Source organism: Streptomyces sp. RG80 (genome assembly GCF_040446465.1).
In the GTDB taxonomy this organism is placed as follows: Bacteria; Actinomycetota; Actinomycetes; order Streptomycetales; family Streptomycetaceae; genus Streptomyces.
Genome location: NZ_JBEAAJ010000009.1, coordinates 172,736 through 227,977, shown reverse-complemented (window position 1 = coordinate 227,977; position 55,242 = coordinate 172,736). Strand labels below are relative to the sequence as shown.

General features: G+C 70.9%; 55 protein-coding genes and 7 tRNA genes (2 of these 62 only partly in view). 39 read left to right on the top strand and 23 right to left on the bottom strand.

Annotated features, from left to right (window positions below; translation table 11 throughout):
* The 6 genes from ABKA17_RS30790 to ABKA17_RS30765 form a co-directional block, all read right to left on the bottom strand.
* Positions 1-105, bottom strand: the 5' end (the start) of a protein-coding gene (locus ABKA17_RS30790; RefSeq protein ID WP_353695842.1) for an FAD:protein FMN transferase. 684 nt of this gene lie to the left of the window's left edge; the window shows 105 of its 789 coding nt (coding positions 1-105); it begins with the start codon at positions 103-105; its stop codon lies beyond the left edge, outside the window.
* A gap of 4 nt (positions 106-109) precedes the next feature.
* The gene (locus ABKA17_RS30785) at positions 110-898 is read right to left on the bottom strand and encodes an FMN-binding protein (RefSeq protein WP_353695562.1); all 789 of its coding nucleotides are present in this window, start codon (positions 896-898) and stop codon (positions 110-112) included.
* Positions 899-955: 57 nt separating this feature from the next.
* Complete coding sequence (locus ABKA17_RS30780) at positions 956-2,338, bottom strand: ferredoxin reductase family protein (RefSeq protein ID WP_353695561.1); 1,383 nt, start codon at positions 2,336-2,338, stop codon at positions 956-958.
* A gap of 125 nt (positions 2,339-2,463) precedes the next feature.
* Positions 2,464-3,165, bottom strand: a complete 702-nt coding sequence (locus ABKA17_RS30775) for a L,D-transpeptidase family protein (RefSeq protein ID WP_353695560.1) — start codon at positions 3,163-3,165, stop codon at positions 2,464-2,466.
* Positions 3,166-3,168: 3 nt separating this feature from the next.
* A complete protein-coding gene (locus ABKA17_RS30770) occupies positions 3,169-3,756 on the bottom strand; it encodes a pyridoxamine 5'-phosphate oxidase family protein (RefSeq protein ID WP_353695559.1) in 588 nt (195 codons plus the stop codon).
* Between the two features lie 146 nt (positions 3,757-3,902).
* A complete protein-coding gene (locus ABKA17_RS30765; RefSeq protein ID WP_353695558.1) occupies positions 3,903-4,817 on the bottom strand; it encodes a hypothetical protein in 915 nt (304 codons plus the stop codon).
* A 211-nt stretch (positions 4,818-5,028) separates the two neighbouring features.
* Between ABKA17_RS30765 and argH the strand changes: the two genes are divergently transcribed.
* The 4 genes from argH (at position 5,029) to ABKA17_RS30745 (ending at position 9,755) form a co-directional block, all read left to right on the top strand.
* Positions 5,029-6,459, top strand: coding sequence for an argininosuccinate lyase (gene argH, locus ABKA17_RS30760; protein WP_353695557.1), 1,431 nt, complete (start codon positions 5,029-5,031; stop codon positions 6,457-6,459).
* A gap of 148 nt (positions 6,460-6,607) precedes the next feature.
* Positions 6,608-7,579 (top strand): aldo/keto reductase, encoded by a 972-nt coding sequence (locus ABKA17_RS30755; protein WP_353695556.1) that lies wholly within the window; start codon positions 6,608-6,610, stop codon positions 7,577-7,579.
* Between the two features lie 86 nt (positions 7,580-7,665).
* Positions 7,666-8,232: a TetR/AcrR family transcriptional regulator gene (locus ABKA17_RS30750; protein WP_353695555.1), complete on the top strand. Its 567-nt coding sequence runs from the start codon at positions 7,666-7,668 to the stop codon at positions 8,230-8,232.
* On the top strand, positions 8,229-9,755 hold the full coding sequence (locus ABKA17_RS30745; protein WP_353695554.1) for an MFS transporter: 1,527 nt from the start codon (positions 8,229-8,231) through the stop codon (positions 9,753-9,755). Before ABKA17_RS30750 ends, ABKA17_RS30745 begins: the two co-directional genes overlap by 4 nt.
* 95 nt (positions 9,756-9,850) lie before the next feature.
* Here ABKA17_RS30745 and ABKA17_RS30740 read toward each other — a convergent pair whose 3' ends face one another.
* A complete protein-coding gene (locus tag ABKA17_RS30740; protein WP_353695553.1) occupies positions 9,851-10,525 on the bottom strand; it encodes a lysophospholipid acyltransferase family protein in 675 nt (224 codons plus the stop codon).
* A gap of 332 nt (positions 10,526-10,857) precedes the next feature.
* Here ABKA17_RS30740 and ABKA17_RS30735 point away from each other — a divergent pair, with 332 nt between their 5' ends.
* The 3 genes from ABKA17_RS30735 (at position 10,858) to ABKA17_RS30725 (ending at position 13,145) form a co-directional block, all read left to right on the top strand.
* Positions 10,858-12,021 carry a glycerophosphodiester phosphodiesterase gene (locus ABKA17_RS30735; protein WP_353695552.1) on the top strand — a complete coding sequence of 388 codons (1,164 nt, stop codon included), beginning with the start codon at positions 10,858-10,860 and terminating at the stop codon, positions 12,019-12,021.
* A gap of 74 nt (positions 12,022-12,095) precedes the next feature.
* On the top strand, positions 12,096-12,602 hold the full coding sequence (locus tag ABKA17_RS30730) for an RNA polymerase sigma factor (RefSeq protein ID WP_353695551.1): 507 nt from the start codon (positions 12,096-12,098) through the stop codon (positions 12,600-12,602).
* A 45-nt stretch (positions 12,603-12,647) separates the two neighbouring features.
* Positions 12,648-13,145, top strand: coding sequence for a GNAT family N-acetyltransferase (locus ABKA17_RS30725; RefSeq protein ID WP_353695550.1), 498 nt, complete (start codon positions 12,648-12,650; stop codon positions 13,143-13,145).
* A gap of 4 nt (positions 13,146-13,149) precedes the next feature.
* On the opposite strand, the gene ABKA17_RS30720 is transcribed toward ABKA17_RS30725, so the two are convergent.
* Genes ABKA17_RS30720 through ABKA17_RS30710 form a run of 3 tightly spaced genes read right to left on the bottom strand, consistent with a single transcriptional unit; the run spans position 13,150 to position 14,260 of the window.
* Positions 13,150-13,590, bottom strand: coding sequence for a hypothetical protein (locus tag ABKA17_RS30720; protein WP_353695549.1), 441 nt, complete (start codon positions 13,588-13,590; stop codon positions 13,150-13,152).
* Positions 13,571-13,930 carry a hypothetical protein gene (locus tag ABKA17_RS30715; protein WP_353695548.1) on the bottom strand — a complete coding sequence of 120 codons (360 nt, stop codon included), beginning with the start codon at positions 13,928-13,930 and terminating at the stop codon, positions 13,571-13,573. Before ABKA17_RS30715 ends, ABKA17_RS30720 begins: the two co-directional genes overlap by 20 nt.
* 12 nt (positions 13,931-13,942) lie before the next feature.
* Positions 13,943-14,260 (bottom strand): hypothetical protein, encoded by a 318-nt coding sequence (locus tag ABKA17_RS30710; protein WP_353695547.1) that lies wholly within the window; start codon positions 14,258-14,260, stop codon positions 13,943-13,945.
* A 92-nt stretch (positions 14,261-14,352) separates the two neighbouring features.
* Here ABKA17_RS30710 and ABKA17_RS30705 point away from each other — a divergent pair, with 92 nt between their 5' ends.
* The 10 genes from ABKA17_RS30705 to ABKA17_RS30660 all read left to right on the top strand — a co-directional run bounded on the left by ABKA17_RS30705 (position 14,353) and on the right by ABKA17_RS30660 (position 27,236).
* Positions 14,353-15,003 carry an HAD family hydrolase gene (locus ABKA17_RS30705; protein ID WP_353695546.1) on the top strand — a complete coding sequence of 217 codons (651 nt, stop codon included), beginning with the start codon at positions 14,353-14,355 and terminating at the stop codon, positions 15,001-15,003.
* A 322-nt stretch (positions 15,004-15,325) separates the two neighbouring features.
* Entirely contained in the window at positions 15,326-16,366 is a 1,041-nt protein-coding gene (locus ABKA17_RS30700; protein WP_353695545.1) for a methionine ABC transporter ATP-binding protein, read from the top strand.
* On the top strand, positions 16,363-17,088 hold the full coding sequence (locus ABKA17_RS30695; RefSeq protein WP_353695544.1) for a methionine ABC transporter permease: 726 nt from the start codon (positions 16,363-16,365) through the stop codon (positions 17,086-17,088). The genes ABKA17_RS30700 and ABKA17_RS30695 overlap by 4 nt, the downstream gene beginning before the upstream one ends.
* A gap of 68 nt (positions 17,089-17,156) precedes the next feature.
* Positions 17,157-17,993, top strand: coding sequence for a MetQ/NlpA family ABC transporter substrate-binding protein (locus tag ABKA17_RS30690; protein ID WP_353695543.1), 837 nt, complete (start codon positions 17,157-17,159; stop codon positions 17,991-17,993).
* Between the two features lie 156 nt (positions 17,994-18,149).
* Complete coding sequence (locus ABKA17_RS30685) at positions 18,150-18,788, top strand: GNAT family N-acetyltransferase (RefSeq protein WP_353695542.1); 639 nt, start codon at positions 18,150-18,152, stop codon at positions 18,786-18,788.
* A gap of 104 nt (positions 18,789-18,892) precedes the next feature.
* Positions 18,893-20,104, top strand: coding sequence for a precorrin-6y C5,15-methyltransferase (decarboxylating) subunit CbiE (gene cbiE, locus ABKA17_RS30680; RefSeq protein ID WP_353695541.1), 1,212 nt, complete (start codon positions 18,893-18,895; stop codon positions 20,102-20,104).
* A gap of 368 nt (positions 20,105-20,472) precedes the next feature.
* The gene (gene cobT / locus ABKA17_RS30675; protein WP_353695540.1) at positions 20,473-24,585 is read left to right on the top strand and encodes a nicotinate-nucleotide--dimethylbenzimidazole phosphoribosyltransferase; all 4,113 of its coding nucleotides are present in this window, start codon (positions 20,473-20,475) and stop codon (positions 24,583-24,585) included.
* 143 nt (positions 24,586-24,728) lie between these two features.
* On the top strand, positions 24,729-25,961 hold the full coding sequence (gene cobA / locus ABKA17_RS30670) for a uroporphyrinogen-III C-methyltransferase (RefSeq protein WP_353695539.1): 1,233 nt from the start codon (positions 24,729-24,731) through the stop codon (positions 25,959-25,961).
* Positions 25,962-26,025: 64 nt separating this feature from the next.
* Positions 26,026-26,844 carry a TrmH family RNA methyltransferase gene (locus ABKA17_RS30665; protein ID WP_353695538.1) on the top strand — a complete coding sequence of 273 codons (819 nt, stop codon included), beginning with the start codon at positions 26,026-26,028 and terminating at the stop codon, positions 26,842-26,844.
* A complete protein-coding gene (locus ABKA17_RS30660) occupies positions 26,844-27,236 on the top strand; it encodes an NUDIX domain-containing protein (RefSeq protein WP_353695537.1) in 393 nt (130 codons plus the stop codon). The genes ABKA17_RS30665 and ABKA17_RS30660 overlap by 1 nt, the downstream gene beginning before the upstream one ends.
* Here ABKA17_RS30660 and ABKA17_RS30655 read toward each other — a convergent pair.
* Positions 27,233-28,585 carry a serine/threonine-protein kinase gene (locus ABKA17_RS30655; protein WP_353695536.1) on the bottom strand — a complete coding sequence of 451 codons (1,353 nt, stop codon included), beginning with the start codon at positions 28,583-28,585 and terminating at the stop codon, positions 27,233-27,235. The two genes, ABKA17_RS30660 and ABKA17_RS30655, sit on opposite strands and share 4 nt — an antisense overlap.
* Before the next feature lie 196 nt (positions 28,586-28,781).
* Between ABKA17_RS30655 and ABKA17_RS30650 the strand changes: the two genes are divergently transcribed.
* From ABKA17_RS30650 to ABKA17_RS30635, 4 genes are all read left to right on the top strand, one after another.
* The gene (locus ABKA17_RS30650) at positions 28,782-29,021 is read left to right on the top strand and encodes a DUF8836 family protein (RefSeq protein WP_353695535.1); all 240 of its coding nucleotides are present in this window, start codon (positions 28,782-28,784) and stop codon (positions 29,019-29,021) included.
* 235 nt (positions 29,022-29,256) lie between these two features.
* Positions 29,257-29,445, top strand: a complete 189-nt coding sequence (locus tag ABKA17_RS30645) for a hypothetical protein (RefSeq protein WP_353695534.1) — start codon at positions 29,257-29,259, stop codon at positions 29,443-29,445.
* A gap of 359 nt (positions 29,446-29,804) precedes the next feature.
* Entirely contained in the window at positions 29,805-30,746 is a 942-nt protein-coding gene (locus ABKA17_RS30640) for a phosphotransferase family protein (RefSeq protein ID WP_353695533.1), read from the top strand.
* A gap of 80 nt (positions 30,747-30,826) precedes the next feature.
* Positions 30,827-31,114, top strand: coding sequence for a TFIIB-type zinc ribbon-containing protein (locus tag ABKA17_RS30635; protein WP_353695532.1), 288 nt, complete (start codon positions 30,827-30,829; stop codon positions 31,112-31,114).
* 54 nt (positions 31,115-31,168) lie between these two features.
* On the opposite strand, the gene ABKA17_RS30630 is transcribed toward ABKA17_RS30635, so the two are convergent.
* The 5 genes from ABKA17_RS30630 to ABKA17_RS30610 all read right to left on the bottom strand — a co-directional run bounded on the left by ABKA17_RS30630 (position 31,169) and on the right by ABKA17_RS30610 (position 31,636).
* A tRNA-Val gene (locus tag ABKA17_RS30630) sits at positions 31,169-31,240 on the bottom strand.
* A 31-nt stretch (positions 31,241-31,271) separates the two neighbouring features.
* A tRNA-Val gene (locus ABKA17_RS30625) sits at positions 31,272-31,343 on the bottom strand.
* A 34-nt stretch (positions 31,344-31,377) separates the two neighbouring features.
* A tRNA-Val gene (locus ABKA17_RS30620) sits at positions 31,378-31,449 on the bottom strand.
* Position 31,450: 1 nt separating this feature from the next.
* Positions 31,451-31,524 (bottom strand) — tRNA-Cys (locus ABKA17_RS30615).
* A 39-nt stretch (positions 31,525-31,563) separates the two neighbouring features.
* Positions 31,564-31,636: transfer RNA gene (locus ABKA17_RS30610), tRNA-Gly, on the bottom strand.
* 177 nt (positions 31,637-31,813) lie between these two features.
* On the opposite strand from ABKA17_RS30610, the gene ABKA17_RS30605 reads away from it, so the two are divergent.
* Genes ABKA17_RS30605 through ABKA17_RS30595 form a run of 3 tightly spaced genes read left to right on the top strand, consistent with a single transcriptional unit; the run spans position 31,814 to position 34,598 of the window.
* Positions 31,814-32,890 carry a chorismate-binding protein gene (locus ABKA17_RS30605; protein ID WP_353695531.1) on the top strand — a complete coding sequence of 359 codons (1,077 nt, stop codon included), beginning with the start codon at positions 31,814-31,816 and terminating at the stop codon, positions 32,888-32,890.
* Between the two features lie 6 nt (positions 32,891-32,896).
* On the top strand, positions 32,897-33,718 hold the full coding sequence (locus ABKA17_RS30600) for an aminotransferase class IV (protein ID WP_353695530.1): 822 nt from the start codon (positions 32,897-32,899) through the stop codon (positions 33,716-33,718).
* A gap of 55 nt (positions 33,719-33,773) precedes the next feature.
* Positions 33,774-34,598 (top strand): GNAT family N-acetyltransferase, encoded by an 825-nt coding sequence (locus ABKA17_RS30595; protein WP_353695529.1) that lies wholly within the window; start codon positions 33,774-33,776, stop codon positions 34,596-34,598.
* Between the two features lie 26 nt (positions 34,599-34,624).
* Here the strand turns inward: ABKA17_RS30595 and ABKA17_RS30590 are convergent, their stop codons facing one another.
* Positions 34,625-35,149, bottom strand: a complete 525-nt coding sequence (locus tag ABKA17_RS30590; RefSeq protein WP_353695528.1) for a DsbA family protein — start codon at positions 35,147-35,149, stop codon at positions 34,625-34,627.
* A gap of 202 nt (positions 35,150-35,351) precedes the next feature.
* Between ABKA17_RS30590 and ABKA17_RS30585 the strand changes: the two genes are divergently transcribed.
* Together ABKA17_RS30585 and ABKA17_RS30580 are read left to right on the top strand one after the other, a co-directional pair.
* A complete protein-coding gene (locus ABKA17_RS30585; RefSeq protein WP_353695527.1) occupies positions 35,352-35,792 on the top strand; it encodes a hypothetical protein in 441 nt (146 codons plus the stop codon).
* 156 nt (positions 35,793-35,948) lie between these two features.
* Positions 35,949-36,101, top strand: coding sequence for a hypothetical protein (locus tag ABKA17_RS30580; RefSeq protein ID WP_170068264.1), 153 nt, complete (start codon positions 35,949-35,951; stop codon positions 36,099-36,101).
* Positions 36,102-36,170: 69 nt separating this feature from the next.
* Here ABKA17_RS30580 and ABKA17_RS30575 read toward each other — a convergent pair whose 3' ends face one another.
* Both ABKA17_RS30575 and ABKA17_RS30570 read right to left on the bottom strand, forming a co-directional pair.
* The gene (locus ABKA17_RS30575; protein ID WP_353695526.1) at positions 36,171-36,731 is read right to left on the bottom strand and encodes a CGNR zinc finger domain-containing protein; all 561 of its coding nucleotides are present in this window, start codon (positions 36,729-36,731) and stop codon (positions 36,171-36,173) included.
* 243 nt (positions 36,732-36,974) lie between these two features.
* Positions 36,975-37,388 (bottom strand): SsgA family sporulation/cell division regulator, encoded by a 414-nt coding sequence (locus tag ABKA17_RS30570; RefSeq protein ID WP_004002642.1) that lies wholly within the window; start codon positions 37,386-37,388, stop codon positions 36,975-36,977.
* 191 nt (positions 37,389-37,579) lie between these two features.
* Between ABKA17_RS30570 and ABKA17_RS30565 the strand changes: the two genes are divergently transcribed.
* From ABKA17_RS30565 to ABKA17_RS30535, 7 genes are all read left to right on the top strand, one after another.
* Positions 37,580-38,032: a TIGR02611 family protein gene (locus ABKA17_RS30565; RefSeq protein WP_353695525.1), complete on the top strand. Its 453-nt coding sequence runs from the start codon at positions 37,580-37,582 to the stop codon at positions 38,030-38,032.
* Between the two features lie 63 nt (positions 38,033-38,095).
* A tRNA-Val gene (locus ABKA17_RS30560) sits at positions 38,096-38,167 on the top strand.
* A gap of 326 nt (positions 38,168-38,493) precedes the next feature.
* Positions 38,494-39,780 (top strand): ABC transporter substrate-binding protein, encoded by a 1,287-nt coding sequence (locus ABKA17_RS30555; protein ID WP_353695524.1) that lies wholly within the window; start codon positions 38,494-38,496, stop codon positions 39,778-39,780.
* 14 nt (positions 39,781-39,794) lie between these two features.
* Complete coding sequence (locus ABKA17_RS30550; RefSeq protein ID WP_353695523.1) at positions 39,795-40,751, top strand: carbohydrate ABC transporter permease; 957 nt, start codon at positions 39,795-39,797, stop codon at positions 40,749-40,751.
* Entirely contained in the window at positions 40,748-41,623 is an 876-nt protein-coding gene (locus tag ABKA17_RS30545; protein WP_353695522.1) for a carbohydrate ABC transporter permease, read from the top strand. Before ABKA17_RS30550 ends, ABKA17_RS30545 begins: the two co-directional genes overlap by 4 nt.
* Before the next feature lie 10 nt (positions 41,624-41,633).
* Entirely contained in the window at positions 41,634-42,227 is a 594-nt protein-coding gene (locus ABKA17_RS30540; RefSeq protein ID WP_353695521.1) for a hypothetical protein, read from the top strand.
* A 102-nt stretch (positions 42,228-42,329) separates the two neighbouring features.
* The gene (locus tag ABKA17_RS30535; RefSeq protein ID WP_353695520.1) at positions 42,330-45,065 is read left to right on the top strand and encodes an exo-rhamnogalacturonan lyase family protein; all 2,736 of its coding nucleotides are present in this window, start codon (positions 42,330-42,332) and stop codon (positions 45,063-45,065) included.
* A gap of 65 nt (positions 45,066-45,130) precedes the next feature.
* Here ABKA17_RS30535 and ABKA17_RS30530 read toward each other — a convergent pair whose 3' ends face one another.
* Entirely contained in the window at positions 45,131-47,500 is a 2,370-nt protein-coding gene (locus ABKA17_RS30530) for an SCO7613 C-terminal domain-containing membrane protein (RefSeq protein WP_502994425.1), read from the bottom strand.
* A 50-nt stretch (positions 47,501-47,550) separates the two neighbouring features.
* Between ABKA17_RS30530 and ABKA17_RS30525 the strand changes: the two genes are divergently transcribed.
* Together ABKA17_RS30525 and ABKA17_RS30520 are read left to right on the top strand one after the other, a co-directional pair.
* A complete protein-coding gene (locus ABKA17_RS30525) occupies positions 47,551-47,997 on the top strand; it encodes an SRPBCC family protein (protein ID WP_353695518.1) in 447 nt (148 codons plus the stop codon).
* Positions 47,998-48,036: 39 nt separating this feature from the next.
* Positions 48,037-48,108 (top strand) — tRNA-Val (locus ABKA17_RS30520).
* Positions 48,109-48,164: 56 nt separating this feature from the next.
* Here the strand turns inward: ABKA17_RS30520 and ABKA17_RS30515 are convergent.
* Positions 48,165-48,893 (bottom strand): 3'-5' exonuclease, encoded by a 729-nt coding sequence (locus tag ABKA17_RS30515; RefSeq protein WP_353695517.1) that lies wholly within the window; start codon positions 48,891-48,893, stop codon positions 48,165-48,167.
* A gap of 168 nt (positions 48,894-49,061) precedes the next feature.
* On the opposite strand from ABKA17_RS30515, the gene ABKA17_RS30510 reads away from it, so the two are divergent.
* From ABKA17_RS30510 to thrS, 3 genes are all read left to right on the top strand, one after another.
* Positions 49,062-49,628: a DUF4365 domain-containing protein gene (locus ABKA17_RS30510; RefSeq protein WP_353695516.1), complete on the top strand. Its 567-nt coding sequence runs from the start codon at positions 49,062-49,064 to the stop codon at positions 49,626-49,628.
* A complete protein-coding gene (locus ABKA17_RS30505; RefSeq protein ID WP_353695515.1) occupies positions 49,625-50,863 on the top strand; it encodes a hypothetical protein in 1,239 nt (412 codons plus the stop codon). The genes ABKA17_RS30510 and ABKA17_RS30505 overlap by 4 nt, the downstream gene beginning before the upstream one ends.
* Before the next feature lie 91 nt (positions 50,864-50,954).
* Complete coding sequence (gene thrS / locus ABKA17_RS30500; protein ID WP_353695514.1) at positions 50,955-52,931, top strand: threonine--tRNA ligase; 1,977 nt, start codon at positions 50,955-50,957, stop codon at positions 52,929-52,931.
* 31 nt (positions 52,932-52,962) lie between these two features.
* Here thrS and ABKA17_RS30495 read toward each other — a convergent pair whose 3' ends face one another.
* Positions 52,963-53,619 carry a potassium channel family protein gene (locus ABKA17_RS30495; protein ID WP_353695513.1) on the bottom strand — a complete coding sequence of 219 codons (657 nt, stop codon included), beginning with the start codon at positions 53,617-53,619 and terminating at the stop codon, positions 52,963-52,965.
* A gap of 67 nt (positions 53,620-53,686) precedes the next feature.
* On the opposite strand from ABKA17_RS30495, the gene ABKA17_RS30490 reads away from it, so the two are divergent.
* Entirely contained in the window at positions 53,687-54,247 is a 561-nt protein-coding gene (locus tag ABKA17_RS30490; protein ID WP_353695512.1) for an HIT family protein, read from the top strand.
* A 43-nt stretch (positions 54,248-54,290) separates the two neighbouring features.
* On the opposite strand, the gene ABKA17_RS30485 is transcribed toward ABKA17_RS30490, so the two are convergent.
* On the bottom strand, positions 54,291-55,242 hold the 3' portion of the coding sequence (locus ABKA17_RS30485) for an AbeC-like domain-containing protein (RefSeq protein ID WP_353695511.1). The gene runs 704 nt beyond the window's last position; the window shows 952 of its 1,656 coding nt (coding positions 705-1,656); the start codon falls outside the window, past its right edge; the stop codon is at positions 54,291-54,293.

The following is a 55,242-nucleotide window of genomic DNA, read 5'->3' as shown; positions in this document are numbered from 1 at the left end:
CTTCACGGCCCTGGGATCCCCGCCGCGGACGTCGAAGGAGAAGACGGTCCCCATGACCTCCTCCGCATGACGTACCGCGGCGGGAGCTTCTGACGGTTCGGTCACCGTGTCAGCCACCGGCCTGGTCCAGCGCCGTCTGGAGGGACTTCTTGTAGCCGGCGCTGGTGTAGGTCGCGCCCGACACCGCGTCGATGTCGGCGTTCCCGGCCGCCACCGCCGCCTGGTTGAGCTTCGGGATGGCGTTGCCGTTGACCTGGTCGCTCTGGCCGCCCTTGGGCTGCTGGACCGCCTCGGCCTTGGTGATCTTGCCGTTGGCGACCGTGACCCGGACCTGGACGGGCCCGTACTGGGTCTGGGAGACGGCACCGGTGACGGTCTTGGCGGCGGCCTGGGCGTTGCCCGCGCTCTCGGAGGGGGCCGGGGTGGCCGCTCCCGCCGCGGCCGCCGCGTTGCCCTTGTCGATGGCCGACTGGAGGGACTTCTTGTAGCCCTCGCTGGTGTACGTCGCCCCGGACACCGCGTCGATCTGAGCGCTCTGTTTGGCGAGCGTCGACGCGTTGAGCTTCGGTACCGCGTTGCCGGTGATCTGGTCGCTCTGGCCGCCCTTGGGCTGCTGGACCGTCTCCGCCTTGGTGATCTTGTTGTTGACGAAGGTGATACGGACCTGGATGGCCCCGTATTGGGTCTGCACGGCGTCGCCGGTGGCCGAGCCGGTGGCCCCCTGGGCACCGCCCTGCGCGGACTCCTGGGCCGCCGCGGTCTGCTGGGGGACCGCGCCGCCCGCCGCGGACGCGGAGGTCGGGTCGGATCCCGGTTTCAGCGCCAGCAGCAGCACGATCCCGGAGACGGTGGCGGCGCCGGCCAGGACGACACGCCGGATCGGGTGACTCTTCCTCATGGCTTCCAAGCTCCTGAAGTCTTTGAAGGTCCCGTCAGACCTGAAGGTTCCCGTCGCTCACATCTCGAACGACTCGTGATGGATGCGGCGGGCGGGCACACCCGCACCGCGCAGTGCCTCGTACACGCCCTGTGCGAAGCCGGGCGGCCCGCACATGAAGACGTCGTGCTCGTCGATGTCCGGCAGCTTCTGCTGCAGCCGCTCCGCCGAGATGTCCGGCCGCTCGCCGTCCGGACTGTTGACGGCGTACATCAGCCGGGCGCCCCGCTCGTCGGCGATGGCGGCCAGCTCGTCCCAGAGCGCCAGGTCCTGGGTGCTGTTGGCCCGGTAGAGCAGGGTGATGTCACCGGACGCACCGGGCAGCGTCTCGAACAGTGCCCGCATCGGCGTGATGCCGACCCCGCCCGCCACCAGCAGCACCTTGCCGCGGCTGCGGCGCTGGGCGGTCATGGCGCCGTAGGGCCCCTCGGCCCACACCTTGGTGCCGGGCGTCAGCTCGCGCAGGCGCGCGGTGTGGTCGCCGATCGCCTTGACCGTGATCCGCAGCATGTCCGGGCGCGGGGCCGCCGACAGCGAGTACGGGTGGGAGCTGAACCGCATGCCCGGCGCCTTGAAGCGCCAGCGGAAGAACTGACCCGCCTCCGCGCCCATCCGGTGCAGCTTCTTCCCGCCGATGAGCACCGACACGATGCCCGGCGTCTCCTCGATGACCGCCGCGACATACATGCGGTGCCGCATGTTGAGGCGGATCGGCGTCAGCAGGCGGTACCAGATCACCAGCGCGGTGACCACGCCGTACAGCCCGTACCAGAAGGTCTTCGCGGCCGGTGCCACGGCGAACTCGTTGCCGGTGGTGATCTGGTGCCAGAACGTCAGGTACACCACCGCGTAGGTCAGCAGGTGCACGTGGTACCAGGTGTCGTACGGCAGCCGGCGCCGGACCCCGCCGATCGAGAGCAGCGCGATGACCAGCAGCAGCCCGGTGCCGATGGCAGCCTTGCCCATGTCCGGCAGGGTGGTGATCAGGTCGATGAACTGCGTCACGACATCGCCGAGCGTCTTGCCCGCCTGGAGCGCGTACCCCCAGGTGATGAGGAAGACGTGCGCGATGACCAGGCTCACCGTGTAGCGGCCGCTCATCGCGTGCCAGCGGGCGACCCGGTCCGAGCCCACCCGCCGCTCCAGCGCGGGCACCCGGGCCATCTGGAGCACCACGAGCGCCATCAGATAGCCGGCCAGCAGACCGGTGATCCGGCCCGCCGCGACGATCCGGGCGGTGTTGTCCGCGAGGGACGGGGTGTTGTCCCACCACAGCCACAGCACCGCGGCCGCGCCCGTCCATAGGGCGATCACCAGCGGGACGGCCGGGGAGCGGCGCGGGCGGATGCGGCGCATCGTCTGGCGGCGGGCGGCGCGGCCGCCTGCGAGCGTGGTGGTCACGATTCCTCCGGGAGCGGGGCAAGGGGGGTGGCGTGGTCCCTTGGCCCAGAGGTACGTGCCGCGACGCCCGTGTGTTCAGTTGTTTCTCGAGTCCGATGTGCAGTGGGGTGACTGGCGGTAACCCGTCAGTACCGGGTGATCGCCGTACGCCCGCTCGTGGTGCCGATCGCGATGTGCGGCGCCCGGTCCGGGTCGGCCCATCGCAGCACGCGGCGCATGGCGTCGGCGGAGACGGACACACAACCCGCCGTCGCCCCGCTGCCGTTGACATGGAGGAAGATCCCGGCGCCCCGACCGCGCACCGGCTCGGAGTAGTTGAAGCCGATCACCATGGCGTACGCGTACTGCTTCGGGTACGAGGCCAGACGCTCCGACTCGGCGGCCCGGCAGTCCTTCGCGCGCGGCTCGCTCCAACGGTTGTAGGAGCGCGAGTCGTTGTCCTGGCACCACCAGGACTTCGCGCGCACGGGCCGGTACTTGTACGAGGTCCCGCCCGGCGCCGCCTTCACCCCGAAGGCGTACGGCAGGTGATAGAGCCCCGTCGGTGTGGTGTTCGTGCCCTGCTTGCGCGAGGCGCCCTCGACGAGCCCCTTCGCACCGAACCGGGCCTTGGCCGAACCGGCCTTCACCCACTCTCCGTTGTCGAGGTCCCACCAGATGAGCGTCCCGGTGGTCGAGCCGTTCTTCGCGGCGACCGCGGTGATCAGCTGGGTGCCGCCCCCGGTGTCGGCCATGCGCGCGGGCAGGGGCGTACCGCCGCCGGGCGCGGCACCGAGCACGAGCAGGGACGCGGACACGAGAGCCGTGGCGACGGCGGGGGAGCCCATGGCTCAGACGGTAGAGGGCGGCAGCGGCAACGGCAGCCCGGGTAGGCCGTCCAGGCTCGTGGCGATGTGCTCCTTCTTGGCGAAGTACGCGCTGAGCGACTCGTCGTCCTCGCGCGCGAACCGCCTGGCGTGCAGGTCACGGTCCTCGTCGTACGTCATGAAGGGCACCGCGTAGCCGCAGGAGTCGCGGACGGTCTCGGCCGTCACCACGATGATGGCCCGCAGCCCGTGCAGGCTCGGATCGATGTCGGGGAAGTGGGTGAGCAGTTCCCCGAAGCGGGGGTCGTCCCGCAGGACGGCCTCGCCGCGGCCGTGCACCCGGACGATGTTGGGCGGTCCCTGGAACGCGCACCACATGAGGGTGATGCGGCCGTTCTCCCGCAGGTGCGCGACCGTCTCGGCGGTGGAGCCGGCGAAGTCCAGGTAGGCGACGGTGAGTTCGTCGAGTACCGCGAAGGAGCCCTTGAGGCCCTTGGGGGAGAGGTTGACCGTGCCGTCGCCGGACAGAGGGGCGGTCGCGGTGAAGAAAAGAGGCTGCGCCTCGATGAAGGTGCGCAGCCGGCCGTCTATGCGTTCATAGGTCTTTCCCATGTCTAACGATTATGGGTGGGACTCTTTCGCCTGTCTAATGAATCGCGGCATCCGTTTCGAGGAGTCCGGAGGCTCGGTACTCCCCGGACATCGCCGCGGCCGCCCCGGCCGGCGCTGAACTCGGGGCGGCCACAGCACCTGTCACGTCACTGGGTGAGCGTGCAGGTGGCCAGGGAGTCCAGGCCCTGGGGCTTCTCGGCGGTACGGCCGATGGAGATGGCGATGCGGTCGATGGTCGACTTCCGCTTGTCGGCCAGCGGGCCGAGGATGGCGTTCTGGACGAAGTTCGGTCCGCCCTGGCCGACCGTGTCGACGATGCGCTTGTTCGCCTCGGCGATCTGGGTGTTCAGCAGCGCCAGGTTGCGGTCCACCTCGGCCTGCGCGGTGGCCGGGATCGCGGGCAGCTGCGAGGCCACGTCCGGGCACGAGATGGCGCCCGCGGCGGCGGCCCCGCCCGCGTCCTGCGCGTTGCCGTTGCCCTGCGCGTTCCCGGCGTCCTCGGCGCCCGCCGCCTCGCTCGGAGTGGCCTCCGCCTCCGCGCTGGCTCCGGCCTCCGCGCCCGCTCCGGCGTCCTCGCCCGCCCCGGCCTGCTCGCCGGTGTCGGCGACGCCGCCCGCGTTGAGCGTGCAGGGCGCGAGCGCCTCCAGGCCCTGGGGCTTGTCGGCGGTGCGGCCGATGGCCGTGGCGATGCGGTTGACGACGGCGATCCGCTTGTCCTCCAGCGGGCCGAGGATGGCGTTCTGGACGAAGTTCGGTCCGCCCTGGCCGACCGTGTCCACGAGCCGCTTGTTGGCCTCGTCGATCTGGGTCTGGAGCAGGGTGAGGTTACGGTCGATCTCGGCCTGTGCGGTCGCCGGGATCGCGGGGAGCTGCGAGGCGACGTCCGGGCAGGTGATGGTGCCGGGGTCGGCGAGGGTCTGCGCGTTGGTGCCGTTGCTGCTCTTGGAGGTCTCCCCGGCGAGGGCGGAACCGGCGATCACGGCACCGGTCAGCACGAGGGCGGTGGCACCGCCGATGAACGCGACGCGGCGCTTGTTGTACTTCGGAAGAGCCCTGGACATGCTGATGCCTCACAAGGGTCGGGGGGTGTCGTCGTCTCTGTGGTTGTACAAACGCGGCGCCTGCGTTCGGGGAGGGGTACGAGTAAGCGGTTTCGATTGTTCAAAGGATCTTCAAATCCATCACGAGACCGGCCTGAATTGACGAATCATGCACTGCACTGCATACTCATGCATGACGGTGAGTCGATCGACCTCTCTAGGAGCAACGCAAGTGAGCAGCAACAGCGGTGATGTCCGGCTCTGGGGCGCCCGATTCGCCGACGGTCCCGCCGAGGCCCTGGCGAAGCTGTCCGCGTCAGTCCACTTCGACTGGCGCCTCGCGCCCTACGACATCGCCGGTTCGCGTGCCCACGCGCGCGTGCTGCACAAGGCGGGTCTGCTCACCGACGACGAGCTGACGCGGATGATCGCGGGCCTCGACCAGCTCGCGGCGGACGTCGCCGACGGTTCCTTCGTGGGCACGATCGCCGACGAGGACGTCCACACGGCCCTGGAGCGCGGTCTGCTGGAGCGCCTCGGCCCGGACCTCGGCGGCAAGCTGCGCGCCGGCCGGTCCCGCAACGACCAGGTCGCGACCCTCTTCCGGATGTACCTGCGGGACCACGCCCGGATCATCGGCGGCCTGATCGCCGAGCTCCAGGACGCGCTGATCGGCCTGGCGGAGGCCCACCCGGACGTGGCGATGCCCGGCCGCACCCACCTCCAGCACGCCCAGCCGGTGCTCTTCGCCCACCATGTCCTGGCGCACGCCCAGGCACTGTCCCGGGACGCGGAGCGGCTGCGCCAGTGGGACGAGCGCACGGCGGTCTCCCCGTACGGCTCGGGCGCCCTGGCCGGTTCGTCGCTGGGCCTGGACCCGGAGGCGGTCGCGAAGGACCTCGGCTTCGAGCACGGCAGCGTCGGCAACTCCATCGACGGCACGGCCTCCCGTGACTTCGTCGCCGAGTTCGCCTTCATCACCGCGATGATCGGCGTGAACCTCTCCCGGGTCGCCGAGGAAGTCATCATCTGGAACACGAAGGAGTTCTCCTTCGTGACCCTGCACGACGCGTTCTCCACGGGCTCGTCGATCATGCCGCAGAAGAAGAACCCGGACATCGCGGAGCTGGCGCGCGGCAAGAGCGGTCGCCTCATCGGCAACCTGACCGGCCTGATGGCCACGCTCAAGGCCCTGCCGCTGGCGTACAACCGCGACCTTCAGGAGGACAAGGAGCCGGTCTTCGACTCCTGCGACCAGCTGGAGGTCCTCCTCCCCGCCTTCACCGGCATGATGGCCACCCTCACCGTGAACCGGGAGCGCATGGAGGAACTGGCCCCGGCCGGCTTCTCCCTCGCCACCGACATCGCCGAGTGGCTGGTCAAGCAGGGCGTCCCGTTCCGGGTGGCGCACGAGGTGGCCGGCGAGTGCGTCAAGGTCGCCGAGTCCGAGAACAAGGAACTGAACGACCTGACGGACGAACAGTTCGCCAAGATCTCCGCCCACCTGACCCCCGAGGTCCGCTCGGTCCTCAACGTCCCGGGCGCGCTCGCTTCACGCAACGGCCGCGGCGGCACGGCGCCGAGCGCGGTGGCGGTCCAGTTGGCCGAGGTGAAGGCGGACGTGGCGGCACAGCACAAGTGGGCCGAGGCGAAGCGCCCTTAGGGGCGCGGGGAACTGCGCGACAAGCCACGAAGCACCCGTACCCGCCATGGAGCCGCACGCCCCGAGCTCGTAGGCGCCCTGCTTCACCGAAGGTCATCGCGGGTTACGTTGGTCGAAGCCGTAAGGAGCCGACCGATCGGAGCCCGCGATGCCCTTCGCCCGCCTGGCGACAGCAACAACCCCCACCTGCCACATCGGCCTCGGCCTCGCCGCAGTCGGCCGCCCCGGCTACATCAACCTCGGCCGCGACGAAGACCTCGGAGCCAACCGCAGCGTCGACGCCCTGCGCGCCCGCACCCATGAACTCCTGGACGCCGCCTACTTCCAGGGCGTCCGCTACTTCGACGCGGCCCGCTCCTACGGCCGTTCCGAGGAGTTCCTCGCCGACTGGCTCAACGCGCGCCCCGACATCGACGACATCGTCGTAGGCAGCAAATGGGGCTACACCTACACCGCCGCCTGGACCACCGACGCCGAGAAGCACGAGGTCAAGGACCACAGCGTCCAGACCTACGTCCGTCAGCGCGGCGAAACCGCCGAGCTCCTCGGTGACCGGCTGGACCTCTACCAGATCCACTCGGTGACCCCGGACAGTCCGGCTCTCACCGACAAGGAGCTGCACGCCAAGCTGGCGGAAGCGGCCGCCGAGGGGGTGAGCGTCGGCTTCTCCACCAGCGGCCCCGCCCAGGCCGACGCCATCCGCGCCGCCCTCGCCGTGACGGTCGACGGCGAGCCTCTCTTCCGCACGGTCCAGTCCACCTACAACGCCCTGGAGACCTCGGCCGCCCCCGCCCTCGCCGAGGCCCACGAGGCCGGGCTGACGGTGATCGTCAAGGAGGGCATGGCCAACGGCAGGCTCGCCGAGGTCCACGCGCCGGACGCCCTGAAGGCCGTGGCCGCGCAGACCTCCCTCGGCTGCGACGCGGTCGCCCTCGCCGTGATCCTCCGCCAGCCCTGGGCCGGCGTCGTCCTCTCCGGCGCCGCCACCACCAACCAGCTCGCCTCCAACCTGCATGCCGCGGTCGTCGACCTGGACGAGGAGCAGCTGGACCGCCTCGCCACGCTCGCGGAGGAACCGGGCGCTTACTGGGAGCGGCGCGGGCAGCTGCCCTGGCACTGACACACGAGGACCCACCCAGCGGTCGACGGTGAGACGGCCATGCCCGCGATGAGACATTCATGTCTCACATGGGCTATGGTTGTCTCATGGCTGTCGATCGTGACCACGTGCTGCGCAGTGCCGCCGCCCTGTTGACCCGTAAATCCACCGCGACCATGGACGAGGTCGCGAAGGCCGCCGGGATCAGCCGCGCCACCCTGCACCGTCACTTCGCCGGGCGCGACGCGCTCGTCCGGGCCCTGGAGGCACTCGGCATCGAGGAGTGCGAGGCCGCCCTCGACGCGGCCCGCCCGGACGACGGCCCCGCGAGCGACGCCGTACGGCGACTGGTGCGGGAGATCGAACCGGCCGCCGCCCTGCTCGCGTTCCTCTACACCGAGAACCAGCTGTTCGAGGGCGAGCAGCAGAACGCGGGCTGGACCCGCATCGACGACCGCATCGCCGCCCTGTTCCGACGCGGCCAGGCGACCGGCGAGTTCCGTATCGACCTCACGCCGACCTGGCTCACCGAGGCGCTGTACGGACTGCTGGCCTCGGGCGCCTGGGCGGTGTCGGAGGGCCGGGTGGCCCGCAAGGACTTCCAATTCATGATCGTCGAGCTGCTGCTCGGCGGCGCACTGAGGCACCACACAGAACCGAGAGAGGAATCATGACCAGCACTATGCAGCCGGCGTCGTCGAACGAGGCGGTGACCAAGCGCCCGGGCCGTTGGCTCGCGCTGTCCGTCCTCGTCCTGGCCGTGCTGCTGGTGGCCGTCGACGCGACCGTCCTCGGTCTCGCGACCCCCTACATCAGCGAGGACCTGAAGCCCTCCGGCACCCAGCTCCTCTGGATCGGCGACGTCTACTCCTTCGTCATCGCTGGCCTGCTCGTCTCGATGGGCAGCCTCGGCGACCGAATAGGCCGCAAGCGGATCCTTCTCATCGGCGCCACGGCGTTCGGCGCGATCTCGGTCCTCAACGCCTACGCCACGACACCGGAGTTGATGATCCTCGCCCGCGCCCTGCTGGGCGTGGCGGGCGCGACGCTGATGCCGGCGACCCTCGCCCTGATCCGCAACCTCTTCCACGACCCGCGCGAACGCAGCCTCGCCGTCGGCATCTGGGGCGCGACCGCCTCCGCCGGTACGGCGATCGGCCCGATCGCGGGCGGTTTCCTGCTCGAACACTTCTGGTGGGGCTCGGTCTTCCTGATCAACCTGCCCGTGATGGCGGTCCTGGTCGTCGTCGGCGTCAAGATGCTCCCGGAGTCCAAGAACCCGAACCCCGGCCCGTGGGACATGCTCAGCGTCGCCCTGTCACTGGTCGGCATGATCGCCCTGGTCTACGCCGTCAAGGAGGCCGCAGGCCACGGCATCACGGGCGAGAGCCTCGCGGTGGGCCTGCTCGGCGCGGCCGCCCTGTACTGGTTCGTGCGCCGTCAGTTGACCCTGCCGACCCCGCTGCTGGACATGCGGCTGTTCCGCAACCGCGGCTTCAGCGCGGCCGTCCTGGCCGACCTGCTGACCATCCTCGGTCTGTCGGGCCTGGTGTTCTTCCTCTCGCAGTATCTGCAACTGGTCCAGGGCAGGCGCCCGTTGGAGGCGGGTCTGGCCGAACTGCCCGCCGCGGTGGGCGCGGTGGCGGCCGGTCTGATCGCCGGTCGCGCGGCCCGGCGTTTCTCGGTGCGCTCGGTGGTCGCGGGCGGCCTGGCGGCGGTGGGCCTGGCGCTGGCGGCCCTGACGGTGATCGACCAGTCGACCGGCTACCCCCTGTTGGGCGCCGCCCTCCTGGTCGTCGGCATCGGCGCCGGCTTCTCCTTCACGGTGACGGCCGACGTGATCCTCTCCAGCGTCCCCAAGGAACAGGCGGGTTCGGCGTCGGCGGTCTCGGAGACGGCGTACGAACTGGGCGCGGCCCTCGGCATCGCCGTACTGGGCTCGATCGTGACCGGCGTCTACCGGGGCTTCACGGGCCCGGCGGGCACCCCGGAAGGAGCGCACGAGTCCTTGGGTGGTGCGGTGGAGGCGGCGGCGGGAATGCCGGCGCAGCAATCGGCAGCACTCCTGGACTCGGCGAGGCAGGCATTCGTGGACGGCCTGTCGCTGGCGGCGGGTGTGGGCGCGGTGGTACTCCTGGCAACGGCGGTGGCGGCATGGTTCATGCTGAAGGAACAGCGCCTGGAAAACGCCGGTTAAGGGGACGCACCTCAGGGGCGCGGGGCGGTATCGATCTGCGGCTCCGCCGCGTGGGCGCGACCAGCCCCCACAGCCCCGCACCCGGCGATGGACCTCTACGCGGCCTCTTTCGCCTTGGTCGCGTACATGTCCACATACTCCTGCCCCGACAGCCGCATGACCTCGGCCATCACAGAATCGGTCACCGCCCGCAGCACATAGCGGTCCCGGTCCATCCCCTCGTACCGGGAGAACTCCATCGCCTCGCCGAAGCGGACGGTGACGCGGCCGGGCCGCGGGATGCCGGCGCCGCCGGGCTGGACCTTGTCGGTGCCGATGATGGCGAACGGGACGACGGGCGCGCCGGTCATCATGGCGAGCCGGGCGATGCCGGTGCGGCCGCGGTAGAGGCGGCCGTCGGGGGAGCGGGTGCCCTCCGGGTAGATGCTGAAGACCTTGCCCTCCTCCAGCACCCGGCGCCCGGTCATCAGCGCCGCGACGCCGCCGCGGCCGCCGTCCCGGTCGACGGGGATCATGCCGCAGCCCGTGAAGAACCAGGCCATCAGCCGCCCCTTGAGGCCCTTGCCGGTGACGTACTCGTCCTTGCCGATGAAGAACACCTGACGGTCGCAGAACAGCGGCATGATCATCGAGTCGATGAACGTCAGGTGGTTGCCGGCGAGGATCACCGGACCGTCTCCCGGGATGTGCTCCGCGCCCTCCACCCGTGGGCGGAACATCAGGCGCATGATCGGTCCGAGCACTGCCTTGATGAGCGCGAAGCGGGACAACGGACCCTCCGGTGTCAAGTGAATCGGTATATGTCTGTGCAGGTGAGGACGATACTCGCGGTCACCGGGGTAGTGCACATCGGGTTCACCGGGTTCACCGAGGTCTTACGCAGTGTTGACGCTGGTTTACCTGCGGTGGCGCACGGTGTACCGCCCGTAACCCGTTGGCCATGATGTGACGGACATCGCCCTCCGCGCCTGACAGCCCGTCACACCGGCCTTCCCGTACGACATCCAGCGTCACCCGCGTGTTCTGCCTCAGGTCTCCCGTCCGTCATGTGCACGCACCTACGATCGGCGCGCAGTGAAGAGGCGACGCAGGGAGGGTCCTCATGGGAACGCAGAACTCGGACGAGCAGGTGGGCGGCACCGGACGGCGGGCCCTTCTCGGCGCCGCGGTGCTCGGCGCGAGCGGAGCGGTACTCGGTCTCTCGGGTACGGCGAGAGCCGGCGAGGCGCGGCACGGTGGAGGCGTGAAGAGCCTGCCCGTGCCGACGATCATCGGTCACCGGGGCGCCAGCGGCTACCGGCCGGAGCACACGTTCGGCTCGTACCAGCTCGCCCTGGACCTCGGCGCCCATGTCGTCGAGGCCGGTGACCTGGTGCCCACCAAGGACGGCCACCTCGTCTGCCGCCACGAGCCGGAGATCGGCGGTACGACGGACGTCGCGGACCACAAGGAGTTCGCCGACCGCAAGGCCACCAAGCTGCTCGACGGGGTCTCCGTCACCGGCTGGTTCACCGAGGACTTCACGCTCGCCGAACTGAAGACCCTGCGCGCGATCGAGCGCATCCCGGCCAACCGTCCGCACAACACCCTCTACAACGGGCGCTGGGAGATCCCCACCTTCGAAGAGGTCCTGAAGTGGCAGGACGAGCAGACCCGCAAGCGCGGCAAGCAGGTCTGGATCTACCCCGAGACCAAGCACCCCACGTACTTCCGCAAGCTGGGCCTCGGCCTGGAGGAGCGGGTCGCCAAGCTGCTGCACAAGCACGGCAAGGACAGGTGGAACTCGCCGGTCATCCTCCAGTCCTTCGAGCCGACCAGCATCCAGCGCCTGAACAAGCTGGTCGGCAACCCGCTGGTGGTCCTGCTCTCCTCGGCGAGCAGCCGCCCCTGGGACTTCGTCGAGACGGGCGACCCGCGCACGGTCGCCGACCTGATCACCCGCAAGGGGCTGAGGGAGATCGCCGGCTACGCCCAGGGCATCGGCCCGACCCTCGACCTGGTCATCCCGAAGGACGCGAACGGCGACCTCACGACGCCGACCACGCTCGTCGCGGACGCGCACAAGGTGGGGCTGATCCTGCACCCGTACACCATGCGGAACGAGAACCCCTTCCTGCCCACCAGCTTCCGCAGGGGCACCGACCCCGACGCGTACGGCGATGTCTTCGGCGCCTACCGGACGTACTTCGCCACGGGCATCGACGGGGTCTTCACCGACAACCCGGACACCGGCCTGCTGGCCCGCGAGGACTTCGTCAACGGCTGAGCGCACGCCCCCGGTTGGGGTGACAGACGGCCGCCCGGGCAACCCGTCGCCCGGGCGGCCGCGTCGTCAGGCATATGACGCACGACCTGGTCACCACCCTGCGCCCCCTGCTCACCGCCGAAGCCTCCGCGGAGGCACATGCCACCGGTGCGGAACCGGGCGATCTCGAACAGGCGGTCTGGCTCCGCCTCCTGGAACGCCTCGACACGGACGGCCCGCCGACGGATCCGCAGGGCTGGCTGCGCCGCGCGGTCCGCTCGGAGGCCCGCCGCACACGCCGTACGACGCGAATCGAACGGCCGTATGAGACCGAACCCGCGGACGACGCGGACCGCACCCCGGAACACCTCGCCCTCGCGGCGGCCCGCGGCCGGGCGCTGCGCGATGCCGTACGCCGTTTGCCGGGCCGCTGTCCGAGTCTGATGGAGGCGCTGCTCTCCCCGATGGACCTCACGTACCGGGAAATCGCGGGGGAGTTGGGTATCTCACAGGGCAGTCTCGGTCCGGAACGTTCCAGATGCCTGGGTTGTCTCCGTCGTTTGCTCACACCGGAGGTTGCGGCCGGGAGAGGGCGGGGATAGGAGTGAGGGACGACAGGCGATCAGGTGAGCGGGAGGCGTGCGCACATGGGCATGAGCGTGACCATCTCGGCGGCGAACGAGCGGGATGCGGAGCAGATCTTCAGGCTCCAGTACCTGTGCTTCCAGAGCGAGGCGGCGTTGTACGGCAACTACCGCATCGATCCGCTCGTCCAGACTCTGGACTCGGTCCGTGAGGAGGTCGCCGCGGACTGCGTCTTCGTGGCCCGCCTCGGCGAGGAGGTGGTGGGCTCGGTGCGAGGCCGCGTCACCGAGGACGGCTCGGCCGCCATCGGCAAGCTCTGCGTCCACCCCCGCCTCCAGGGCCACGGCATCGGAGCGCGGCTCCTGAAGGCGGCCGAGTCGGCCCTCGCCGAGGAGCGCGGTGCGACGGTGTTCCGGCTCTTCACGGGCCACCGCAGCGAGGGCAACCTCCGCCTCTACCGCAAGGTGGGCTACGAGGCGGTCGGCACGTCCAAGGGCGCGGACGGCGTACCGATGATCGTCCTGGAGAAGCCGGCCGGCACCTACGCGGCGACGGCCTGAGCCCCTACTGGACGGTCCGCGCCCTGCGCAGCCAGTAGATGGCCGACAGTGGCAGCAGTACGGGGATGAAGACGTACCCCATGCCGTAGTCGGACCAGACGGTCGCGTCGGGGAACGCCGAGTGGTCCAGCAGGGTCCAGGTGCCCACGGTCAGCACACCCACCAGCTCGGCGGCGCAGCACACCAGCGCCGCCTTGCGGGCGGTCTCGCCGCCGCGCACCAGGGTGTACGTGATGAAGCCGTACACCAGGCCCGCGAGGGCGGACAGCGAGTAGGCGAGCGGCGCCCGGTCGAACTCGGTCGCGATCTGGTAGACCGAGCGCGACACGGCGCCGACGACCATCACGCCGTACAGCCACACCAGCAGCGTGCCAGGCCCGCTGACCAGTCGGTTCCTCGCCGACTCGTCCTCCGCCACGGTCACCTCAGCCTCCCCAGATGTCATAGAGCCGCACCTCCAGCACGGCCAGCACCACACCGCCGGCCGCGACCGTCACCGAGCCCCACTTGGACCGCTCGGAGAGCGACAGCATGCCCGCCGCGGGGACGCACGCGAACGCGCCCAGCAGATACGCCACGAAGATCGTCGTCCCCTGGTCCGGCTTCTCGCCCCGCGCCAGCTGCACGATCCCGACCACCAGCTGCACCAGGGCCAGCAGCGACACCACACCCATCCCGATGAAGTGCCAGTCCTTGGTGGGCTCATCGCGATAGGCCGCCCAGCCGCACCACGCGGCCAGCAGTAGCGCGGCGACGCCGGTCACGAGCGTCAGGGCATCAAGCATGCGCCGACCCTATTACGCCCCGAATCCCCCGAGCCCCTCGCCCCCGACCGCCCCGCCGGGAACCGGCCCGGCCGCCACGGTCCGGCGCCGGACGCGCCCGTGCGCCCCGGCGCCGGGAGCGGGGCGTGCGGTGGGCACCGGGCCCGGGGCAGTCTCGATCAGGTGGGCCAGAGTCCAGGCGATGCCGTAGGAGTCGTCCGGCCCGAAGCAGTTCGCCAGAGCCGCCGCCTCCTCGAGGGGCACGGGCCGGGGAATCGCCTCCGGCTGCCCTGCCCGCCGGTCGATCTCGTCCTCGTCGGCCTCCTGGTCCGGCAGCGGGCCGGCGCTCACGAAAACTCCCACCTCGGGACCCATGCCGTGACGATCGGCGCCCACGGCCCCGTCCGCCAAGCCCCGGCAGCCCGCCCCGTAGGGTCTAGACCATGACGATCCATGCGCAAGCCCTGCTCTTCGACAACGACGGCACCCTGGTCTCCTCCCTCGCCTCCGTGGACCGCTGCTGGCGGCAGTGGGCCGGGGAGTACGGGATCACGGCCGAGGAGTTCGAGCGGGTCGAGCTGCACGGTCGTACCGCCGCCGCGATAGTCGCCGACCTGCTGCCGGCCGAGGTCGTGCCCGAGGCGGTCGCGCGGGTCGAGCAGCTGGAGGTGGAGGACGTGCCCAACGGGGGCGTGCGGCTGCTGCCCGGGACCAGGGACTTCCTCGACTCCCTGCCCGCCGACCGCTGGGCCGTCGTCACCTCCGCCACCCGACGCCTCGCCGAGGCCCGCCTCGACGCCGTCGGCATCCTGCCCAAGACCCTCGTCGCCGCCGAGGACGTCACCCGCGGCAAGCCCGACCCCGAGCCGTACCTCCTCGCCGCCCGCGCACTCGGCGTCGACCCCGCCCGCTGCGTCGTCTTCGAGGACGCCCCCGCGGGTCTCCGAGCCGGTCGGGCCGCCGGAATGACCACCGTGGCATTGGCCACAACCCACCAGGCCCACGAACTCGACGCGGACCTCGTCGTCACCGACCTGTCGGCCCTGTCCGCGCTGGTCACCGACGGGGGAGTGGAGATCTCCGTCCGCCCCTGAGCCCTGTCCGCCGCTGTCCACCATGCGGACAGCGGCGGTTGGTAAGGACCATACGTCTGCTTTACTGATTCCATGACCACGACGAGCTGCCGCACCCTTGCGACCGAGGCGACCATGACGCCCGGTGCTCGTTGTATGTGTCGAATGTGCGCCTTCTAGAGGGCCCCCGCACCACCCCTGAGCCTCGCGCCCCGAAGCGAGCAGCCGTGGCATGTCCGTACGTGCTCCGCCGTATGTGACCGTGCTGCCCCGCGCACACCTTTCCTCTCGTGCCAAGGCACATCCACGCCCGCGTACGAATCTCGACAGTGATGGAATCCCAGTGATCACCACAACGGGCCTCACCAAGGTCTACCGCTCACGAGGCCGCGAGGTCACCGCCCTCGACGGCGTCGATCTCCACGTCCGCGAAGGCGAGGTGTACGGCGTCATCGGCCAGTCCGGCGCCGGCAAGTCGTCGCTGATCCGCTGCGTCAACCTGCTGGAGAAGCCCACCGCCGGCACGGTCACCGTCGCCGGCCAGGACCTCACCGCCCTCGCGGGCCGCGGTCCCCGGGCCGGCCGGGAACTCCGCCGGGCCCGCAGCCGTATCGGCATGGTCTTCCAGCACTTCAACCTGCTGTCCACCCGTACCGTCCAGGACAACGTCGAACTGCCCCTCGAAATCCTCGGCACCTCGGGGAAGGAGCGGTCGCGCAAGGCCCTCGAACTCCTCGACCTGGTCGGGCTCGCCGACAAGGCCAGGGCCTACCCCGCCCAGCTCTCCGGCGGCCAGAAGCAGCGTGTCGGCATCGCCCGCGCCCTCGCCGGCGACCCCAAGGTCCTGCTCTCCGACGAGGCCACCAGCGCCCTCGACCCGGAGACCACCCGCTCCATCCTCCAGCTGCTGCGCGACCTCAACCGGCAGCTCGGCCTCACCGTCCTCCTCATCACCCACGAGATGGACGTCGTGAAGTCGATCTGCGACTCCGCGGCCCTCATGGAGAACGGTCGCATCGTCGAGTCCGGCACCGTCAGCGAGCTCCTCGCCACCCCCGGCTCCGAACTCGCCACCGCGCTCTTCCCGGTCGGCGGCGAGGCCACCGGCGCCGACCGCACCGTCATCGACGTCACCTTCCACGGCGAGGCCGCGACCCAGCCGGTCATCTCCCAGCTGTCGCGCACCTACAACATCGACATCTCCATCCTCGGTGCCGCCATCGACACCGTCGGCGGCCTCCAGGTCGGCCGGATGCGCATCGAACTGCCCGGCCGCTACGAGGACAACGTCGTGCCGATCGGCTTCCTGCGCGAACAGGGACTTCAGATCGACGTCGTGGGTCAGGAGCCCGCGTCCGTGCTGGTGAAGGAAGGTGCCAAGTGACCTGGTCCGAGATGCAGCCCCTGCTGGAGCAGGCGTGTTGGGACACCCTCTACATGGTCGGCTGGTCCACCGCCATCGCCGTGGTCGGCGGCCTCCCGCTCGGCATCCTGCTGGTTCTGACCGACCGCGGCGGACTGCTCCAGAACGTCGTCGCCAACAAGGTCATCGGCCAGGTCGTGAACGTCGCCCGCTCGATGCCGTTCATCATCCTGATGGTCGCGCTGATGGGCTTCACCCGCTCCATCACGGGGACGACCATCGGCCGCGAGGCCGCGATCGTGCCGCTCGCCATCGGCGCCATCCCGTTCTTCGCGCGCCTGGTCGAGACGGCGGTCCGCGAAGTGGACGGCGGGCTGGTGGAGGCCGTGCAGTCGATGGGCGGCAACACCTGGACGATCGTCCGCAAGGTGCTCGTCCCCGAGTCGCTGCCCTCGGTGATCGCCAGCACGACCACCACGATCGTCGCCCTCATCGGCTACTCCGCCATGGCCGGCACGGTCGGCGCCGGAGGCCTCGGCGACATCGCCATCCGCTACGGCTACCAGCGCTTCGAGACCGAACTCATGTGGATCACGGTGGCGATCCTCGCCGTCGTCATCTCGGTCATCCAGTTCGCCGGCGACTACGCGGCCCGCTCGCTGCACAGTCGCGGCGGACGCGGCGGCCCGGCACCGAAGCTGCGGCTGCTGAAGGCCGCGACGGCGGACACGAAGACCGTCTGACCCCCCTCCGAAAACTTCCCCGCACACCCACCGCGGGGATGCTCTGCCCAAAAGGAAAGGCACTTTTCGTGCGTAACACCGCAAAGCTCACCACCGCCGTTCTCGCCGCCGGAACCCTCACCTTCGGGCTCACCGCGTGCGGCTCGGAGGACGCCACCTCTGCCGGCTCCTCCGACACGAGCGGCCCGCTGGTCGTCGCCGCGAGCCCCGTCCCGCACGCCGAGATCCTCAACTACGTCAAGGACAACCTGGCGAAGAAGGCCGGACTCGACCTGGAGGTCAAGGAGTTCACGGACTACGTCACGCCGAACACGGCGACCGAGGACGGCTCCGTGGACGCCAACTACTTCCAGAACCAGCCGTACCTCGACGACTTCAACAAGAAGAACGGCACCCACATCGTGCCCGTCGTCACGGTCCACCTGGAGCCGCTCGGCCTCTACTCGCACAAGGTGAAGAGCGCCGACGCCCTCAAGAGCGGCGCGACGATCGCCGTCCCGAACGACAGCGTCAACGAGGCCCGCGCCCTCAAGCTCCTCGACGCCAACGGGATCATCACGCTCAAGGACGGCGTGGGCAACGACGCGACCCCGGCCGACATCGCCAAGAACCCCAAGAACCTCGAGTTCAAGGAGCTGGAGGCGGCCCAGACCCCGCGCTCCCTGGATGACGTCGACGCCGCGGTCATCAACGGCAACTACGCCATCGAGGCCGACCTGAAGCCCGCCGACGACGCCCTCGTCCTGGAGTCCGCCACGGACAACCCGTACGGCAACTTCCTCGCGGTGAAGGACGGCAACGAGGACGACCCGCGCGTGAAGAAGCTCGCCAAGCTCCTGACGTCCGCCGAGGTCAAGAAGTTCATCGAGGACAAGTACGCCGGTTCCGTCATCCCGTCCTTCTGACCCGGCCTTCCGACACGTACTTCTGACACGTACCGATACGTACAGGGTCCACTCGATCACCCCGGGTGGACCCTGTAGTGCAGTTGAGTGCTTTCATGCTGCATGCTGGGCAGTTCAGCAGGACTTGAAGGTCTTCCGAAGGTTACGGAGCGGCGCATGACTAGCACCTTCCCCAACATCTCCATCAGCACGGAGCGGTTGGTGCTGCGTGCCCTCGACGAGGACGACGTGCCCGCGCTGACAGAGATGATGAACGACGAGCAGATCGCCGCCTGGACCTCCGTCCCGCAGCCCTTCACCCAGGACGGCGCGCACGCCTGGATCACCGAGTACGCGCCAACCGAACGGGAGTCCGGCCGCGGACTCGACCTCGCCGTCACCGAGTTCCTCACCCAGCGCCTGGTGGGCGTCGTCCAACTCACCAAGACCAACTGGCACATCCGCTCCACCGAGCTGTCGTACATCATCGCCCCCTGGGCCCGCGGCGAGGGCTACGCCTCGGAGGCGGCGCTCGCCACCGCCCAATGGCTGTTCACGGACCAGAAGTTCGAACGCATAGAGCTGCGCACGGCCGCCGACAACACCGCCTCCCAGCAGGTCGCCCAGAAGATCGGCTGTATCAGCGAGGGCGTGCTGCGCAACGCCTGCATAGCGCGGGTCCGTACCGAGGACGACACCTGGGCCGACGTCCGCACCGACTTCATCGTCTGGAGCCTGCTGCCGGAGGACGTGGAGAGCGCCGGCGAGCAGTTGACCGACTCCGACGGTTTCACGTCGTACGGCGACTGGAACTGAACCAGAGGGCTCAAGGGACCGCTGCCGTGTTCGCCGGGCCGACCAGGTACCCTCACGGAGCCCGCCCCTGACGACCTGCGCGAACCCTCTGGAGACTGACGAAAATGGCCGACCGGGTCACGGTGATCGGCTGGGACGGCTCGCCGCTGACCGCCGCGGCACGCGCCGCGCTCGGCGCCGCCACGCTGGTGGCGGGCGCCGCCCATCACCTGGCACTGCCCGAGGTGCCCGCCTCCGCCGAACGCATCCGCCTCGGCAGCGTCTCGCTGGCCGCCCGCCGGATCGCTGGTCATCGCGGCACCGCGGTCGTGTTCGCCGACGGGGACCCCGGGTACTTCGGAGTCGTACGAACCCTGCGCGCGCCCGAGTTCGGCCTGGAGGTCGAGGTCGTGCCCGCCGTCTCCTCGGTCGCCGCCGCCTTCGCCCGCGCGGGCATGCCCTGGGACGACGCCCAGGTGGTCGTGGCACACCGGCGCACCCTGCGACGCGCGGTGAACGTGTGCCGCGCCCACACCAAGGTCGCCGTCCTCACCTCACCCGGCGCCGGCCCCGCCGAACTCGGCCTCCTCCTCGAAGGCGTCCACCGCACCTTCGTCATCTGCGAGGAACTCGGCACCGAGCGCGAACAGGTCACGATCCTCACCTCCGACAAGGCCGCCGACCACAGCTGGCGCGACCCGAACGTCGTCATCGTCATCGGCGGCCCCGTGAGCCCGCAGGACGGCGGCGGCTGGATCTCCGGCCGCGAGCCGGCCGCCGGACCCCGCGGCTGGGCACTGCCCGCCGAGGCCTACGACGGCCCGCTCGGCGAGGGCGAGACCGAGCTGCTGCGCGCGGCCCAACTCGCCCGGCTCGGGCCCCGCGTCGGCGACCTCGTGTGGGACATCGGCTGCGGCGGCGGAGCCTTCGCCGTCGAGGCCGCCCGGGCCGGTGCCGCCGTGCTCGCCGTCGACCGGGACCTCATCGCCTGCGGCCGCACCGACGCCGCCGCCCGCCGCCTCGGCGTCCAGCTCCAGATCGTGCGCGGCACCGCCCCGCACGTCCTGGAGAACCTCCCCGAGCCGGACGTCGTACGCGTCGGCGGCGGGGGAGCGGCCGTCGTCTCCGCGGTCGCCGACCGCCGTCCGCAGCGCATCGTCACCCACGCCATGACCCGCGACGAGGCCGAACTCGTCGGCCGTGACCTGACCGAACACGGCTACCGCGTCGAGTGCGCCCTCATCCAGTCCGTCGAACTCGACACCCGGGCCTGGACGGAGACGGAGCGGAGCGTCGCGTTCCTGCTCAGCGGGGTCCTCCCGGACCGCACGGCCTGACCCGGTTCGCCGTCCCGGTGATCCTGTTGTCGTACCGCGCGCGGTAGGCTGGCCGACTGTTGTACCGCTCCGGGTGGCCCGGCCTTTCGTTCGTCAATGTCCGGAAAACGCGCCCGTTTTGGGGTAGGTGTGGTACGGCAGAACCGGAGGACGCGCAACGTGGCGCAGTCCACAGCGGGCTGTCGCGGATCAACCTGTCGCGACGGGGGAACGGCCGGGACAATGCCAGTTAATGGCTTTGTCGTCTTTCTCGGCGGGCCGTTCGTGCCGCTGGGCACGCACGCTCGTTCTTCACTGCGGGGGGCGGTCGGTGCGCCGTTCCCGGTGAGCTGGTCGTAGAAGCACTAACCGATGGGCGAGGGGTACGCATGACCGACACCGGCCAGGTCCCGGGCGAGGGACTGCCGGAGAACGCAGGCATGGTGGAGCAGCCGGGCGTTCCCGCGCACGGTGCGTACACCTACCTCTCCGAGACCACCGCCGAGGACGAAGACCTGTTGCTGCTGCCCGGTGCCCAGGGCGCCTGGGGCAACGAGGTCGCCCCACCGGCGCCGGAGCCGGTCGTCGAGACCGTCCACGAGCCCGGACCGCACGAGATGTCCGGCCGCGACAGCGGCTCGCACGACCTCAGCGCGGTCCGCCCGCCCGACCCGGCACCGGCCCCGTCGCTGCCGATCCCGCCCATCACTCCGCGCCGGCCCCTGCACCTCGGCCCGCCCATTCCGGACGCCTCCGCCAGCCCGGTCCGCTCCCTCGCCGACCGCGGCCCCGCGGGCGCCCCGGTGCGCCAGGCGGGCCCGCCGACCGTCGGCCCCGAATACCTCGACGTCCCGCAGCCGCTGCGCGAGATGTCCCCGCAGGGCGCCACCCCTTGGGGCGCCCCGGCTCCGGTGAGCGCCGTGGCCCCGGCTGCCGAAACGGTTGTCCCGGTGCCGGAGCAGGCCCCCGAACCGGTGGGCGCCGCCCAGGCCACCATGGCCCGCCTCACCACGGAAGCGGTCGCCGCGACCGGAGCACCGCAGCCCCAGGACGGCGGGTACACCGAGCAGGCCGCCGTGGGTGCCGACGGCATGCCCGTCGCCGAAGCGACCTACGAGACCGAGGGCGTCCAGGCGCCGGAGGCCGCGGGTGCTCCCGGGGACGGCTACGCGCCGGTGCCCGAAGGAGCCTCGGTGCCCGAGGGAGTCCCGGCGCCCGAGGGCGCTCCCACGGACGCGGGCGCAGACGCGGACACGGGCGCGGGCGCGTACGCGCAGGCCGGTGGCGCTGAGGTGCCGGTGTCCGGAGAGCTCCCGGAGGCCGCTGACCTGGCCGCGGTGGCGCCCGCGCACGCGGGGGAGGCTGAGGTGGCGGGGGAGGCCCCCGTCGCCTCGCACGTTCCGGACGCCGCGCCCCTCCCGGACGCCGTACCTCTCCCGGCCGAGGCGACCGCACCGGACGCCGCGGAGGCACCGGTGATCGCCGCGCCCGTCCCGGAAGGCGCGGAAGCTCCCACGGCCGAGGCGACGGGTGAGCCCGGCCCGACCGAGGGCGCCGACGCCGGCACCGCCTCCGCTCCGGAGGCCGGGCAACTCCCGGTCGCCGAGGACGTCGTCGACCCAGCCCAGACCTCGGTCGCCGTGGACGCGACCGAAGTGACCGGCGCAACCGACGTGGCCGACACCCCTCAGTTCCCGGATGTCGTCCCCGCACCCGACGCCGAGCAGATCCCGGACGCCGTGCCCGTGCCGGACGCCGCCCAGACCCCCGAGGCGCCGCTCGCGTCCGAGACCGTCGAACCCGCGCCCCTGCCGGTGCAGGAGGTGCCCGGTCCCGAGGCCGATCAGGTCGTTGCCCCCACCGCCGTAGCCGAGGCCATCGAGCCGCAGGCCGTGCCGGTGCAGGCGTCGGAGCCCGTCGGCCCCGAGTCCGGCCAGGAGCCGGCACCCCTGGCCGCCGTGACCGAGACCGCCGTACCGGACCTCGCGCCGGCCGCCGAAGCCGCCGCGCCCGAGCCCGCGCCGATGCCCGAAGCGGCCCTCCCGGCGTCCGACCTCGCACCGGCCCCCGAGGCCGAGCAGGTCGTCACCCCCGCCGAAGCCGCAGTACCGATGCCGCCGCCGGCCCCCGAAGCCGTCCCCCCCGCCCCGGAGGCCCCCGAAGCCGTGCCGTTCCCCGAGCCCGCCGAGGCGGAGCAGCCGCCGCAGCCCGTGGACGCCGTGGCCGTCGCGCAGCCGGAGGCGCCCGTCGCCGTCGCGGAGCACATCGCGCAGCCGGAGAGCATCCCCGCCGAAGCGGCCCCCGTGGGCGCCCCGCAAGAGCGAACCGAGCAGCCGGCCCTCGTCGACGCCGCCGTACAGCCCGCCGACGTCCCCGACACCCACGACCCGGTGACCGCCGTCTCCCCGGCCGACGCCCCCTCCGACGACCTCCAGGCCGTCCCCGCGCAGGGCGACCCGGTCCCGGCGCAGTCGCTCGTCGGCGAACCCGCGGGCCCCCAGGTCCTGTTCGTCGACCAGGCCCAGCCGGTCGCGGAGGTGCCGCCGCCGTTGGGTCAGTTCGTGCCGGTCGAGGGCTCGGTGCCGACGACCCCGCACCTCGCGCCGACCCCGCCGCAGGCGCTCGTCCTCCCCCCGGAGGAGCACCCCGCGGTCCCCGCGCCCCGCGACGGCGACCCGGAACTCGTACAGCACGCCGACGACCTGGACACCCGGGCCGCCGATCAGGAAGAAAGCACGGCCCCCGTGGAAGAAGTACGCCAGTCCACCGGCCCGGCCGCGCCCGCCTACGACGACGCCGAGCGCGAGGCCGTCCTGAAGGTCATGCGTGAGCGCCGCGACATCCGCAACGGCTTCCGCGGCGACCCCATCCCGCACGAGGTGCTGCTCCGCGTCCTGGAGGCGGCCCACACCGCGCCGTCCGTCGGCCACTCGCAGCCGTGGGACTTCGTGGTCATCCGCTCCGCGGACACCCGGCGCTCCATGCACGAACTGGCCATGCGCCAGCGCGACGCGTACGCCAAGTCCCTCCCCAAGGGCCGGGCGAAGCAGTTCAAGGAACTGAAGATCGAGGCCATCCTCGACACCCCGGTCAACATCGTCGTCACCGCCGACCCGACCCGCGGCGGCCGCCACACCCTCGGCCGGCACACCCAGCCGCAGATGGCCCCGTACTCCTCCGCGCTCGCCGTCGAGAACCTCTGGCTCGCCGCCCGCGCCGAGGGCCTCGGCGTCGGCTGGGTCAGCTTCTTCGACGAGCGCGAGATGGTCCGCGCCCTGGGCCTGCCCGAGCACCTCGAAGTCGTCGCCTACCTCTGCGTCGGCTACGTCGACGAGTTCCCGGACGAGCCCGAGCTGATGCAGGCCGGCTGGTCCAAGCGCCGCCCGCTGTCCTGGGTGGTGCACGAGGAGACGTACGGCCGTCGCGCGCTGCCCGGTGAGGAGCCGCACGACCTGCTCGCCGAGACCGTCGCCCAGATCCGCCCGCTGGACGCCAAGGCGCTCGGCGAGGCCTGGGAACGCCAGAAGCGGATGACCAAGCCGCCGGGCTCGCTCGGCATGCTGGAGATCATCTCCGCGCAGCTGTCCGGGCTGTCCCGGCAGTGCCCGCCGCCGATCCCGGAGCCCGCGGCCGTCGCGATCTTCGCCGGCGACCACGGTGTGCACGCCCAGGGCGTCACCCCCTGGCCGCAGGAGGTGACCGCCCAGATGGTCGCCAACTTCCTCGGCGGCGGCGCGGTCTGCAACGCCTTCGCCAGTCAGGTCGGCGCGGAGGTGTGCGTGGTGGACGTCGGTGTCGCCGCCGACCTCCCCGCCACCCCCGGTCTGCTGCCCCGCAAGGTCCGCGCGGGCACCTCCGACATGACCACCGGTCCCGCGATGACCCGCGAGGAGGCCAAGCAGGCCATCGAGGTCGGCATCGAGACCGCCCGCGACCTGGTGGCGGCCGGCAACAAGGCCCTCCTGACGGGCGAGATGGGCATCGCGAACACCACCGCGTCCGCCGCCCTGATCTCCGTCTTCACGGACACCGACCCGGCCGAGGTCACCGGCCGGGGCACCGGCATCAACGACGAGACCCTCGCCCGCAAGACCGAGGTCGTCCGCCGTGCCATCGAGGTCCACCAGCCGGACCCGGCCGACCCCATCGGCGTACTCGCCGCGCTCGGCGGCTTCGAACACGCCGCCATGGTCGGCCTCCTGCTCGGCGGCGCCTCCCTGCGCACCCCGGTCATCCTGGACGGCGTCAGCGCCGGCGCCGCAGCCCTGGTCGCCCGTGCCATCGCCCCCGAGGTGTTGGCGGCCTGCATCGCCGGCCACCGCAGCGCGGAGCCCGGGCACGTGGCCGCCCTCAACAAGCTCGGCCTGCGCCCCCTGGTCGACCTCGACCTCCGCCTCGGCGAGGGCACGGGTGCCCTGCTCGCCCTGCCGCTGGTGCAGAGCACCGCACGCGCGATGCACGAGGTGGCGACGTTCGACTCGGCGGGCGTCACCGAGAAGTAGCGCCGGTACGGGGGTGGGGTGGGCGTCCGTCGCGCCGACCCCACCCCCGCCGTACGCTGAATCCGCAGCTTAAAATCCGCACGTCAGGGCAGCTCCAGAGCCGTAGCGCCCATCGCATCGCCCGTACGAGGAGCCGCACCCTCATGGCCGAAAACCCCGCCTACCCCGTAGGCCTCCGTCTCACCGGCCGCAAGGTCGTCGTCCTCGGCGGCGGTCAGGTCGCCCAGCGCCGCCTGCCGGCCCTGATCGCGGCGGGCGCGGACGTCCTCCTCGTGTCGCCCGAGGCGACCCCCTCGGTCGAGGCCATGGCGGACACGGGCGAGATCACCTGGGAGAAGCGGCCGTACGCCGAAGGCGACCTCGCCGACGCCTGGTACGCCCTGATCGCCACCAGCGACACCGACGCGAACACCGCGGCCTCCGCCGAAGCCGAGGCGCACCGCGTCTGGTGCGTCCGCTCCGACGACGCCGACCGGGCGACGGCCTGGACGCCCGCCACCGGCCACAGCGAGGGCGTCACCGTGGCCGTCCTGACCACGGACGCGCGCGGCCGCGACCCCCGCCACACCGCCGCCATCCGCGACGCCGTGGTCGAAGGCCTCCGCGACGGCACCCTGGTGGCGCCCCACCACCGCACCCGCACGGCGGGCGTCGCCCTCGTCGGCGGCGGCCCCGGCGACCCGGACCTCATCACGGTCCGCGGCCGTCGCCTGCTCGCCGAGGCCGACGTCGTCATCGCCGACCGCCTCGGCCCGCGCGACCTCCTCGCCGAACTCCCGCCGCACGTCGAGGTGATCGACGCGGCGAAGATCCCCTACGGCCGTTTCATGGCACAGGAGGCCATCAACAACGCCCTGATCGAGCACGCCAAGCAGGGCAAGTCGGTGGTCCGGCTGAAGGGTGGCGACCCCTACGTCTTCGGCCGTGGCATGGAGGAACTGCACGCCCTCGCCGAGGCCGGCATCCCCTGCACCGTCGTCCCCGGCATCTCCAGCTCGATCTCGGTCCCGGGCGCGGCCGGCATCCCGGTCACCCACCGCGGTGTCGCACACGAGTTCACGGTGGTCAGCGGCCATGTCGCCCCTGACGACGAGCGGTCCCTGGTCGACTGGCCGTCGCTCGCGAAGCTGACCGGCACCCTGGTCGTCCTCATGGGCGTCGACAAGATCGGAAAGATCGCCGAGACGCTCGTCGCCCACGGCAAGTCCCCGGACACCCCGGTCGCCCTCGTTCAGGAGGGCACGACGGCCGCCCAGCGCCGCGTCGACGCCACCCTCGCGACGGTCGCCGAGACGGTCGTCGCGCGGGAGGTCAGGCCGCCGGCCGTCATCGTCATCGGCGAGGTCGTCAACGTCGGCCCCGAGGCATCCGAGTAACCCCGGGTAACCCAACTCGTTCCCAGCCGTTGGCACCGCACCCAGAGCAAGGCAGTATCACCCTGTGGCCGATCTCATCACCGTCGAGGATCCCGAAGACCCGCGCCTGCGCGACTACACAGGCCTGACCGACGTCGAACTGCGCCGCAAGCGAGAACCCGCCGAGGGCCTGTTCATCGCCGAGGGCGAGAAGGTCATCAGAAGGGCCAAGGACGCCGGGTACGAGATGCGTTCGATGCTGCTGTCCGCCAAGTGGGTCGACGTCATGCGCGACGTCATCGACGAACTCCCGGCCCCGGTCTACGCGGTCAGCCCGGAGCTCGCCGAGCGGGTCACCGGCTACCACGTGCACCGCGGCGCGCTCGCCTCCATGCAGCGCAAGCCGCTCCCGACGGCCACCGACCTCCTCCAGACCGCCCGCCGGGTGGTGGTCATGGAGTCGGTCAACGACCACACCAACATCGGCGCGATCTTCCGCTCGGCGGCGGCGCTCGGCATGGACGCGGTCCTGCTCTCCCCGGACTGCGCGGACCCCCTCTACCGCCGCAGCGTCAAGGTCTCGATGGGCGCGGTCTTCTCCGTCCCCTACGCCCGTCTCGACAGCTGGCCCAAGAGCCTGGAGTCGGTGCGCGAGGCGGGCTTCTCGCTCCTGGCCCTCACCCCGGACGAGAAGGCCAAGACCCTCGACGAGGCCGCCCCGCACCGGATGGACCGGGTCGCCCTGATGCTCGGCGCGGAAGGCGACGGCCTGTCCACCCAGGCCCTGGTCGCCGCCGACGAATGGGTCCGCATCCCGATGGCCCACGGCGTCGACTCCCTCAACGTGGGCGCGGCGGCAGCGGTCGCCTTCTACGCGGTGGCCACGGGCCGCCCCGAACTCTGATGGCGCGGGGCGAGGCGATCGTCGCGGTCCTGCTGAGAGGCGACCGATTGCTGGTCGTCCGCCGCGGCCCCACCATCTCCCGCCCCGGCTACTGGCAACCGCTCAGCGGCCGCATCGAACCGGGCGAGACCCAGCGGGACGCACTCCTGCGCGAGGTCCGTGAGGAGGTCGGCCTCACCGTCGTCCCCCTGGCGAAGGTCTGGGAGTCACAGACCGACGACGGCCGCTTCCGCCTCCACTGGTGGACGGCCCGCGCCGACGACGGCGAGGTGATCCCCGACCCCGTGGAAGTGGCCGAGGCCCGCTGGATCACCCCGGACGAGTTCCCCACCCTCGCGCCGATCTTCGAGGGCGACCTCGAATTCTTCGACAGAATCCTGCCGACCCTCTAGTCGGACGTCCCATCCGTGGGCGGCAGATGCATCTGCTGATGCCGTACGACATCACGGTTGCCGTCGAGCCCACGGGCGGGCCCCTGGCACCCCTGGGCCGCGGCGATGCCGAGCGCGACCAGCAGCGTCACCACCACGAACACGAACAGCCGCTGCCGCAGCAGGCGAGGATTCGCCGGGCGCCGCCCCGTCCCGGTGGTCCGCGGCCCCGGCCGACCGGTACCGCTCCTCGGCGTCGGACGGTTGCCGGAGCGCGTGGTGTCACGCGAGGCGGGCGTGGGCCGCGTCCCGCCCCGGGAGGCCGTGGCACCGCCCCGGGACGGAGCCCCGTTCCGCGAGGACGGCGCGGGCCCGCGCGAGACCGGGCCGCGGGGCGGGGGAGTGCGCTGGGTGGGCCCCGGCGCCTGCCCCTGCGGGCGTCGCTGCACCCGCTGCTGCTCCGGATTGCTCTCGGCGAGCCGCCCGGTGGGCCGGTCCACGTCACCCGCCCGCGGACCGGGCGGCCGTACATCCGCGAGACCCTGGGCCTCCCGAGCGGCGATCTCCTTGAGCCGCAACGACAGTTGGAGCGTGCTGGGCCGCTCCTCCGGGTCCTTCGCGAGACAGGCCCGCACGAGCGGAGCCAGCGCGTCCGGCACCCCGGCCAGCTGTGCCTCCTCGTGCACCACGCGGTACAGCATCACCTCGGAACTGCCGTGCCCGAAGGGCGAGTCACCCATCGAGGCGTACGCCAGCGTGGCCCCCAGCGAGAACACATCCGTGGCCGGGGTGACGGCGGCGCCGCGCACCTGCTCGGGCGCGAGGAAGCCGGGCGACCCGACGGCCGTCCCCACATGCGTAAGAGTCGAGGCCCCCGTGGCCCAGGCGATGCCGAAGTCGATGATCCGCGGCCCCTTGGGGGACAACAGGATGTTGGAGGGCTTGAGATCCCGGTGCACGACCCCGGCCTCATGCACCGCCACGAGCCCCTCCGACAGGGCGGCCCCGATGGCGGCGACCTCGGCCGCGACCAGGGAGCCCTCGTCGGCGACCTTGTCGTGCAGGGAGGGCCCGGGCACGTACTGCGTGGCGAACCACGGCCGCTCGGCGTCCAGATCGGCGGCGACGAGCCGGGCGGTGCAACCACCCCTGATCCGTCGCGCGGCGGAGACCTCACGGGCGAACCGCGAGCGGAACTCCTGGTCCTCCGCGAGATCGGGCCGGATCACCTTCAGCGCGACCCGCTGCCCCTTCTTGTCGGAGCCCAGGTAGACGACGCCCATCCCGCCCGCGCCGAGCCGTCTGTGAAGCCTGAACGAGCCGACGACGCGCGGGTCCTCGCGCCTCAGGCGCATCATCGCCATGTTCATCCCCGCTGCCCGGTCCGTGTGACGAGCGACAGCTTACGTTTCCACGGCCGCCCGCGCGCAGAGGCCGCGCCCTCTCGTCCCGACGGATTGTCAGTGCCGGGTGGGAGAATTGAGAGGTGGTCAGGGAGCGTGGAAGCAGGGCGCCGTTGCCGTACCGGCACTCCCAACCACCCACCGAAGAAGGGGGATTGAACCCGTGAAGGGTGATCGCGTGGAGATAGTCGTGGATGCGGGGGACACGACCCGTACCTACGAGGTGGTGGCGAGCAGGGCGGGCCGTCGGGTGGAGACGGCGGTACGTCGAGGTGTCGTGGAAGTGAGCGAAGTCACCCGGAGCGGCTCGGTGGTCCGCACCGCCCGCTTCATGGCGAACCGCGTGCTGGCGCTGGTCGAGCAGCCGGTGCCGCGCGAGGACGCCTCGGAGAAAGCAGGATAGACCGGGCACCCCCTCAGGGAAGACCCGGAGACCTAGGTCCCCGTCTCCACCCAGGGGAGTACTCCGCAGGTCATGGCTCATCCTCCGGGAGGCCCGGCAATCGGTACGAGGGCATGACGCCCGCAGGACGCCGGGCACCTAGATTTGAGGTCAAGCGGCGGGTGCAGCACTCGTCCCCCGAGGTCAGACACCCGCCGCTGCCAAAGACAACGCAAGAACGGTCAGGAGAGGGACCATGGCCCACACGGCACCGCGGACACTGATCCGCACCCAGGAGCGCAAGCCCCGCCGTCAGGGTCGTCGCCACCCCTTGGTGGCGACACTCATGGCCCTCCCCCTGGCGGCCCTGCTCCTCCTCGTCTTCGACGGCTGGGAGACGGTGGCCACACAGGCGTCGTCCGTGGGAGTGATGCTGGGGCGCTGAGCGGCGACCCCAGGCCCGGAAGAGCGGTCCGGGCGGGGACATCCACCCATGAAACCCCGTGGGGACGGGGGTGCGGCGGACGGCAAAAAATGCCGGCGCAGCTGGGGAGCTGCGCCGGCATTGCTGTGTCCTGTCCCTCTGAATGCCGGCCCAGGCAATCCCAGCCCGTCCGGCGTTTGAGGACAAGGCCCCTTCAGGGCCGTCGGGGGTCCAGGGGGCGGAGCCCCCTGGGGGCGGGGTCGAAGGGGCGGCAGCCCCTGGTGGATGGGAACGGGTAGGGGCGGCGGGGGCGAAACACTCCAGGCCCGCCACAACGCCACGTACCCTCGCCACCAGACCCGCACCGCCCAGGGAGCCCCGTGACCCCCACCCCCCTGCTCACCGAGCTCACGTCGAGAGCCCGAGCCCAGGCCCACACAGCCACAACGGCCTGCCCCTGCGGCGCAACCGTCCTAGCCGACCGCCCCGACGCCACAGTCGTCCGCCACGCCGACACCGTAGCCAAGGCCCACGCCCCCGGAACCGACCCCACCGAGCTGACCCCCCGCCTCACCACCGCGACAGCCCTCCCCGACACCCTCCTCCCCCCACTCACCCCGACCCCGGTCGACCTCCACGACCGCCTCGTCACCTTCTGGCCCTACGGCACCCCCGTGGACCCGGACGACCCCGACGCGGCCCCCTGGGAGGAGGCGGCGACCCTCCTCGCCCACCTCCACCGAACCCCCGCCCCACCCGGCCTCCCCGAGATGCGCGGCCCGGCCAAGGCGGCCCAGGCCGTCACCCGCCTCCGCACCACCACAGGCACCCCCGAACACCTCGTGCGCCCCGTCCTCACCGCCTGGTCCGCTCTCCCGCCCTGGGCCCGCGCCGAGACCCCCATGCCGGACACCACCACCCTCTGCCACGGCGACCTCCACCTCGGCCAGCTCGTCCGCCACCCCGCCCCCGACGGCCCGTGGCGACTCATCGACGTCGACGACCTGGGACGAGGCGTCCCCGCCTGGGACCTCGCCCGCCCGGCCGCCTGGTACGCCTGCGGCCTGCTCCCGCCCGACGAATGGGCACGTTTCCTCGCCGCCTACCGCGCCGCCGACGGCCCGGCCGTCCCCGCGCACGGCGACCCCTGGCCCGCCCTGGACGTCCCGGCCCGCGCCCTCACCGTGCAGACCGCGGCCCGCGCCATCGCCAAGGCCGTCACCGCGGACCGCCCCCTGGACGAGGTCGAACAGTGCCTCGTCGACGCCTGTGCCCGAATGGGTTCCGCCCCACCCGAGTTGACCCGGACCAACGCGAAGTAGGGTGCAACCGACCGGAGCCGGACAGTGTCTGTCCTGGCGTAACGCGAAGCAGGACCAACCGGCGAGGAGTTGAGCCGACGATGCAGTGTCCGAAGTGTCACGCGCCCATGCACACGTACAACCGCAACGGTATTCAGATCGAGCAGTGCAGCGGCTGCCGCGGGATCTTCCTCGACTACGGCGAGCTGGAGGCGCTGACCCGGGTGGAGTCCCAGTGGTCCCAGCCCGCTCCGCCGCCCCCGGCCGCCCCGCAGGCCTACCCGGCGGCACCCGCGGCTCCCGCCTGGGGTGCCCCGCACGGCGGTCATGGCGGCCACTACGGTCACAAGCGCCACAAGAGCTTCGGCCACATGCTGTTCTCCAGCTGACAGCCGACCGGCCACGAAGAAGCCCCCGGCCGCAGGGCCGGGGGCTTCGGTGTGTGCGCGATACTGGGATTGAACCAGTGACCTCTTCCGTGTCAGGGAAGCGCTCTCCCGCTGAGCTAATCGCGCGGGATCACGGCTACGGGCCGTGTGTACTGCGTGCGCGATACTGGGATTGAACCAGTGACCTCTTCCGTGTCAGGGAAGCGCTCTCCCGCTGAGCTAATCGCGCGGGTCAGACCTTCGGTGATCTGTCGAAGATCCAGTGGACGATACTGGGATTGAACCAGTGACCTCTTCCGTGTCAGGGAAGCGCTCTCCCGCTGAGCTAATCGTCCTTGGAGGTGGAGACGGGATTTGAACCCGTGTAGACGGCTTTGCAGGCCGTTGCCTCGCCTCTCGGCCACTCCACCAGGAGTGTAGGGGGTCGGGAAGATCCCCTTGCTCTTTCGAGCGAACGACGAGGTTCGAACTCGCGACCTCAACCTTGGCAAGGTTGCGCTCTACCAACTGAGCTACGTTCGCCTGTCTTTCCGTCCCGCTCTCGCGGCCCGGCGACGTGTTGAACTCTAGCGGATTCCGGGGCCAGCACAAAAACGCGTTTGTGCAGCGTGCTGCGCTGCACCCGCTTCAGCACGTGGTCAGGGGCCCCGGAGGGACATGACCAGGTCACCCGTGGGACACCCGCCATAGACTCGACGCGTGCTCGACCTCCCTCCTCTCGCCCGCTTCGGCGACCGCGTCGCGACCGGCCTCCTCGACGTCACCAGCGACCCGGCCGCCCTGGACTCCGACGGTTTCTGGGCGGTCTGCGCCGACTTCGGGGGCCGCCTGACCTGCGCCCGCTTCCGCGACGTACGGCAGGAGCCGGTGCCCGCCCCGGTGCCCGGGGGATGGCACGGCCCGGCGGCCGGCGACTGGAGCTCCTCCCTGGACCGCGCCGGATACACGGCCGGCGTCCGGCGCATCCGGGAGCACATCGCGGCCGGCGAGGTCTACCAGGCGAACCTCTGCCGCGTACTGACCGCGCCGGTGGCGCCCGACGCCGACGTGGACGCGCTGACCGCCCTGCTGGCCCGCGGCAACCCGGCACCGTATGCGGGAACGATTCGGCTGCCGGAGCACGGTGTGGAGATAGCCACCGCCTCGCCCGAGCTGTTCCTGCGCCGGGACGGGCGGGTCGTGGAGTCCGGCCCGATCAAGGGCACCGGGCGCACCGAGGCGGACCTCCTGGAGAAGGACTACGCCGAGAACGTCATGATCGTGGACCTGGTCCGCAACGACATCGGCCGGGTCTGCGCCACCGGCAGCGTCAGCGTCCCCGACCTGTGCGCGGTGGAGAAGCACCCGGGACTCGTCCACCTCGTCTCGACGGTCCGCGGCGAACTGCGCGACGGGGACGGCTGGCCCGAACTGCTCGACGCCGCCTTCCCGCCCGGCTCGGTCACCGGCGCCCCCAAGTCCAGTGCCCTGCGGATCATCGACGCCCTGGAGACCGCGCCCCGCGGCCCGTACTGCGGCGGCATCGGCTGGGTCGACGCCGAGCGCGGGACCGGCGAGCTGGCCGTCGGCATCCGCACCTTCTGGATCGACCGCGCGGACGGCGTGCTGAGGTTCGGCACCGGCGCCGGCATCACCTGGGGGTCGGACCCCGAGGGGGAGTGGCGGGAGACCGAGCTGAAGGCGGCCCGGCTGCTCGCGGTAGCGTCGGGAACGTACGAGGTGAGCGGAGAGACCCTGACGTACGGGGCCGGTCCGCGGTACAGAGATGCGAGGTAGGGACCAGTGAAGGTTTGGCTCGACGGCGGGTTGCAGGACATCGAGTCCGCCCGTGTCTCCGTCCTCGACCACGGGCTGACCGTGGGCGACGGCATCTTCGAGACGGTGAAGGCGGTCGACGGCAGGCCGTTCGCGCTCACCCGGCACCTCGACCGGCTGACCCGCTCCGCGCGCGGCCTCGGGCTGCCCGCCCCCGACCTCGACGAGGCCCGCCGCGGCTGCGCGGCCGTCCTCGAGGCCAACCCCATGCCGCTCGGCCGGCTCCGCATCACCTACACCGGCGGTCACGGCCCCCTCGGCTCCGACCGCGGCGAGCACGGCCCGACGCTCGTCGTCGCCCTCGGCGAGACCACCCGCCGCCCCGACTCCACGACCGTGGTCACGGTCCCCTGGACCCGCAACGAGCGCGGCGCCCTAGCCGGCCTGAAGACCACCTCGTACGCCGAGAACGTCGTGGCCCTCGCCCGGGCCCGGGAGCACGGCGCGACCGAGGCGCTGTTCGCGAACACGGTCGGGCAGCTCTGCGAGGGCACCGGGTCGAACGTCTTCGTCGTCCTGGACGGCGAGATCCACACCCCGCCGGTCGCCTCCGGCTGCCTCGCGGGCATCACGCGCGCGTTGGTCGCCGAATGGACCGGCGCCAAGGAGACCGACCTGCCGCTGGACGTGCTCGAGCGCGCCGACGAGGTCTTCCTCACCTCCACGCTGCGGGACGTGCAGGCCGTGCACCGCGTCGACGACCGCGAACTGCCGGGCACCCCGGGGCCGGTCACCGCCAAGGCCATGCGGATCTTCGACGAGCGGGCCGGGGACGACCTCGATCCGTGAAAAGGCCGCGGAAATTCGGCTGCCCCCGAGCCGGGGGACGGGTAGAACACCCCTGATGACCACGACCCTGCGGCCGACCGAGCCGCTCCAGCGCAACCCCGACGGCACGCGCTCCCGCCACTACCAGGTGTGCGTGAACAGCCGCCCCGTCGGCGCCGTCCACCTCGGCACATCGCCCTCCTTCGGCGACTCGGTGGCCCGCATCCTCGACCTGCGCATCGAGGAACCCGACCGAAGGCGCGGCCGGGCCACGGTGGCCGCGCTCGCCGCCGAGGAGGTCGCGCGAGGCTGGGGCTGCCGGGAGATCGAGGCCGGCGTACCGGCGACCGCCGAGGCGGCCCTGCGGCTCGTCAAGGCCCTGGGCTACGCGCTGCGCAACCGCGGCATGGTGAAGCAACTCGGCGACGCCCCGCCCCGACTGCCCGCCGGCAGCAGCGCCCGGCCCATGACGCCGGAGGAGTTCGAGGTGTGGTGGGTGCACGAGTCGGAGGACTACGCGCGCACCTGGATGCAGCGGGGCGTACCGGAGGCCGAGGCACGCGCCAAGTCGCAGCGCGACCACGAGACGCTCCTGCCCCAGGGCCTCGCCACCGAGAACACGTGGCTCTCCGTCCTGGAGCACGAGGGCACGCGCGTGGGCGTCCTCTGGCTCGCCCTGCGCGACGGAAAACCCTTCATCTTCGACGTGGAGGTCGACGAGGCCCAGCGCGGCCGGGGGCACGGCCGTTCGCTCCTGCTGCTGGCGGAGATCCAGGCGCACGACCTCGACCGACGGACCCTGGGCCTGAACGTGTTCGCGGGCAACACCCCGGCCGAGCGGCTCTACGAGTCCCTCGGCTACGAGACGACGCAGTACTCCTTCTACAAGCCGCTGCTGTAGCCGTCGGGCGGCAGGCGTACGACGGCTCAGGCGCCCGGCGCGGCCAGCAGCCGGTCGGCGATCTCCTCGATCCGCTCCCGCAGCCCCTCCTGGCTCTTGCCGCCGTCGAGGCGCTCGCCGTCGATGACGTACGTGGGGGTGCCTGTCACGCCGATCGCCTTGCCCTCGGCCTGGTCGGCGTCCACGATGAGGATGTGCCGGCCGTCGATCAGCGCGGTGTCGAACTCCTCGGCGTCCAGCCCCAGTTCGCCGGCCACCTGGACCAGGAAGGGCTCGCCCGCACGGTCCAGCTCCTCGACCCGGCCGAGCACCGCCTCGACGTACTCCCAGCCCTTGCCCTGCTCCGCGGCCTCCTCGGCGGCCTGTGCGGCGGCGAAGGCGTGCTTGTGCTTCTCCAGCGGGAAGTGCCGCAGCCGCAGCTCCAGCCGGTCGCCGTAGCGGGCACGCAGGGCCCGGACGTCGTCCAGCGCGCTGCGGCAGTCCGGGCACTGGAGCTCGCACCAGACGTCGAGCACGGGGACGACGGGACGCACGGGGGAGGAGTCGTTCATGCCGTCAGTCTCCCAGCCGGGCGGCCGACGACCCAATCGGCCCCGTCCCCTCGACGGCCCCACCCGCACCCCGCACCGGCACCTTGGGAGGAGCCGACCCGGAGATGTCCCTGATGTCCGGCCGGAGCATGGCCCCGCGGGGTGTGGGCGGTGCAGGATGGAAGGGACGAACTGCCCGTGCGAGCCCTGCCTGGAGGACCGGATGATTGCCGAGACCGTCTGTTCCGCCGTAGCCGCGGCCGGCCTGGGCATCGCGGCCGTCACGGCGTACCGCAAGCGCTATCTCGCGGCCGCCCGACTCGCGGCGTACTCCCTCGTGCCCCTCGGCCTGGTGATGACCGGTGTCGTCGACTGGGTGGCGGACACCGCGTTCAGCCCGACGGCCTGGGCCGGCTTCGGGGTGCTCGGCGCCTCCTGGCTGCTCTTCTCGACCACGCGCGCGGTGGAGCGCCGGCGCGGCGGCACTCGCAAGGAGCGCAGGGCGGCCCGGTCCGCCCAGACCGAGGCGGTGGCCCCGGCGGCCTCGGCGCCCTCCCTGGGCCAGGCCTCCCGCCCGGCGGCCCGCCCCGCCGCCGCACCGCGGGCCGGCGCCGGGGAGGACTTCAGCGACATCGAGGCCATCCTGAAGAAGCACGGCATATGACGGACGCAGGCGCACTGAAACGACACAGTCGATCAGGGTCGGTCCCAGAGCTGTCCACGACCTGAACACACCGTCACGGGATCCGGCGAACTACCCTTTCTTCCCGGGCGTGTTGGTCATTCGGGTGGCTCCGACTGCGTCATCATCGCCCGCGAGATGCTGGACACGACACAGAGCGACACCGCGCCGCCGCAGGACGAGCCGCGTGGATGCCTTTTCGCCCTTTCCCAGCCACCGCTGATGATCTTCCTTGCGGTGATCGGGTGTCTGCTGCTCATGGCTGCGCTGCACGATCTGCTGCTGCTCTGAGCCGTACCCGTGGTACCCGGCGTCACCCGCCGGGTACCACGTCGACACCGGTGTCGGACGGCGTGGGCGTCAGCCCGCCGCCTCCTTTCGGCGCGCCCGGTACGCGGCCACGTGCAGCCGGTTTCCGCAGGTCCGGCTGTCGCAGTAGCGCCGCGACCGGTTGCGGGACAGGTCGACGAAGGCCCGTCGGCAGTCGGGGGCCTCGCAGCGCCGCAGCCGCTCCTGCTCCCCGCCGACCACGAAGAAGGCCAGCGCCATCCCGCAGTCCGCCGCCAGGTGGTCGGCGACGGAGGCACCGGGCGCGAAGTAGTGCACATGCCAGTCGTAGCCGTCGTGGTCGGTGAGCCGGGGCGTGGTGCCCGCCGCCGCCACCAGTTCGTTGATCTGCTGGGCGGCGGCCCTGGCGTCCGGTGCCGAGAAGATCGACGCGAACCGCCCGCGGATCTTGCGGACCGCCGAGAGGTCGAACTCCGAGAGCGTCCCGACATCGCTGATGTCGTGCTTTCGTACGAATTCCTGGAGAGCTGTGACGTCCGGCAGCGCGTCCGGAGTCGTGGTGTCCTCCGGTGCGGTGTTCACCAGATCCACCACGGCATCGAGGGCACACCGGGTGTCATGGGTGATCAGCACGTTTCGCTCCCTGGCCTGGGGGGTCGGGCGGGCGCCCGCCGATGCTGGCCGATGGTAGTTCCTTCGGGGGCGCCCGTACCGGCCCCGGACCGCGTGAACCGGCCGGGACGGGTGCACGCACCGGCGCCGCCCCCGCGGGAATCCGCGGCGACGGCGCCGGTGTGCCTACCCGTATTCGGTTGTCTTGGCCCGAGCCGTCACCCCGAGTCGACGGCGCCGGGCGGCTTGGTGAGGTCTCGCGGCCTAGCTTTCCGCCAGGATGTGCGAGAGCTCCTGATCGAGATCGAAGTGCCGGTGCTCCGTGCCCGGGGGCACGGCAGCGTCCGTTCGCTTCAGGAACGACTCCAGGGCCCGGGCCGGGGCCTCGAGCAGTGCTTCACCCTCCGGGGAGCTCAGGGCGATGCACACGACGCCCTGACCGTGACTGCGCGACGGCCAGACTCGGACGTCGCCGGTGCCGGTGGGCCGGTGGAGGCCCTCCGCGAGGAGGTCGCGGGCGAACACCCACTCGACGGTCTCCTCGGCTCCGGTGTGGAAGGTGGCGTGCACGGCGTAGGGGTCGGCCGTGTCGTACCGCAGGCCTGCGGGGACAGGCAGGGAGGACTCGCTCGACACAACGAGGCGCAGGTGCAGCTCGCAGCTGACCGTGGTGTTCATAAGCGCCAGGGCCTTTCGCTCAGTGTGCGCTCGGGGATTCGCACGTCGGCGAAATCGACATGCCACCTACGGTGCCGTTGTAAACCCCTCTGAGTGTTTTGCGTGCCTTTACGTAACTCTTCCGGCCGAGACCCTGTTCGCGAGGTACGACCATTCCGGTGACTGGTTTCCCTCGGGTAAAGTTTGGCCGTATGAATACGGGGAGTGACGAGCGGGCCGAGGTGGCCGTGGCATCGGACAAGGCGGAGACCGGCGGGGCGCAGAGCGAGCAGGGACTCGGCTCGAAAGCGCCGGAGTTCATCAAGGCGCGCCGCGTGCTGCACCTGAGCTGGCAGGTCGGGATCTTCATCATCGGGCTGGCGGTGGTGGTGCTGGGCATCATCATGCTTCCGCTGCCGGGGCCCGGCTGGGTCGTGATCTTCGGCGGTATGGCGATCTGGGCGACCGAGTTCGTCTGGGCCCAGCTGGTGCTGCGCTGGACCAAGCGCAAGGTGACCGAGGCGGCCCAGAAGGCGCTCGATCCCAAGGTGCGCCGGCGCAACATCATCCTGACGTCGATCGGCCTGGTGATCGTGGCCGCGATCGTCGGGGTCTACCTCTACAAGTTCGGCTTCGAGATGCCGTGGAACATCAAGAACCAGTGACCGGTGGTCGTGCGGGGGGTGCCGAGGCACCCCCTGACATGGGGTAATGTTCTCTCTGCGTCCGGGCGATTAGCTCAGTGGGAGAGCGCTTCGTTCACACCGAAGAGGTCACTGGTTCGAACCCAGTATCGCCCACCCGGAACGTCGGCCCGTCTGCGAGAGCGCAGACGGGCCGACGTCGTTTCCGCCCTTCGGGCGCCGACCAATTTCGGCCGGACAACTTCCGGGCCCGATCGGCCAGTTCGTGTTCGATCCACCGAATGCCCGCGCTTCACCTGCGACTTCGTCCCGCTTCCCGGGCTGCTCGCCGCCGACGCGTCGTCAACTCGCCCTGCGGCTTCACAAGAAATTCCTGTCCGAATCATTGACGCACTCCGAGGCCCCTCGTAGCTTGTGCCAGCAAGCGCTTACTTGAAACGATTCATGCAGGCGGCAATGACGCTGCGGGGAGGGGGCCCAACATGGGAACCAGCAGGAATGTTGAGAGGCGTACGATCCTGAAGGTGGCCGGGGCCTCGGCCACCACCATCGGGCTGGGTGCGACGACCGCGTGCGGCGGTGACAGCGGTTCCGGCGACGGGACGGTGACACTCCGTTACGCGTGGTGGGGCGGCGAGCCGCGCACCATCGCCATGAAGAAGGCGATCGCGGTCTTCGAGAAGAAGAACCCGAAGATCAAGATAAAGCCCGAATTCACCGACTACGCCGCGTTCTGGGAGAAGTTCCAGACGCAGGCCTCCGGTGGAAATCCGCCGGACGTATTCCAGAATGCGGTCGGTTTCCTGCGCAAGTACGACAAGCGCGGTGTTCTGCTGGACCTCAAGGCCCAGGCGGACTCCGGGAATCTGAGCCTGGAGAACTTCCGCAACGGCGTTCTGGCGAACGGTCAGGTCGACGGCAAGCAGCTCGGCATCCCCGTCGGCGCCAACACCATGGCGCTCGTCATCGACCTCAAGGCCTTCAAGAAGGCGGGCGTCGAGGCGAAGATGGGCTGGACCTGGGACGAGTACTTCGACGCGCTCCAGAAGATCCAGGACAAGCTGAAGATCGCCGGTGACACGGGCTACTTCGGCATCATGTACCTGTACGACCTGTACCTCCGTCAGAACGGCAAGGCGTTCTTCACCGACTCCGATCTCGGCTTCACCGAGGACGATCTGACGCAGTGGTGGTCGGACGGCTACAAGCGCGTGAAGTCCGGCCTCGTCGCCGACCCCAAGAAGATCGAGCAGGTCCAGCCCAAGTCCGGCCTTTCGGCAGGGCTCGCCGCGTCCGAGTTCACCTGGGACAACTTCTCCATCCGTTACGAGGGCGAGGGCGAGTCGGACTACGGGCTCGCGCCGATCCCCACCACCGACGGCAAGCAGACCGGCCAGTACCTCGGTTCGCTGATGCTGAGCGCCTTCTCCGGGACCAAGCACCCCAAGGAGGTCGCGCAGTTCATCTCCTTCATGGTCCACGACCCCGAGGTCGGCAAGATCATGGGATACGACCGCGGCATCCTCTCCACGACCGAGCAGTACGACGCGTTCGTGCCCACCGACGCCAACAACAAGGGCGTCAAGGCGTACGAGGAAGAGGTCGCCAAGGCCGGGGTGCTCGGCAAGATCACCCCGCACCCGTCGGGCGCCGACGTCATCGAGGCGGCGTTCCTGCGCATCGGCGGCGAGGTCTCCCAGGGCAAGACCAAGCCGGCCGACGCCGCCAAGGCGCTGTTCAGCGAGGCCAAGGCCGCGTTCGCGGGCTGAGGGGACGTACCACCATGACGCTCGTCAAGGAAGCGCCCGCGCGCCCGGCGAAGAAGCGGTCCGCCGCTCCTGTCGCCGGGCGGCGCGGGCGGCGCCGCGAGAACATCGCCGGCTATCTCTTCATGTCGCCGTGGATCGCCGGGTTCCTGGTGCTCACGGCGGGGCCGATGATCGCGTCGCTGTACTACGCGTTCACCCGGTACAACCTGTTCACGCCGCCCGAGTGGGTGGGGTTCGACAACTTCACGACGATGTTCCAGGACCCGCGCTGGCAGAAGTCGGTGGAGGTCACGCTCAAGTACGTCGTCGTGGCTACCCCGCTGAAGCTGCTGCTCGCGCTCGGTGTCGCGCTGCTGCTCGCACAGAAGCGGCGCGGCCAGGGCCTGTACCGGGCCGCGTTCTACATGCCCTCGCTCATCGGCGCCAGCGTCTCCGTCGGCTTCGTGTGGCGGGCGCTGTTCTCGGACGACGCGATCGTGGACCGCGGGCAGAAGATCTTCGGCCTCGACGTCGGGGGCTGGATCGGCAACCCGGACTACGTCATCTACGCCCTGGTGGCGCTGAGCATCTGGCAGTTCGGCGCGCCGATGGTCATCTTCCTCGCCGGCCTCAAGCAGGTCCCGCAGGAGCTGTACGAGGCAGCAGAGATGGACGGGGCCGGCCCGCTGCGGCGGTTCTGGAACATCACGCTGCCGATGATTTCCCCGGTGCTGTTCTTCAACGTGCTGCTGGAGTCCATCCACGCGTTCCAGGTGTTCGGCTCCGCGTATGTCGTCTCCAACACCCAGTGCGGGCCCGCCGACGCCACCCTCGTCTACACCTGTTACCTCTACCAGAAGGGCTTCAAGGAGGCCCAGATGGGCTTCGCCTCCGCGATGGCCTGGACGCTGGTGGTCGCGGTGGCGCTCGTCACGGCGGTCCTGTTCTGGTCGCAGAAGAAGTGGGTGCACTACGAGGAGGCCGCCAAGTGACCAGTGCCACCAGCAGTCCGGCCGTCCACACCGCGAGTGAGCGACGGCGCTTCGGATCGATCGCCTGGCACGTGGGCGCGCTCGCCGTCCTCGCGGTCGTCCTCTACCCGGTGATCTGGGTGCTCGGCGCCTCCTTCAAGCCGAGCAAGGAGATCATCGCCAGCATCGACCTGCTGCCCACCAAGCCGGTCTGGGAGAACTTCTCCGGGCTCGCCGACGGCATCTCCGGCATCTCCATCAGCACCTTCTTCACGAACTCGCTGATGTACGCGGGCCTCGCCGTGGCCGGTGTCGTGCTGTCCAGCTCGCTCACCGCCTACGCCTTCGCCAAGATCAGGTTCGCGGGACGGAACCTGATGTTCACGCTGATGATCGGCACCCTGCTGCTGCCGTATCACGTGCTGCTCATCCCGCAGTACGTGATGTTCCGCAAGCTGGAGCTCACCGACACCCTGGTGCCGCTGGTCGCGGGCAAGTTCCTGGCCACGGAGGCGTTCTTCGTCTTCCTGATGGTGCAGTTCATGCGCGGGCTGCCCAAGGAGCTCGACGAGGCCGCCAAGCTCGACGGCTGCGGGCACTTCAGGACCTACTGGTCCATCGTGCTGCCGCTGACCCGCCCGGCCCTCATCACCAGCGCGATCTTCACCTTCATCAACGCCTGGAACGACTTCATGGGGCCGTTGATCTACCTCAACACCCCGGACAAGTACACCGTCTCGCTCGGCCTGATGATGTTCCGCGATCAGGAGGGCATCTCCAACTACGGCAGCATGATCGCGATGTCGTTGGTGGCGCTGGTTCCGGTCATCGCCTTCTTCATGGCCTTCCAGCGGTACCTCATCGACGGTATGGCGACGTCCGGACTGAAGTGAGGCGAATCCCATGGCCCAAGCGCGTGTGAAGGCCCGCAGGCTGTCCTTCCTCGGAGGCGAGCGGTTCGGCGTGTTCGCCGAGTGTCTGCTCACCGGGGTGTGGATCGCCGTGGCCTCGCTCGGGGTGGTCACCTACCCCGCGGCCTTCGCCGCCGGCGCCCGGCACCTTCGGCGTCGTACCCGCCACGAGGGCGGCGGTCTGCGGGAGTTCGTGGAGGACTTCCGTACGGCCGTGCGCGGCGGGTGGGTCGTGGGGCTCGCCGGGTGGGCGGTGGCCGGCGCGGTCTGGGTGGACGTGCTGGCCTCGCGGGCCGGGCTGCCCGGAGGGCCGCTCGTCGGGGCCGTCGGCATCTTCGCGCTGATCGGAGTCGTCGTGGCCCTGCTGCGGGCGGCCGCCGTCTGGGCGCCCGGTGACACCTGGCGGGCGCTGCTCGCGGACGCCGGGCGGCGGACCGTGCTCGATCCCGCCGGGTCCTTCCTGGTCGTCTGCGGGCTGGGTGTCGTAGCCCTGTCCGCCATGTTCGTCGCGCCGCTGGCGGTCCCCGTGCTGGGGGCCGTCGTGGCGGCGGCCGTCGCCGTGGAGGAGCGCTACCGGCACCGCTGACGCGCGGTACCCCCTCCGTCACAAGGTCGGCGCCCTGGGCGTCGTACCTCTCCCTGTCATGCCCCTGACCAGCTGTTCGCATCCCGCACGGAAGGAAAGAGCATGTCTCCCATCCCCCGCAGGTCCCTCCTCAAGGCGGCCGCCGTCGCCGGTGCCGCCGCACAGTTCAGCTGGGCGCTAGGGGCCAAGGACGCGCAGGCCGCGCCGAGAGCCGCGGCGGCCGACGACAGCCCCGTGACCCTGGACTGGCTGGAGGACGGCGGGCTGGGTGCCGCACCCGGCTCCACGCTCGGTGTGCCCTGGCCGAAGGGTGCCTTCCAGGAGGACCAGACCTTCGCGATCACGGACGCGGACGGCAAGTCCGTGCCCGTACAGTCCTGGCCGATCGCCTACTGGCCGGACGGCTCGCTCAAGTGGACGGCCCACGCGGTCAGTTCGGGCAACGGCAAGCTCACCCTCGCCGCGGGCGAGGCCGCCGTACCGGAGAAGAAGGTCACCGTCGACAAGAGCGGCGGCACGATCACGGTCTCGACCGGTGTCATCACCGCGAAGATCGGCAAGTCCGGCGCCACGCTCATCAAATCGGTCACCCGCGGCTCCACCGAGATCGCCAAGAACGGCAAGCTCGTGCTGATCCGCCAGCCCGAGATCGAGGACGAGGACCAGGGCGCGGTCAAGACCGAGCGCTTCGACGGAGCCATCTCGGACGTCACCGTCGAGCAGGACGGCCCGGTCCGCGCGGTCGTCCGTATCGACGGCAAGCACCGCAAGGGCAACCGGAGTTGGCTGCCGTTCTCGATCCGGCTCTACTTCTACGCGGGCGCCGACTCCTTCCGCATGGTGCACACCATCACCTTCGACGGCACCCAGGAGCCGGGCAAGGCCAGCGGCGACTTCATCCGCGGCATCGGCGTCCGCTTCACCGTGCCGATGCGCGACCAGTCCTACGACCGCCACATCCGCATCGGCGGCGACGGCACCGGTCTGCTGCGCGAGGCCGTCAAGGGCATCACCGGACTGCGCCGCGACCCGGGCGCCGCCGTACAGGCCGCCCAGTACGCGGGCGAGAAGCTGCCCGACCCGTCCACCTGGGACCAGCGCGTCACGACCCGTCTCCAGTACATCCCCGAGTGGGGCGACTACACCCTCTCCCAGCTGTCGGCGGACGGATTCACGCTCCGCAAGCGCACCAAGAAGGGCCACGGCTGGATCGGCGCCGGCGGCGGCAAGCGGGCCTCCGGCTTCGGTTACGTCGGTGGCGTCAGCGGCGGACTCTCCTTCGGCCTGCGGGACTTCTGGGAGAAGTTCCCCGCCCAGCTCGACATCCGCGACGCCCAGACCGACGAGGCCGAGGTCACCCTCTGGCTCTGGTCGCCCGAGGCGCAGCCCATGGACCTGCGCTTCTACCACGACGGCATGGGCCAGGACACCTTCGCCGAGCAGCTCGAGGGCCTCAACATCACCTACGAGGACTACGAGCCCGAGTTCGGCACCCCGTACGGCATCGCCCGTACCTCGGAACTGCTGTTCTGGGCCAACGAGTCCACCCCCACCCCGGCCAAGCTCGCCGAACAGGTCGATGCCGTACGGGTGTTGCCGCAGCTCGCCGCGCCGCCCAAGCAGCTCATCAAGGCGCAGGTCTTCGGCCCCGGCCTGTACTCCGAGCCCGACCGCTCCACGCCCGCCAAGGCGAAGATCGAGGACCACCTCGACTTCCTCTTCACCTACTACAAGGACCAGGTGGAGCAGCGCCGTTGGTACGGCTTCTGGGACTACGGCGACATCATGCACACCTACGACACCGTCAGGCACCAGTGGCGGTACGACATCGGTGGCTACGCGTGGGACAACTCCGAGCTCTCGCCGGACCTCTGGCTCTGGTTCGCGTACCTCCGCTCGGGCCGCGCGGACATCTTCCGGTTCGCCGAGGCGATGACCCGGCACACCGGTGAGGTCGACGTCTACCACCTCGGCAAGTGGGCCGGGCTCGGCACCCGGCACGGCGTGCAGCACTACGCCGACAGCGCCAAGCAGCAGCGCATCGCCAACACGACGTACCGCCGCTACTACTACTTCCTGACCGCGGACGAGCGCGTCGGCGACCTCATGCACGCCAACGTCGACTCCGACGAGACGTTCCTCGTCCTCGACCCGATCCGCAAGATCCGCACCGAGCCGTACACGCCCGACCGCCACGCGCTGTCGATCGGCTTCGGCACCGACTGGAGCGGACTCGTGTCGGCGTGGCTGACCGAGTGGGAGCGCAAGGGCCCCAAGTGGGAGAAGGCCAAGGCGCGCGTGCTGTCGACCATGGAGACGATCGCCGCCCAGCCGAACGGCTTCGTACAGGGCACCGGGTTGTACGACCTCGACACGGGCAAGTTCGCCGTCGCCTCGGCGCCGGCGGTCGGTGTCTCGCACCTGTCCGCCGTGTTCGGCCTCAACGAGCTGTGCGCCGAACTGATCGACCTCGTCGACATGCCGAAGTTCAACGAGGCGTACTTCGACTACTGCCGCTACTTCAACGCCACCAAGGCCGAGCAGGCGGCGCGGTACGGCTCCAACTTCGGCACGCTGCTGCTGTTCCAGGGCCACTCGCGGCTCGACGCGTACGCGGCCGTACAGACCGGGGACGCGAAGCTCGCCAAGCGGGCCTGGGAGAAGTTCTACAACTCCGACGGGTACAAGGAGTCGGCGCCCTGGAAGACGGAGGAGCTGAGCGGGCCGGTGGCGTTGGTGCCGGGTAGTGAGGCGGCGTGGGTGTCTACGAATGACACCGCGTTGTACGGCCTTGCCGCCATCGAGAACCTGGCGTTGCTCGGGGACAAAATGCCGTAACAGGTTCGTGGGGAACTGCGGGACCGTTGTGGCTGGTCGCGCAGTTCCCCGCGCCCCTGGGTGGGTCAGCTCATCCTTCCCAGGATGTCCCGCATCCTTTGGACATTCCTGATTCGCTGCTCGTACGTCGCTCCCAGGGCGAGCAGGAGGAGGCCGGCGAGGGCGGGAAGTACCCAGCGGGGGAGTGCGTCCGTCACCTGGACGATGTACGGGGCGAGTTCGTGCAGGGCGTCCAGGGTCAGGACCGAGCCGCCGAGGACGAGCGGTGCCTGGAGGCTGTAGCCGGCTCCCAGGAGGGTGAGCGAGAGCGCGGCCAGGCCCAGCAGCAGCGGGCGCGTCCAGTGTGTGTCGCCCCAGGCCGCGGCGAGGCTCGGCAGGAGGGTGGCGGCGAGGCCGGGGCCGTATGCCGTCCAGGACGAGGTCCGCGGGTCGCGGCGCATGCGCAGGAAGCCGATGACGAGGGCCGGGACGGTCACCGGGACCGTGTAGGCCTCGGGGGTCGTCACGTCCCAGGCCGCCAGGCGGACCCAGGTGGCCAGGACGAAGAGGGCGGCGGCCGCGTAGGCGACGGGGCGGCGGTCCGGGCGGAGCGCGGTGCCCGCGGCGATCACTCCGCACAGGGCGAGGACCAGGGCGAGCATCGGCAGGTCGGTCGCGGCGAGTCCGATGGCGAGCAGTCCGGCGACGGCTCCCGCCACCTCCAGGGGGATCCGCTCCTCCACGCGCGGTGCGATCAGGGCCGCGGCCACCGGGACCACCAGGACCAGCAGCGCGGTGTACTGCGGCGGCCAGTCCGCGGCCGCGCCCGTCGCGCAGGCCAGCGCGGTGGCGTACGACAGGGCGGCCGGGGCCGTGACCGCGGTGAGGCGCCAGGAGACCGCCGCGAAGAACGCCGTGAGGGCGAAGAGCGTGGTCAGGGTCGCCGTCTGGGAGGCCAGGGCCGTGAAGGCGAGGTCGGCGGAGGTGACCAGGGCGAGGATCGTGGCGGTGGGCTGCCCGTACGGCGAGGCGAGGGCGACCGCCGTCAGGGCTCCCAGGGTCAACAGACCCGTGGTGTAGGGGAGTTCCAGGACCGCTGGGAGCGTCAGCGCCGCGGCCCAGGTGAGGACCAGCGCGCCGTTCAGGGCCAGGGGGCGCCGGTCGGTGTTCCTGGCCAGCAGGGCGAGCACCGCCGCGACGGCAACCAGGACGAGCGGAGCCGTCGCCGAGTCCGGCGGCCACGGCGTGTTCAGCGTCACCGCCGCACGGGCGTTCGCGGGCGCCCCGGACCACGCCTGTGCCGTCCAGGAGACCGGCCCCAGCAGGGCGATCGCCACGAGCGGCAGCGCCCACAGCACCGCGAGCCCCTGTACGGCGGCGGAGGACCAGGCCAGCCCGTTCCGTACCGTCTCCGGCAGCCGGCCCGCCCGTACGAGTGCCAACAGGGCGATCCCGCACGCGAGATGAACCGGGACTGTCCACGCGTCCGGCACCGAGGGCCGCACCGCGCCACCCGTCGCGGCGACCGCGAGGAGCCCGGAGGTCACGGCGAGGCCGAGGGCGTGGCTCGTGGCGAGGTTGCCGCGCCAGGCCGCGCCCAGGGCGATCGCCGCCGCGAGGAGGATGAGCGCCGCCGCACGGGCGGCGGCGCTCGGACCGGAGGCCGTCCAGGACAGCCAGCCGGCCGTCAGCGCGCCCACGGCACCCAGGCCGTACGCGCCGACGGCGGCGACGACACGTACCGGGACGAGGGCCGATCGAAGCGCGACAACCGTGTCGAACGCGGCCGTCACCAGCAGCGCGGCCGTGACACCCTGGGCGCCCACGGAGGCTGAGATCGCCCAGAAGAACAGCGGGAGTTGGACCGCCGCCAGCGCCGCGGGCAGCGGCAGACGCAGCTCGGTCGCTCGCGGCAGCAGTCCGTACGCCGTCCAGAGCCCGGCCAGCAGTGCCGACGCGACCGCCGTGTAGCCCGCGCCATCCGCATCCGGGAAGGAGACGGCGTACAGCGCGTACGCGTCGAGCACCGTCAGCGCCAGACCCAGGCCCGCCACCGACTCGGCCGTCGAGCGCAGCCCGCGCTTCACCAGGAGCAGCGGTGCGCCGAGCGCGGCCAGCGTGACCGCGCCGAGCACCAGGCCACGGCCGGCGATCCCCAGGTGACCCCAGCTGACCAGCGTGAACACCATCGCGGCGATGGTGAGCAGGACACCGCCGAGCAGCAGGAGAAGGTTCTGCACGCCGGGCGCGCTGGTCTCCGGGCGGGGCGATGCCGGGCGGGCCGGCTCGGTCGGCCGGGGCTGGAGCGCGGCGACGAGCCACGCCCGTCGGGCCAGCAACTGGGTCCGGCGACGGTCGAGTTGCCACAGCTCGGCGTCCAGGAGCCGCAGCTCCTCGGCCGGGGGTGGGATGTGCGTCATGCCATGGAGTGTGGTCCGGGTCACGTCGTAGGGCATGAGTGCGCGTACTCAGAACGTACTCATCTCCCTGCGGGCAGACTCTGTGTATGGACTGGACCCATTACCGCTTCCGCACGCAGTGGGCCCTCGACGCGTCGCCCGCCGCCGTCTACGACGCCCTGGAGCAGGCCGAGGAGTATCCCCGCTGGTGGCCGCAGGTCCGTGAGGTGAAGCGGCTCGACGACACCACCGGCGTCATCAGGATCCGGGCCACCCTGCCGTACGACCTCGTCTTCACCGCGCGCGAGGTGACCCGCGACCGGGCGGCCGGGGTGCTCGAGATCGCCATGACCGGCGACCTGGAAGGGTGGGCGCGCTGGACGATCACCGGGGACGGGGCCCGCTGTCTCGCCGGCTACGACCAGGTCGTCGACGTGAACAAGCCGCTGCTGCGGCGGCTCGCGGTGCCGGGGCGGCCGGTCTTCCGGGCCAACCACCGGCTGATGATGCGCGCCGGACGGCGGGGCCTGGCCGCGTACTTGGAAGCGGTTTGAAGGAAGGGCGCGGAGACCTGTATTGTTCGGTGCGTTCCCGGGCGATTAGCTCAGTGGGAGAGCGCTTCGTTCACACCGAAGAGGTCACTGGTTCGAACCCAGTATCGCCCACCGGGAGAAAGCCGGTCCGCGTCACGCGGACCGGCTTCTTTTATGCGCGCTGCCTCTCAGGCCGCCGCGGCCGGCAGTTCCGGACGCAGGGGCCATGCCGGATCCACCGTCTCCGGGGTGCCGCTGCGCGCGAACCACGCCTGGAGCCCGCGCGCCTGCGCCGCATGCCACACCGACTGCAAGGTGTGCAGCTCGGCCGGGCTCAGCCGCTCCAGCCGCGCCGCGAAACGGCGCCCCACCGCGCGTACGACATCCAGCGCGGCCAGCGCGTCCGCGCCCGCGTCGTGCGCGCCGTCCAGCGTGACCTCGTAGTGCGCGCACAGGTCCGTCAGGGTGCGGCGGCCCTTGCGGTAGCGGTCCAGGTGCTTGTCCAGGACCCTCGGGTCCAGCACCAGCAGCGGCGAGGACGCGAACCAGTGGTCCAGGGACGAGGCGCGATGGCGGCGCAACTCCCGGTCCAGGATGGTCAGATCGAACGGAGCGTTCATGACCACCAGCGGACGGCCCGCGGCGGTCTGTTCGGCCAGCTGCTCCGCTATCTCGTACATCACCGGCGCCGGCCAGCGGCCGTTGCGCTGGAGATGGTCGTCCGTCAGTCCGTGCACCGCTGTCGCCGCCTCCGGCACCGGAACACCCGGGTTCACCAGCCACCGGCTCACCCGTGGCCGGGTGCCCGGGGCGTCCTGGACGACGACGGCGGCCGACACGATCCGGTCGGTCTCGACATCGACGCCCGTGGTCTCCGTGTCGAAGGCGGCCAGGGGCCCTTCGTACCAGCACGTCATACCTACACAACCCCTCACTCACCCACGGCAGCTGACGCACCGTCTTCTGCCTGTTTGGTGATACCCGGGCTGTTTGCGGCGTACGCCGGAAGGACACAACAGGAATACGGGTCTTTGCAGTTCAGGGACTCGCTGTTCGGATTCACCGAGCGTGGAAGGCTGTTGGTCATGGCGATAGCGCAGCCCGAGCGGGGCGGGCTGCTGCCCGAACGTACGGGTCCCCTTCGCGGCACACTCGCCACCACCGCCTGCATGGAGACCCTGCAGGTGGGCTATCTGCACGCCGTCGCGGCGGCGGCCGGCTGCTCGTTGTCGCAGCCCTTTCCGGACAACGGCATCGACTGGCACGTCAGCCACGGCTCACCCGGGCACACGGTCGACGACGAGGTGACCATCAAGGTGCAGCTCAAGTGCACCTACCAGGTCCCGCCGAACCCGCCGGGACGGTTCTTCTCCTTCACGCTCGACAACGACCATCTGCGCAAGCTCGCCCGCACCCCGGTCTCGGTGCACAAGATCCTCGTGGTCATGCTCGTGCCGCGGACCCAGGACGACTGGCTGCGCGCCAGCCACGACCGGCTCGACCTCAGACACTGCTGCTACTGGGTCAACCTGGCCGGCCACCCGATCACCGGCCGGACCCGGACCACCGTGCGGATACCGACCTCACGCATCTTCGACGACCGGGCGCTGTGCGAGATCATGACGCGGGTCGGGACGGGAGGCAGACCATGACCCACCGGCCCATGGAGGAGGTGCTGAGGCCCGTGCGCCCGCACCCCGCCGACGCCGCCTGGGACCGTGCCCCCGAGCCCGACGAGGTCGACCCCGCGGTTCTCGGCGCCCTGCTGCACCGGCACGGCTGGCAGCGCCGTGGCGGTGCCCCCGGCCGCTACGGCCGCTGGACGCCGCCCGGCGCGGGGACCGGCGGGACCAGCCTGCTGGTGCCCGAGAGCCGGGCCTTTCCCGACAGTGACGACCTGCTCGGCGAGGCCCTCGACGCCCTCGCCCGCAGTGGCACGCCCTCCGCCCGTGAGGTCCTCGTCGGGCTTGCCGTGCCCAGCGACGAGATCCGCTGGTGGCGCGACGTACCGACCGGGCCGGTGGGCACCGCGCCCTGGGCCGTCGAGGAACAACTGCGCGCCGCCGCCCGCCAGATGCTGCTCGCCGGCGCGCTGGCCACACGCGCGCGTGCCGGGTACTACGGCGCCCGGCACCGCCGTGCCGCCGCCACCCTGATGGCGAGCGTGCTCGTCGGCACCGCCACCGGCGGCGGCCTGACCGCCTTCGTGCCCGTCGGCACCGGCCGCCCCCTCGCCGTACGCCTCCACCAGGCCCTGTACGCCGCCCGCGAGGCCATCGACTACCAGCGGGCCACCGGCGGCATGGACGCCTTCGACGGTGCCGTGGAGGCGGGCGTCAGCCGTGAGCTCACCGAGGCGCTGATCGCCCTGGTGCGTGGCACGGAGGGCGCGCGCATCGCCGTGGAGTGGGCGCCCGCCGCCGGGGTGCCCGCCGACTGCGCCACCGGGGTCGAGCCCGTCGAGTTCTCGCCGGGCGACCTGCCCGTGCTGCGCGAGGCCGGGGCCCGCTACCTGAGCGAGGAGCCGTCCGTGCCGGTGCGGATCACCGGTGCCGTGGTGCGGATGCGCAGGTCGGGGCCGCGCGGCGAAGGCAGCGTACGGCTGCGGGTGATCGCCGGCGTCGACGTGCCGCACATCCGGCTCACGCTCGACGAGGAGGCGTACCGCATCGCCGGGCAGGCGCACCTCGTCGGACTGCCGGTGCGGGTGCACGGGCGACTGGAGAGCCGGGGCGGCTTCCGCAGGCTCACCGGGGCCTGCGGGGTCGTGCCCGTGCAGGTGGACGAGGCCGAGCGGGACCGGCTCATGAAGTCCCTCCAGGAGAATCTGGACTTCTTCGAGGAGGCCTGCGGGGAGGGCCCCGGAGAGGCCCCCCGAGGGGACTGATTTCGCGGAGGTGGGCCCGGGGTCGGTACGATCCCCTCTTGCGCGCGCTCACAGTACGGCGCTCGCACCCACCTTCAGTCAGGAGAGACCGGTGTCAGACGTCCGTGTGATCATCCAACGCGATTCCGAGCGGGAAGAGCGCACGGTGACGACGGGCACCACGGCCGCCGAGCTCTTCGCCGGCGAGCGCTCGATCATCGCCGCGCGCGTGGCAGGTGAGCTGAAGGACCTCGCCTACATGGTCGCCGAGGGCGACGAGGTCGAGGGCGTCGAGATCTCCTCCAAGGACGGTCTCGACATCCTGCGCCACTCCACCGCACACGTCATGGCGCAGGCCGTGCAGGAGCTCTTCCCCGAGGCCAAGCTGGGCATCGGCCCGCCGGTCAAGGACGGCTTCTACTACGACTTCGACGTCGAGAAGCCGTTCACGCCCGAGGATCTCAAGGCCATCGAGAAGAAGATGCAGGAGATCCAGAAGCGCGGACAGCGCTTCTCCCGTCGTGTGGTGACCGACGAGGACGCCCGCGAGGAACTCGCCGCCGAGCCGTACAAGCTGGAGCTGATCGGCCTCAAGGGCTCCGCCTCCTCCGACGACGGCGCGGACGTCGAGGTCGGCGCCGGCGAGCTGACGATCTACGACAACCTCGACGCCAAGACCGGCGACCTGTGCTGGAAGGACCTCTGCCGCGGTCCCCACCTGCCCACCACCCGGAACATCCCCGCGTTCAAGCTGATGCGCAACGCGGCCGCCTACTGGCGCGGCAGCGAGAAGAACCCGATGCTCCAGCGCATCTACGGCACCGCCTGGCCCTCCAAGGACGAGCTCAAGGCGCACCTCGACTTCCTCGCCGAGGCCGAGAAGCGCGACCACCGCAAGCTGGGCAACGAACTCGACCTGTTCTCCATCCCGGAGCAGATCGGCTCCGGCCTCGCCGTCTTCCACCCCAAGGGCGGCATCATCCGCCGGGTCATGGAGGACTACTCGCGCCGCCGGCACGAGGAGGAGGGCTACGAGTTCGTCTACACCCCGCACGCGACGAAGGGGAAGCTCTTCGAGACGTCCGGGCACCTGGACTGGTACGCCGACGGCATGTACCCGCCCATGCAGCTCGACGAGGGCGTGGACTACTACCTCAAGCCCATGAACTGCCCGATGCACAACCTGATCTTCGACGCGCGCGGCCGCTCCTACCGTGAACTGCCGCTGCGCCTCTTCGAGTTCGGGACCGTGTACCGGTACGAGAAGTCCGGCGTCGTGCACGGCCTCACGCGTGCGCGGGGCTTCACGCAGGACGACGCGCACATCTACTGCACCCGTGAGCAGATGTCGGAGGAGCTCGACAAGACGCTCACCTTCGTCCTCGGCCTGCTGCGCGACTACGGCCTGACCGACTTCTACCTGGAGCTGTCCACCAAGGACCCGGAGAAGTTCGTCGGCACGGACGAGGTCTGGGAGGAGGCCACGGAGACGCTGCGTCAGGTGGCCGAGAAGCAGGGCCTGCCCCTGGTTCCCGACCCGGGCGGCGCCGCTTTCTACGGCCCGAAGATCTCCGTGCAGACCAAGGACGCCATCGGCCGCACCTGGCAGATGTCGACCATCCAGCTCGACTTCAACCTGCCCGAGCGCTTCGACCTGGAGTACACGGGCCCCGACGGCTCCAAGCAGCGCCCGGTCATGATCCACCGCGCGCTGTTCGGCTCCATCGAGCGGTTCTTCGCGGTGCTCCTGGAGCACTACGCGGGCGCCTTCCCGGCCTGGCTGGCCCCGGTCCAGGCGCTGGGCATCCCGATCGGCGACGCGCACGTGGAGTACCTGGATAAGTTCGCGGCCGCGGCCAAGAAGCAGGGTCTGCGGGTCGACGTGGACTCCTCCTCGGACCGGATGCAGAAGAAGATCCGCAACGCCCAGAAGCAGAAGGTGCCCTTCATGGTCATCGCGGGCGACGAGGACATGGCGGGCGGCTCGGTCTCCTTCCGCTACCGCGACGGCTCGCAGGAGAACGGCATCCCGTTCGACGAGGCCATCGCGAAGATCGCGAAGGTCGTGGAGGAGCGGGCGCAGGTCTGACCCACAGATCGCACGGAGGCCCCCGGGAGGTTCAGCTTCCCGGGGGCCTCTCGTCGTCCTCCCGCGCGAACACCTGGAGCAGCCAGGAGGCGAAGGTGCCCGTCACCGCGCCCAGCAGGGCCAGCCCGATGGCCATCATGCCGACCGCGATCAGCCGTCCGACCGGGGTGACCGGGGCGATGTCGCCGTAGCCGACCGTCGCCAGCGTGGCGCACGTCCACCACACGGCGTCGCCGAAGCTCGTCATGGACGCCCCCGGCGCCCCGCGCTCCTGCTGGTAGACGGCCAGCGCGCCCGCGAAGCCGAGCAGCAGGGACGACAGCCCGGCGTACACCATCACGCGCGCGTGCAGCGCGAGCCGGGGGCGGCCGTGCCGGCGCTGCACGGCCTCGTACAGCCTGACCACGCGCAACGGCCGCAACAGGGGCAGCGCCAGCACCACGGTGTCCAGCCAGTGCGTCCGTACGAAGCGCAGCCGCTGCCCGCTGAGCCGCCAGCGCACCGCGTAGTCGGCCGCGAACAGCGCCCAGGCGGCCAGCGTCACCACGAGACACAGGTCCCGCCAGCCGTCGGGCAGACCGGGGGCCAGGACCCGGATCGCGTACGCGGCGAGGAACACCAGTGACGCCACGGCGAGGGGGACCTCGGTGCGCCGCTCCCAGCGGGCCTTGGGGCTGTCGTCGTCCACCGTCCCAGCTTGGCCCCGGGCGGTTTCGCCGGAACCCCGGCGACACGCCGCGAACGGGCGACGCCATATGCTGCACTGCATGACGAGTGAGCCGGAGCAGCAGTGGGGAGTGGGGACCCAGGACGCGTTCCAGCGTCTGTGGACGCCCCACCGGATGGCCTACATCCAGGGCGAGAACAAGCCGACCGGCCCGGGCGCCGACGACGGATGTCCCTTCTGCTCCATCCCGGCCAAGTCCGACGAGGACGGTCTGATCGTCCGGCGCGGTGAGCAGGTCTACGCGGTGCTCAATCTGTACCCGTACAACGGCGGCCACCTCATGGTCGTGCCCTACCGCCATGTCGCCGACTACACCGACCTCACCGACGCGGAGACCGTCGAGCTCGCCGCGCTCACCAAGCAGGCGATGACCGCGCTGCGCACCGCGTCCGGTGCCCATGGCTTCAACATCGGGATGAACCAGGGCACGGTGGCCGGCGCAGGCATCGCCGCCCACCTCCACCAGCACATCGTCCCGCGCTGGGGCGGCGACACGAACTTCATGCCGGTGGTGGGCCACACGCGCGTGCTGCCGCAGTTGCTGGCGGACACCCGGAAGATGCTGGCAGAGGCCTGGCCTTCGGCCTGAGCCGCCACGACGGTGCCCTCGCTGTCACGAGGGCACCGCGGTCCTACGCGTCGTAGAGGTCGGCCTTCCTCGGCGACGGGTCCTGCACCGCCGTACTGAGGAACGACGAGCGGTTGCCGAACTTCTCCGTGTCCACGCCGTTCTCCTCCAGGACCCGGATCGCCGCCGCGTGCACGACCCGCAGGACGGGCGTTGCGGCGCGCATCGCGTCGTCGGCCATGAAGCGGTGCCGCCAGGGCTTGTCCGCCCACACGTGCCGCAGGCCGAAGGGCTCGGGGAGGACGATCGTCCCGCCGAGCCAGTTCAGCAGGGGCGGGTACCAGGAGATCGGGGCGCGGACGGAGAGACGGACCACCTCGTCGCTGTCGACCAGCGGGAGCTTCACCTTGCGGGTCTCCCACGGCTTGAACGACTTGGTGACCTCCTTCGTCGGCGCCTCCGGCTTGTTCATGAACAGGGGGTTCACCGGGCCCAGGGCATGGCCGGTGACCTCGATGCGCAGCGTCTGGTGCAGCACGGTCACGGTGACCAGCATGGTGAGGACCAGCTGGCCGTCCCACAGCACCCACTGCACGCCCAGGTAGTGCCGGTCGCCGCTGCCGAACTGCTGCTTGTTGCAGATGTCCTGTATGGCGTGCGACTTGATCCGGTACGCCTCGACGTCGGTGCCCTCCGGACGCGACACCGCCTTGGCGCCCTCGGCGACCGGCGTGACGATCCAGTGCTGTATGGACGCCTTCGGGAAGCCGCCGGTGTTGATGGTGTTGCGCTCCAGCATGCGCAACTGGTCGTGGATGGAGCGGATGACGTCCCAGCTGCGGAAGGGATGGATCTCCCGGCTCGCGTCGGCCGCCACCAGGTCCTCGGCGAGCTGCCAGCTGCCCCAGCGGGTGCCCATGCCGAGTATGCCCTTGGGACCGGCGTAGAAGACCGAGTTGGACTGCTGCTCGGCGCTCATCTTGGCCAGGGACTGGCGCAGTTGCTCCGCCGCGGTC

Bases quoted from the DNA above. Each gene is read 5' to 3' on its own strand.
- ABKA17_RS30785 (WP_353695562.1), bottom strand. From the start codon at position 898: ATGAGGAAGAGTCACCCGATCCGGCGTGTCGTCCTGGCCGGCGCCGCC.
- ABKA17_RS30775 (WP_353695560.1), bottom strand. From the start codon at position 3,165: ATGGGCTCCCCCGCCGTCGCCACGGCTCTCGTGTCCGCGTCCCTGCTC.
- ABKA17_RS30770 (WP_353695559.1), bottom strand. From the start codon at position 3,756: ATGGGAAAGACCTATGAACGCATAGACGGCCGGCTGCGCACCTTCATC.
- ABKA17_RS30765 (WP_353695558.1), bottom strand. From the start codon at position 4,817: ATGTCCAGGGCTCTTCCGAAGTACAACAAGCGCCGCGTCGCGTTCATC.
- ABKA17_RS30755 (WP_353695556.1), top strand. From the start codon at position 6,608: ATGCCCTTCGCCCGCCTGGCGACAGCAACAACCCCCACCTGCCACATC.
- ABKA17_RS30750 (WP_353695555.1), top strand. From the start codon at position 7,666: ATGGCTGTCGATCGTGACCACGTGCTGCGCAGTGCCGCCGCCCTGTTG.
- ABKA17_RS30745 (WP_353695554.1), top strand. From the start codon at position 8,229: ATGACCAGCACTATGCAGCCGGCGTCGTCGAACGAGGCGGTGACCAAG.
- ABKA17_RS30735 (WP_353695552.1), top strand. From the start codon at position 10,858: ATGGGAACGCAGAACTCGGACGAGCAGGTGGGCGGCACCGGACGGCGG.
- ABKA17_RS30730 (WP_353695551.1), top strand. From the start codon at position 12,096: ATGACGCACGACCTGGTCACCACCCTGCGCCCCCTGCTCACCGCCGAA.
- ABKA17_RS30725 (WP_353695550.1), top strand. From the start codon at position 12,648: ATGGGCATGAGCGTGACCATCTCGGCGGCGAACGAGCGGGATGCGGAG.
- ABKA17_RS30720 (WP_353695549.1), bottom strand. From the start codon at position 13,590: ATGACATCTGGGGAGGCTGAGGTGACCGTGGCGGAGGACGAGTCGGCG.
- ABKA17_RS30715 (WP_353695548.1), bottom strand. From the start codon at position 13,930: ATGCTTGATGCCCTGACGCTCGTGACCGGCGTCGCCGCGCTACTGCTG.
- ABKA17_RS30705 (WP_353695546.1), top strand. From the start codon at position 14,353: ATGACGATCCATGCGCAAGCCCTGCTCTTCGACAACGACGGCACCCTG.
- ABKA17_RS30685 (WP_353695542.1), top strand. From the start codon at position 18,150: ATGACTAGCACCTTCCCCAACATCTCCATCAGCACGGAGCGGTTGGTG.
- cbiE (WP_353695541.1), top strand. From the start codon at position 18,893: ATGGCCGACCGGGTCACGGTGATCGGCTGGGACGGCTCGCCGCTGACC.
- cobT (WP_353695540.1), top strand. From the start codon at position 20,473: ATGACCGACACCGGCCAGGTCCCGGGCGAGGGACTGCCGGAGAACGCA.
- cobA (WP_353695539.1), top strand. From the start codon at position 24,729: ATGGCCGAAAACCCCGCCTACCCCGTAGGCCTCCGTCTCACCGGCCGC.
- ABKA17_RS30660 (WP_353695537.1), top strand. From the start codon at position 26,844: ATGGCGCGGGGCGAGGCGATCGTCGCGGTCCTGCTGAGAGGCGACCGA.
- ABKA17_RS30655 (WP_353695536.1), bottom strand. From the start codon at position 28,585: ATGAACATGGCGATGATGCGCCTGAGGCGCGAGGACCCGCGCGTCGTC.
- ABKA17_RS30645 (WP_353695534.1), top strand. From the start codon at position 29,257: ATGGCCCACACGGCACCGCGGACACTGATCCGCACCCAGGAGCGCAAG.
- ABKA17_RS30635 (WP_353695532.1), top strand. From the start codon at position 30,827: ATGCAGTGTCCGAAGTGTCACGCGCCCATGCACACGTACAACCGCAAC.
- ABKA17_RS30595 (WP_353695529.1), top strand. From the start codon at position 33,774: ATGACCACGACCCTGCGGCCGACCGAGCCGCTCCAGCGCAACCCCGAC.
- ABKA17_RS30590 (WP_353695528.1), bottom strand. From the start codon at position 35,149: ATGAACGACTCCTCCCCCGTGCGTCCCGTCGTCCCCGTGCTCGACGTC.
- ABKA17_RS30585 (WP_353695527.1), top strand. From the start codon at position 35,352: ATGATTGCCGAGACCGTCTGTTCCGCCGTAGCCGCGGCCGGCCTGGGC.
- ABKA17_RS30580 (WP_170068264.1), top strand. From the start codon at position 35,949: ATGCTGGACACGACACAGAGCGACACCGCGCCGCCGCAGGACGAGCCG.
- ABKA17_RS30570 (WP_004002642.1), bottom strand. From the start codon at position 37,388: ATGAACACCACGGTCAGCTGCGAGCTGCACCTGCGCCTCGTTGTGTCG.
- ABKA17_RS30565 (WP_353695525.1), top strand. From the start codon at position 37,580: ATGAATACGGGGAGTGACGAGCGGGCCGAGGTGGCCGTGGCATCGGAC.
- ABKA17_RS30555 (WP_353695524.1), top strand. From the start codon at position 38,494: ATGGGAACCAGCAGGAATGTTGAGAGGCGTACGATCCTGAAGGTGGCC.
- ABKA17_RS30550 (WP_353695523.1), top strand. From the start codon at position 39,795: ATGACGCTCGTCAAGGAAGCGCCCGCGCGCCCGGCGAAGAAGCGGTCC.
- ABKA17_RS30540 (WP_353695521.1), top strand. From the start codon at position 41,634: ATGGCCCAAGCGCGTGTGAAGGCCCGCAGGCTGTCCTTCCTCGGAGGC.
- ABKA17_RS30535 (WP_353695520.1), top strand. From the start codon at position 42,330: ATGTCTCCCATCCCCCGCAGGTCCCTCCTCAAGGCGGCCGCCGTCGCC.
- ABKA17_RS30530 (WP_502994425.1), bottom strand. From the start codon at position 47,500: ATGCCCTACGACGTGACCCGGACCACACTCCATGGCATGACGCACATC.
- ABKA17_RS30525 (WP_353695518.1), top strand. From the start codon at position 47,551: ATGGACTGGACCCATTACCGCTTCCGCACGCAGTGGGCCCTCGACGCG.
- ABKA17_RS30515 (WP_353695517.1), bottom strand. From the start codon at position 48,893: ATGACGTGCTGGTACGAAGGGCCCCTGGCCGCCTTCGACACGGAGACC.
- ABKA17_RS30510 (WP_353695516.1), top strand. From the start codon at position 49,062: ATGGCGATAGCGCAGCCCGAGCGGGGCGGGCTGCTGCCCGAACGTACG.
- ABKA17_RS30505 (WP_353695515.1), top strand. From the start codon at position 49,625: ATGACCCACCGGCCCATGGAGGAGGTGCTGAGGCCCGTGCGCCCGCAC.
- ABKA17_RS30490 (WP_353695512.1), top strand. From the start codon at position 53,687: ATGCTGCACTGCATGACGAGTGAGCCGGAGCAGCAGTGGGGAGTGGGG.